General features: G+C 66.8%; 53 protein-coding genes (1 of these 53 cut by a window edge). 31 read left to right on the top strand and 22 right to left on the bottom strand.

What is annotated here, in order from left to right:
• Positions 1-156 precede the first annotated feature (156 nt).
• Positions 157-798 carry an HAD family hydrolase gene (locus VK92_RS09875; RefSeq protein WP_197094484.1) on the bottom strand — a complete coding sequence of 214 codons (642 nt, stop codon included), beginning with the start codon at positions 796-798 and terminating at the stop codon, positions 157-159.
• Positions 799-1,008: 210 nt separating this feature from the next.
• Between VK92_RS09875 and VK92_RS09880 the strand changes: the two genes are divergently transcribed.
• From VK92_RS09880 to VK92_RS39750, 4 genes are all read left to right on the top strand, one after another.
• Positions 1,009-1,722, top strand: coding sequence for a DUF4396 domain-containing protein (locus tag VK92_RS09880; protein ID WP_048028707.1), 714 nt, complete (start codon positions 1,009-1,011; stop codon positions 1,720-1,722).
• 789 nt (positions 1,723-2,511) lie between these two features.
• Positions 2,512-4,146: a hypothetical protein gene (locus VK92_RS09885; protein ID WP_131723323.1), complete on the top strand. Its 1,635-nt coding sequence runs from the start codon at positions 2,512-2,514 to the stop codon at positions 4,144-4,146.
• A gap of 4 nt (positions 4,147-4,150) precedes the next feature.
• Positions 4,151-5,296 (top strand): hypothetical protein, encoded by a 1,146-nt coding sequence (locus VK92_RS09890; RefSeq protein ID WP_048028703.1) that lies wholly within the window; start codon positions 4,151-4,153, stop codon positions 5,294-5,296.
• A 478-nt stretch (positions 5,297-5,774) separates the two neighbouring features.
• On the top strand, positions 5,775-6,128 hold the full coding sequence (locus VK92_RS39750) for a colicin immunity protein (RefSeq protein WP_081082713.1): 354 nt from the start codon (positions 5,775-5,777) through the stop codon (positions 6,126-6,128).
• 237 nt (positions 6,129-6,365) lie between these two features.
• Here the strand turns inward: VK92_RS39750 and VK92_RS09895 are convergent, their stop codons facing one another.
• Together VK92_RS09895 and VK92_RS09900 are read right to left on the bottom strand one after the other, a co-directional pair.
• Positions 6,366-6,875, bottom strand: a complete 510-nt coding sequence (locus VK92_RS09895) for a hypothetical protein (RefSeq protein ID WP_048028702.1) — start codon at positions 6,873-6,875, stop codon at positions 6,366-6,368.
• Between the two features lie 434 nt (positions 6,876-7,309).
• Complete coding sequence (locus VK92_RS09900) at positions 7,310-8,254, bottom strand: LysR family transcriptional regulator (RefSeq protein WP_048028723.1); 945 nt, start codon at positions 8,252-8,254, stop codon at positions 7,310-7,312.
• A gap of 139 nt (positions 8,255-8,393) precedes the next feature.
• On the opposite strand from VK92_RS09900, the gene VK92_RS09905 reads away from it, so the two are divergent.
• Together VK92_RS09905 and VK92_RS09910 are read left to right on the top strand one after the other, a co-directional pair.
• Complete coding sequence (locus VK92_RS09905; protein ID WP_048028700.1) at positions 8,394-9,158, top strand: SDR family oxidoreductase; 765 nt, start codon at positions 8,394-8,396, stop codon at positions 9,156-9,158.
• A 74-nt stretch (positions 9,159-9,232) separates the two neighbouring features.
• A complete protein-coding gene (locus VK92_RS09910; protein ID WP_048028698.1) occupies positions 9,233-10,024 on the top strand; it encodes an SDR family NAD(P)-dependent oxidoreductase in 792 nt (263 codons plus the stop codon).
• Positions 10,025-10,185: 161 nt separating this feature from the next.
• Here the strand turns inward: VK92_RS09910 and VK92_RS09915 are convergent, their stop codons facing one another.
• A complete protein-coding gene (locus VK92_RS09915) occupies positions 10,186-11,082 on the bottom strand; it encodes a helix-turn-helix transcriptional regulator (RefSeq protein ID WP_048028696.1) in 897 nt (298 codons plus the stop codon).
• A gap of 73 nt (positions 11,083-11,155) precedes the next feature.
• Here VK92_RS09915 and VK92_RS09920 point away from each other — a divergent pair, with 73 nt between their 5' ends.
• Together VK92_RS09920 and VK92_RS09925 are read left to right on the top strand one after the other, a co-directional pair.
• Complete coding sequence (locus VK92_RS09920; protein ID WP_048028694.1) at positions 11,156-11,653, top strand: hypothetical protein; 498 nt, start codon at positions 11,156-11,158, stop codon at positions 11,651-11,653.
• A 115-nt stretch (positions 11,654-11,768) separates the two neighbouring features.
• Positions 11,769-12,065, top strand: a complete 297-nt coding sequence (locus VK92_RS09925) for a hypothetical protein (protein ID WP_048028693.1) — start codon at positions 11,769-11,771, stop codon at positions 12,063-12,065.
• A 346-nt stretch (positions 12,066-12,411) separates the two neighbouring features.
• On the opposite strand, the gene VK92_RS39755 is transcribed toward VK92_RS09925, so the two are convergent.
• The 3 genes from VK92_RS39755 to VK92_RS09935 form a co-directional block, all read right to left on the bottom strand.
• Positions 12,412-12,744 carry a putative quinol monooxygenase gene (locus tag VK92_RS39755; RefSeq protein ID WP_081076194.1) on the bottom strand — a complete coding sequence of 111 codons (333 nt, stop codon included), beginning with the start codon at positions 12,742-12,744 and terminating at the stop codon, positions 12,412-12,414.
• 364 nt (positions 12,745-13,108) lie between these two features.
• Complete coding sequence (locus tag VK92_RS09930) at positions 13,109-14,023, bottom strand: alpha/beta hydrolase family protein (protein WP_053077897.1); 915 nt, start codon at positions 14,021-14,023, stop codon at positions 13,109-13,111.
• Positions 14,024-14,168: 145 nt separating this feature from the next.
• Positions 14,169-16,418, bottom strand: coding sequence for a TonB-dependent siderophore receptor (locus tag VK92_RS09935; protein ID WP_231616433.1), 2,250 nt, complete (start codon positions 16,416-16,418; stop codon positions 14,169-14,171).
• 302 nt (positions 16,419-16,720) lie between these two features.
• On the opposite strand from VK92_RS09935, the gene VK92_RS09940 reads away from it, so the two are divergent.
• A complete protein-coding gene (locus VK92_RS09940) occupies positions 16,721-17,428 on the top strand; it encodes a FadR/GntR family transcriptional regulator (RefSeq protein WP_021164174.1) in 708 nt (235 codons plus the stop codon).
• A gap of 41 nt (positions 17,429-17,469) precedes the next feature.
• Here the strand turns inward: VK92_RS09940 and VK92_RS09945 are convergent, their stop codons facing one another.
• The 4 genes from VK92_RS09945 to VK92_RS09960 all read right to left on the bottom strand — a co-directional run bounded on the left by VK92_RS09945 (position 17,470) and on the right by VK92_RS09960 (position 21,637).
• On the bottom strand, positions 17,470-18,492 hold the full coding sequence (locus tag VK92_RS09945) for a methyltransferase (protein WP_048028691.1): 1,023 nt from the start codon (positions 18,490-18,492) through the stop codon (positions 17,470-17,472).
• A gap of 77 nt (positions 18,493-18,569) precedes the next feature.
• Positions 18,570-19,670, bottom strand: a complete 1,101-nt coding sequence (locus VK92_RS09950) for a 3-dehydroquinate synthase II family protein (protein WP_021164176.1) — start codon at positions 19,668-19,670, stop codon at positions 18,570-18,572.
• A gap of 49 nt (positions 19,671-19,719) precedes the next feature.
• On the bottom strand, positions 19,720-20,784 hold the full coding sequence (locus tag VK92_RS09955; protein ID WP_048028689.1) for a 3-dehydroquinate synthase II family protein: 1,065 nt from the start codon (positions 20,782-20,784) through the stop codon (positions 19,720-19,722).
• Between the two features lie 52 nt (positions 20,785-20,836).
• The gene (locus tag VK92_RS09960) at positions 20,837-21,637 is read right to left on the bottom strand and encodes a 2-amino-3,7-dideoxy-D-threo-hept-6-ulosonate synthase (RefSeq protein WP_021164281.1); all 801 of its coding nucleotides are present in this window, start codon (positions 21,635-21,637) and stop codon (positions 20,837-20,839) included.
• Positions 21,638-21,922: 285 nt separating this feature from the next.
• Between VK92_RS09960 and VK92_RS09965 the strand changes: the two genes are divergently transcribed.
• From VK92_RS09965 to VK92_RS10045, 17 genes are all read left to right on the top strand, one after another.
• Positions 21,923-22,969 carry an LLM class flavin-dependent oxidoreductase gene (locus tag VK92_RS09965; RefSeq protein ID WP_230942759.1) on the top strand — a complete coding sequence of 349 codons (1,047 nt, stop codon included), beginning with the start codon at positions 21,923-21,925 and terminating at the stop codon, positions 22,967-22,969.
• 40 nt (positions 22,970-23,009) lie between these two features.
• Entirely contained in the window at positions 23,010-24,236 is a 1,227-nt protein-coding gene (locus VK92_RS09970; RefSeq protein ID WP_048028686.1) for an FAD-dependent monooxygenase, read from the top strand.
• A gap of 66 nt (positions 24,237-24,302) precedes the next feature.
• The gene (locus VK92_RS09975) at positions 24,303-24,827 is read left to right on the top strand and encodes a flavin reductase family protein (protein WP_048028684.1); all 525 of its coding nucleotides are present in this window, start codon (positions 24,303-24,305) and stop codon (positions 24,825-24,827) included.
• A 200-nt stretch (positions 24,828-25,027) separates the two neighbouring features.
• Complete coding sequence (locus tag VK92_RS09980; RefSeq protein ID WP_048028682.1) at positions 25,028-25,951, top strand: LysR family transcriptional regulator; 924 nt, start codon at positions 25,028-25,030, stop codon at positions 25,949-25,951.
• 100 nt (positions 25,952-26,051) lie between these two features.
• The gene (locus VK92_RS09985) at positions 26,052-28,154 is read left to right on the top strand and encodes an FUSC family protein (RefSeq protein ID WP_053077896.1); all 2,103 of its coding nucleotides are present in this window, start codon (positions 26,052-26,054) and stop codon (positions 28,152-28,154) included.
• On the top strand, positions 28,144-28,338 hold the full coding sequence (locus VK92_RS09990) for a DUF1656 domain-containing protein (RefSeq protein ID WP_027792350.1): 195 nt from the start codon (positions 28,144-28,146) through the stop codon (positions 28,336-28,338). The genes VK92_RS09985 and VK92_RS09990 overlap by 11 nt, the downstream gene beginning before the upstream one ends.
• 24 nt (positions 28,339-28,362) lie before the next feature.
• A complete protein-coding gene (locus VK92_RS09995; RefSeq protein WP_048028680.1) occupies positions 28,363-29,277 on the top strand; it encodes a biotin/lipoyl-binding protein in 915 nt (304 codons plus the stop codon).
• 11 nt (positions 29,278-29,288) lie between these two features.
• Positions 29,289-30,764 carry an efflux transporter outer membrane subunit gene (locus tag VK92_RS10000; protein WP_053077898.1) on the top strand — a complete coding sequence of 492 codons (1,476 nt, stop codon included), beginning with the start codon at positions 29,289-29,291 and terminating at the stop codon, positions 30,762-30,764.
• A 57-nt stretch (positions 30,765-30,821) separates the two neighbouring features.
• Entirely contained in the window at positions 30,822-31,262 is a 441-nt protein-coding gene (locus VK92_RS10005; RefSeq protein WP_021162534.1) for a hypothetical protein, read from the top strand.
• 52 nt (positions 31,263-31,314) lie between these two features.
• Complete coding sequence (locus VK92_RS10010) at positions 31,315-32,064, top strand: hypothetical protein (protein ID WP_048028676.1); 750 nt, start codon at positions 31,315-31,317, stop codon at positions 32,062-32,064.
• Between the two features lie 274 nt (positions 32,065-32,338).
• Entirely contained in the window at positions 32,339-33,499 is a 1,161-nt protein-coding gene (locus VK92_RS10015; protein WP_048028674.1) for an efflux RND transporter periplasmic adaptor subunit, read from the top strand.
• Between the two features lie 20 nt (positions 33,500-33,519).
• Entirely contained in the window at positions 33,520-36,663 is a 3,144-nt protein-coding gene (locus tag VK92_RS10020) for a multidrug efflux RND transporter permease subunit (protein ID WP_048028673.1), read from the top strand.
• A gap of 4 nt (positions 36,664-36,667) precedes the next feature.
• Positions 36,668-38,110, top strand: a complete 1,443-nt coding sequence (locus VK92_RS10025; protein WP_048028671.1) for an efflux transporter outer membrane subunit — start codon at positions 36,668-36,670, stop codon at positions 38,108-38,110.
• Between the two features lie 113 nt (positions 38,111-38,223).
• Positions 38,224-38,913 carry a response regulator gene (locus VK92_RS10030; protein WP_048028670.1) on the top strand — a complete coding sequence of 230 codons (690 nt, stop codon included), beginning with the start codon at positions 38,224-38,226 and terminating at the stop codon, positions 38,911-38,913.
• Positions 38,910-39,176 (top strand): hypothetical protein, encoded by a 267-nt coding sequence (locus VK92_RS10035; RefSeq protein ID WP_048028668.1) that lies wholly within the window; start codon positions 38,910-38,912, stop codon positions 39,174-39,176. Before VK92_RS10030 ends, VK92_RS10035 begins: the two co-directional genes overlap by 4 nt.
• A 488-nt stretch (positions 39,177-39,664) precedes the next feature.
• Positions 39,665-41,527, top strand: coding sequence for an amidohydrolase (locus tag VK92_RS10040; protein ID WP_048028666.1), 1,863 nt, complete (start codon positions 39,665-39,667; stop codon positions 41,525-41,527).
• 61 nt (positions 41,528-41,588) lie between these two features.
• Positions 41,589-42,578, top strand: coding sequence for a patatin-like phospholipase family protein (locus tag VK92_RS10045; protein ID WP_048028664.1), 990 nt, complete (start codon positions 41,589-41,591; stop codon positions 42,576-42,578).
• A 184-nt stretch (positions 42,579-42,762) separates the two neighbouring features.
• On the opposite strand, the gene VK92_RS10050 is transcribed toward VK92_RS10045, so the two are convergent.
• Both VK92_RS10050 and VK92_RS10055 read right to left on the bottom strand, forming a co-directional pair.
• The gene (locus VK92_RS10050; protein WP_048028662.1) at positions 42,763-43,917 is read right to left on the bottom strand and encodes an AraC family transcriptional regulator; all 1,155 of its coding nucleotides are present in this window, start codon (positions 43,915-43,917) and stop codon (positions 42,763-42,765) included.
• Positions 43,917-45,551, bottom strand: a complete 1,635-nt coding sequence (locus tag VK92_RS10055; protein ID WP_048028660.1) for an AMP-binding protein — start codon at positions 45,549-45,551, stop codon at positions 43,917-43,919. The genes VK92_RS10050 and VK92_RS10055 overlap by 1 nt, the downstream gene beginning before the upstream one ends.
• 301 nt (positions 45,552-45,852) lie before the next feature.
• On the opposite strand from VK92_RS10055, the gene VK92_RS10060 reads away from it, so the two are divergent.
• Both VK92_RS10060 and VK92_RS10065 read left to right on the top strand, forming a co-directional pair.
• Positions 45,853-46,650: an HAD-IIB family hydrolase gene (locus VK92_RS10060; RefSeq protein WP_048028658.1), complete on the top strand. Its 798-nt coding sequence runs from the start codon at positions 45,853-45,855 to the stop codon at positions 46,648-46,650.
• A gap of 117 nt (positions 46,651-46,767) precedes the next feature.
• Positions 46,768-47,871, top strand: a complete 1,104-nt coding sequence (locus VK92_RS10065; RefSeq protein WP_048028656.1) for an AraC family transcriptional regulator — start codon at positions 46,768-46,770, stop codon at positions 47,869-47,871.
• Positions 47,872-47,890: 19 nt separating this feature from the next.
• On the opposite strand, the gene VK92_RS10070 is transcribed toward VK92_RS10065, so the two are convergent.
• The 4 genes from VK92_RS10070 to VK92_RS10085 form a co-directional block, all read right to left on the bottom strand.
• Positions 47,891-49,396, bottom strand: coding sequence for a sensor histidine kinase (locus VK92_RS10070; RefSeq protein WP_048028717.1), 1,506 nt, complete (start codon positions 49,394-49,396; stop codon positions 47,891-47,893).
• Positions 49,396-50,115, bottom strand: coding sequence for a response regulator transcription factor (locus VK92_RS10075; protein ID WP_021162521.1), 720 nt, complete (start codon positions 50,113-50,115; stop codon positions 49,396-49,398). The genes VK92_RS10070 and VK92_RS10075 overlap by 1 nt, the downstream gene beginning before the upstream one ends.
• A 569-nt stretch (positions 50,116-50,684) precedes the next feature.
• Positions 50,685-51,794, bottom strand: a complete 1,110-nt coding sequence (locus VK92_RS10080; protein WP_048028654.1) for a DNA alkylation repair protein — start codon at positions 51,792-51,794, stop codon at positions 50,685-50,687.
• Between the two features lie 181 nt (positions 51,795-51,975).
• On the bottom strand, positions 51,976-52,932 hold the full coding sequence (locus tag VK92_RS10085) for a hypothetical protein (RefSeq protein ID WP_331457807.1): 957 nt from the start codon (positions 52,930-52,932) through the stop codon (positions 51,976-51,978).
• A gap of 28 nt (positions 52,933-52,960) precedes the next feature.
• Here VK92_RS10085 and VK92_RS42415 point away from each other — a divergent pair, with 28 nt between their 5' ends.
• The gene (locus VK92_RS42415; protein ID WP_197094485.1) at positions 52,961-53,482 is read left to right on the top strand and encodes a hypothetical protein; all 522 of its coding nucleotides are present in this window, start codon (positions 52,961-52,963) and stop codon (positions 53,480-53,482) included.
• Positions 53,483-53,569: 87 nt separating this feature from the next.
• On the opposite strand, the gene VK92_RS10095 is transcribed toward VK92_RS42415, so the two are convergent.
• From VK92_RS10095 to VK92_RS10115, 5 genes are all read right to left on the bottom strand, one after another.
• Positions 53,570-54,733: a TIGR03364 family FAD-dependent oxidoreductase gene (locus VK92_RS10095; protein ID WP_048028650.1), complete on the bottom strand. Its 1,164-nt coding sequence runs from the start codon at positions 54,731-54,733 to the stop codon at positions 53,570-53,572.
• 84 nt (positions 54,734-54,817) lie between these two features.
• A complete protein-coding gene (locus tag VK92_RS43465; RefSeq protein WP_423064353.1) occupies positions 54,818-55,045 on the bottom strand; it encodes an exo-beta-N-acetylmuramidase NamZ domain-containing protein in 228 nt (75 codons plus the stop codon).
• A 22-nt stretch (positions 55,046-55,067) separates the two neighbouring features.
• A complete protein-coding gene (locus tag VK92_RS10105; RefSeq protein WP_048028646.1) occupies positions 55,068-55,307 on the bottom strand; it encodes a hypothetical protein in 240 nt (79 codons plus the stop codon).
• A 36-nt stretch (positions 55,308-55,343) separates the two neighbouring features.
• Positions 55,344-55,853, bottom strand: a complete 510-nt coding sequence (locus tag VK92_RS10110; RefSeq protein ID WP_048028644.1) for a BCAM0308 family protein — start codon at positions 55,851-55,853, stop codon at positions 55,344-55,346.
• A 38-nt stretch (positions 55,854-55,891) separates the two neighbouring features.
• Positions 55,892-56,539 (bottom strand): BON domain-containing protein, encoded by a 648-nt coding sequence (locus tag VK92_RS10115; protein WP_048028642.1) that lies wholly within the window; start codon positions 56,537-56,539, stop codon positions 55,892-55,894.
• A gap of 281 nt (positions 56,540-56,820) precedes the next feature.
• On the opposite strand from VK92_RS10115, the gene VK92_RS10120 reads away from it, so the two are divergent.
• Both VK92_RS10120 and VK92_RS10125 read left to right on the top strand, forming a co-directional pair.
• Positions 56,821-57,009, top strand: coding sequence for a DUF2964 family protein (locus VK92_RS10120; protein WP_042977964.1), 189 nt, complete (start codon positions 56,821-56,823; stop codon positions 57,007-57,009).
• 209 nt (positions 57,010-57,218) lie between these two features.
• On the top strand, positions 57,219-57,274 hold the 5' end (the start) of the coding sequence (locus VK92_RS10125; RefSeq protein ID WP_048028640.1) for an efflux transporter outer membrane subunit. Its footprint extends 1,441 nt past the window's final position; only the first 56 of its 1,497 coding nucleotides appear in the window; its start codon is at positions 57,219-57,221; the stop codon falls past the right edge of the window.

Genomic DNA, 57,274 nt, shown 5'->3' on the forward strand with positions numbered 1-57,274 from the left:
TGGCGGGCTGCGGGCTGCGGGCTGCGGGCTGCGGGAGTATCGAGGCTGAGCACGTCAGCACGCCATCCAGGGCAGAAAGATGCCGAAATACATCGAACCCACGCTGACCGGTTGCGACGCGTCGGGGTCATTCAGCCCTCGCGTCCTTGATCAAGGTTATGTCCCCAAACTTCCGGACAGTAACGCCGGAAGCGCGGAAAGGCTGTCGATCGCGTGCACGGGAGACGCGAAGCGCCCGGAACCGGACTGAATGATTGCCCATGGGCCGCGCCGCAAGAACACCGGAACCATGCCGGCCCGCCGCGCCGGTTTCACATCGTTGTCGAGCCGGTCGCCGACGTAGGCAATCCTGGACGGCTCGATTCCGTTCGTCTCGGCGACGATGCGCTCGAAAAAGCGGGCATCCGGCTTGTCGACGCCCCACGACGCCGACGACGCAACGATGTCCGCCGGCACGCCGAGCGCTCGGAGTGCACGTTCGGTCTCGACGGGTTGATTTCCCGCGATGCCGACCAGCACGCCGGTTTCGCGCAGTCGTTTCAGGCACGGCACGACGTCGGGGTAGAGATCTTTCGCGGTCACCGCATAAGTGCTTCCGGTCGCCTCGCGCTCCCGGCACGATGCGGCGAAGTCGACACCCGGCCGCACGAGATCGAACACGCGACGATGATGCTGACCACGCGCGATGACCGCGCCGAGCAACGCATGAAACACCCGTCGCGGCACCTCGAGATGGTCGGCCCACTCGTTCCAGTCTCGACTTTCATCGATCAGCGTTTCGCCGACGTCGAAGAACACGGCTTTTATCATCATCGGGTGGATCGGGTTCCGCAAAAACGGATCTTCAGGGTTTGGCGATGCAGGGATGGGTGGGCAATGACGGCGGACGGCCAGCAGGCGACACTCGGTCAACTGATTCGACCGACCGAACGACGGAAAACACCAGCCCCTCTGAACGGAACGCGCCTTGCTAGCTGCTTGGCATTTGACTTGCCAGCAGGAATATCGATGATTTTCGGGAGCTTCCCACCTTGGCTGAATACGCTATCGCTCACATGGATCATATTGGGCGCGATCTGTGCCGTTGCGATCGTCGTTGACGAAGTTCGCCACCCTCAGAAGATGTGGATTATGAACGCCGTCTGGCCCCTGACGGCGTTATTTGGGACGGTCTTATGGGTTGCCGCCTACTACGTATGGGGACGGAATGTCACTGACGCAGGACACAAGGTCGACGAGCAGCCGTTCGTCGCGATGGTGATGAAAGGCACGAGCCACTGCGGCGCGGGCTGTACGCTGGGAGACATTATTGCCGAGTGGTCGGCTTTTGCCTTCCCCGCCTTGCCAGTCTGGTTCGGGTGGCACACGGTGTTTAATGAAAAAACGTTTGCTGTCTGGATCCCCGATTTTATTGTCGCCTTTCTGTTCGGCATCATTTTTCAGTACTTCACCATCAAACCGATGCGGGGGCTCTCGGTAGGCGCAGGCGTGATTGCGGCCGTCAGAGCGGATATCGCGTCGATTACTGCTTGGCAGGTAGGCATGTACGGCCTTATGGCCATCATCCAGTTCCTATGGTTCAAGCCGGCTTACGGAAGTATCGCGAAAGTTGCGAGCCCCGAATTCTGGTTCGCCATGCAGCTAGCAATGCTGGCAGGATTCGCCACCAGCTATCCAGTTAACTGGTGGCTGATCAATTCGGGCATGAAGGAAAAAATGTAAATTCCCCCTTCTACGCTGCGTTCGGAATTTCGGGTGCGCTTCCGAGGGCGACAAGCAAAGTAACAGCCGGCCGTTGACTTTCTGAAAGCGGCCCCCGAGGCGAACCGGGTGAGTGGCTGAAACGGGTGGTGGATTCAACCGGTCGTGCGTCACAGGGCGGCGGTCGGCCGCGTTCGGCCACGAAGGGTTATTCGTCCGCCCGCGTCTTTCGGACATTCAGACGTCGGATCTACTCAGCCAACAGCCATTCAATTGACGAGAATGAATGTTTGCGTCATCGAGCTTTACAGCCACTTGTGCCACCGGATCCACTTCGTACTGCGCGTGCCATCGAGTTCGTGCAGTGAATTTGAGAGACGCTCGACAAATTTCCTTGCCGCGCCTTGCTCACCGCACAATTGCCTTGGCGTCACGGCGTAATTACGCCACGCAAACGTTTCAACGTTGCCAATTTACGCCATCAAAGGTCTGTTTGAGAACCTGCTGGTGTTGGCCGCCGCGCGCTCGTACGCGACGGCGCACCCGCATATCGTGATCGATTCACATTCTTCTCAAGAAAATCCACCTGCGTGCCGATATTGCGAAGGTACTCTGTCCAACTGGGGCGTCACGTATCCCCGGCGTCGAATTGGTCAAGACAAAGCAAATCGAGCGCGCATTCTGGAATGGAAACCCGGCGTGGAGGAACAGCGGACAAGACGCCGCGATTGAGCCCGAGATCGTCGACGAAATCCACTGCGCCGCGCGCGCCCAAACGTTCTCTTATTCAACCCGAATCGCGCTCCGAACATGACCACGTTAGAACCCGTCGCGGCCGTATCGAGCCGCACCATGCTCTCCACCGAGACATCCGCGCCGCGTCCGCGCGAATTGCGCGAGCGGCGCCTCGAAGAATTGCTTGAGAGCTGCATGCAGCAGACGCTGCAACAGATCATCGGTCCGTTCGGCCTCACACCGGCCATGTTCGACGACAAGATCGGCGGCAACGTCACGACCTTGCGCAACTTTGAAAAAGGCGTCACGGCAACGCACGACGACGCCACTGCCTACTCGGAATGGCAGGACAAACAGTCGAACCCGATCGACCGCACGGCCTATGACAAGGCCCTTCCCGCCAAACGCAAGGCGATGTTCCAGCAGGACGAACTCATCATTAGCGCGTACACGGGGAACGAACTGCCGCGCGACGGGCGCATGCATCTCGATCACGTAAATTCGGTAAAAAGCATCGAAATCGACAGCAGCGCCAATCTCTTCATGACCGAAGCGCAGCGCGTGGAGATGGCGAACGCGCCCGAGAACCTCGTGCCCGCCGAGCAGGCGATCAACCAGTCCATGCAGGACAAGGACAAGCACGTGTGGGCCACGGCCGAGCGCAAGAAGACGCCGGGCCAGACCAACGCCGAATCATTCGGCGTTGACATGGAACTGCTCGACAAGACGCAACATGCAGCGGACCGCCATCGCAAGATCGAAACGCTCAAGGCCCAGGCAAAGAAGCAGGGCGCCGAACTCACCTCGACCTGCGCCACGGAAGCTGGCAAGAACGCCCTGCGTCAGGCGATGGGCGTGCTGCTGCACGAGTTCGTCAACAGTAGCTACGTGGAAGTCGCGGCCATCGTGCGGTCGCCGGCGACCACGGAGAATCTCGTCGACCGTGTGACTGATGCGCTCAAGCGTACGCTTGAGCGCGTCACCGCGAAACTCGGACATGCCTTCGACGCACTCATCGAGGGTGGCGTGCAAGGTGCGGTGAGTAATCTGCTCACCTTCATCATCAACAATGTCGTCACGACTTCCGCCAAGATCGTCACGGTCATCCGAGAAGGCATCAAGGGGCTCTGGCAGGCCATCAAGATAATCTGCTTCCCGCCGAAAGGACTCTCCTCGATGGAGGCCGCGCGCCAGGCCACGAAGATCATCGTAGGCGTGATCACGACCAGCATCGGGCTCATGTTCGAGCAGTCGGTCAAGGGCTTTTTGTTGACCATTCCATTTCTCGCGCCGTTGGCCACATACGTGGCGCCGGTCATCACCGGCATCCTGACCGGCCTGATGACCGCGTTGACCGTCTACGCAATCGACCGGCTGTTCGACTGGCTCTCGCTAACCGGCACCGAACACCTGGCAGCGCAGATCGACGCCCTCGAAGCCGACGCTGTGCTGGTCGAACGACTCGCCACCTTTATCGAGCAGCAGTATCAGCACTCGCAGCGTTACCAGGAAATGCTCGCCTGTTACAACGCCATGGCAGAAGACCTGGTGAAGGCGGAGCACCGCTTGCAGACCGCAGTGGAAACCGCGGCCGCGACCGTCGAGATCCGCACGAGCACACACGCGACGCTCAGCGGCGGTCTCGCACAAATGAAACAGATGGATGACGAACTCGAGCGCCTGCTCGCAGACTATTGCACCAAACCTTGAAACCATGAACGACCTCATCCAGGATATTGCCCAGATAGAAGTGCCCCACGATCTGCTCGACCAGATCGACATGAACGATGTGCTCTCGAAGTTCCGCAATAACTTCAAGCGGCTCGATGACTTTAAGCGCGCGCGCAACGAGCACGAGAAACGCAACGCGCTCATGCGTTTGTGGCACAGTGACAAGCTCAAGGATGCACAACTCGACGCCCAGGAGCTACAGGCCGAGTTCTCGAAGAGCCTCGCGCAGTTGATGGTCATCAGCATGATGCAGTCGAAGCGGCTCGCGCACCAACAGAATCAGATCGGCTCGCAGCAGCGCGAGCTCAAGCGTCAGACCGAGCGTCTCGAATCACATACGGTGCAGCTCGACCAGCAGCAGCAAAAGCTGCATCAGCAGGCCGTCGAACTGAAAAATCTGATCAACGACTACTTCGAGCTGCGTGGCCTGACCCAGGAAGGCGCGAAAAAGCTCATCGCCATCGCTGCCGAGGTGAAGGGAACGCGCGACGAGCTGATTGGTTCGGTGCAGGCGACTGTCGGCAGACTGCGAGAGGAGCATGGCGCGCTCGAGCAATTCGTGAAGGGTGCCGTCGCCTCGCTCGAGGCGTCAGTCTCGGAAAAGAGCGCCCAATTGAGCCAGCACCTCGACGCGCAGTGCGCCGCGCTGACGGGCCGCCTCGAAGCTGCGAAGGCCCATGGCGCCGCGCGCCTCGATGAAATCGGCGCGACGCTCGCCGGACATATAAGCCACGCTCAGACACAAGGCACAGAGATCGTGTCGCGCCTCGAAGCGACGGACGTGCGGCACGCGCAGACGCAGCAGGCGACGCAACTCGCAATCGATGGCCTTGTCGCCCGCCAGCAGGCAATGAACGCTGGAATCGACGCGAACGAAACGCTCATTGGCGCTCACGCGGACGCGCTGGTCCGCCTCGAAGCGGAACTCGAGCGCAGCAAACGGCAGGCGCACGAGATGCAGGCGCAGCTCGAAAAGGCCGAGAACGCGGCGAATCTGAGTGCGACTCTATTCAATGACGCGAACCAGCGTGCCCAGCGTCTGGCGCGAATCAGCGTCCTGCTCTCGGGTGTCGCACTGATTGGTGTCGTCGTGAATCTCGCTGCCGCGGCGCATTGGATTCGCTTCTGAGATTGCTCCTTCGGGAGAGCACGCCAATGCCAAGCATGAAGTCGACAGGCGTGCTCCAACTTCATGCCAGTCTCCAAGGCTACCGTGCGATGAACTCGCGGCGCGGTGCCACTTTTGTGGTCAATCAGCAAAGCATATATGCGGAACTCAATCTCGATCACATGTAAACCTTTCCAATCGATTCTGGGAGGTCACTTCGGCTGACCCTGTTCGGTGGCCAAGTTTGTCAACCAGACGACTGTTGTACCTTGGAAGCTGCCGTTGGATCTGCGAGAGGCCGAATGGCTGCTCCGGGTCGAAAAGGGAAGTTCGCGTCGAGATCGGGCAGGCGGCTAACGGGCACCGGCCGAACTTCCGGGTTCGGCCAGGAGCGGACTAGTCGACAACCGTTACACAAAGCGGCCATTGGCGTCGTCCGCAATCGCGAAGGACGATCTAAAATGAACTTCTGGCGGTCGGATTGTATTGAAACCACCCAATGAACATCGATCGTTCTCGCGTCTACGATTCGTCGGATGACTTTTTTTCCCTCGATGGAAGCATTGTGATGAAGCTTTCTACCGCCGCGGCAATTGCCGTTTGTGAGCGGGCGGCCCAACACGGCTTGGTTGTCGCTCGAATCGAAGGCGGCATATGGCATTTCCCTGGATTCGAAGCGAGGGTCGATTGCATTTGGGATGGCGCTGATCCTCCTATTGATCTGGAGGCTGCGGAACGCAATAACCAAAGGGCAGCCGAGTTCATTAGATCGGAGAGCCCTCCGCACGATGTTTTCTTGATGACGGCCCCGCCGATGACAGGCTGGAAATCCAGACGGCCACGGGGCTTTTGACGCCCCAAGATGCATCTCGACCACCCGGATTTACACCCAGGTCACGGCCCCGCTCATTTCACGGTAAACGTCCGCTTTGCCAAGACGTCAAGGTCCGCAACGGGTCGATTTCGAGCAACCGCGCTAGGCCAAGTGCACGCAATCCCGGAAGGCAGCAGCCAACCAGGAACGGACGGTCAATGTCGTGGCTTGATTCGTTGACACCTTCACGGCCAAGTTGACTGGATGCGCCGTCAGCTACCTTTTCTTCAATAGGGCCGCGTAGTAGTCGGCGATATTGTCCTCCGTCCCCTTGGTGATCCGATTGAACACCCGCCCCCATGGCCAGAAGCTGGAACCGGTGGTAGTTCGCAAACCCGGGAATCGACTTTCGCCGAGGGTGACCATACCCCATTCGCCACCATGATTGCGGCGATACACCTCTCCGACGTAACTTCCATAGGCTTTCGCAAATGACATGACTTGCTCGTCCGTTGGTTTGGGACTAGTGCTGACGTAGGATGAACTCATTTGCGCCAAGACCTTTTCGACACTTGCAATACTCGCGTCCGACCAGTCGAGTTTTATTCCAAACTGTTTCGCGGAGAAGTCAACGGCGTCTAGCGAGTAGGCTTCCGCGATTTTCTGGATTTTTGCATCAGGAGAAAAGGTCTGGCCGGACGGGGTTTCTGCCAACGCAACTCCACCGCGAACGCAAGCCATCAGGGCGATCAGCGCGAACAGGAAGCGCTTTACGATTGTTTTCAATGGATTCCCACTCCAAGATAACTCTGACTCGCTCCAGTGAGTGAGAGTGTTGAATGATCGCCTCGACCGATCTCATACGCCGGAGCAGCCTATAAGCAATGTGAACGGCAGCTTTCGGCAAATCTGAAGGTCCCCTTCGGGTCGGCATCAACCCGTCCAACCCCACCCCGATGCCATTCGACCGGGGCCGGCCAGCCGCAGACATCGGCTGGCTGCATCGCCTGGACATTCGAATGTCCAGGCGCGAAGAGACAGCTTCCGCGCGAATTCCGTATCCTCGAGCGATGGCACTTCCAGATAGTCGCCGGCAGTAGTCAAAGGCTGCCCGGGGCCGCCGTCCGAATGTCTGTACGCCAAGGTGCAGAACAATCGCGCACGCCCTGAACCCGAACGTCCGAACATGGCTGGCGCATGTACTGGATGCGGCTGCGCCTTCAATCCGTCGCCGGCGGGGCACCTGCCCAATTTCCGTCATTCCGGTCCCAGGGAGGCACGCCGCTGAACGCGTCGACCAGGAAATCGATCATGACGCGCACTCTGGCGCTCAGGTGCCGACGGCTCGGATACAGCGCGAGAATGTCGATATCCGGCAAGCGGTACCGGGGCAACACATGCACGAGCCGGCCCTCGCCGAGATCCTTGCCGATCAGGAAAGTGGGCTGCTGGATCACGCCGTGTCCGGCAAGGGCCGCTGCACGCGCCGTATCGCCGTTGTTGGTATGCATGTGACAGTCGACCTTCACCGAGTGAAGCTTGCCGCGCTCGTCGATCAGTTGCCACTCGTCGCCGGTGGACGCATACGTGTAGCCGATACAGCGGTGCCCGCCCAGCTCCGCCGGGGCTGCCGGAACGCCGAAGCGAGCCAGATAGGCCGGCGATGCGCACAGAATGTTTTGCGACGTCGCCAGCTTGCGGGCCGCATGACTGGTCGAACCGGCGCGTGAGATGCGAATGGCGAGATCGTAGCCTTCATCCACGATATCGACGACGCGGTCAATCAGTCCGACGTCGAGTTCGACTCCCGGGTATTTCCGCATGAACTCGGGCCACAACGGTGCCAGATACAAAATACCGAAGCTCACGGGGGCATTGATACGCAGCCGCCCGCGCGGCTCGACCGACGCCGACGAGACCAGCCCCTCCGTCTCGGCGACATCGTCGAGGATCGACTTGCAACGGGCGTAAAGCGTCTCGCCGCCCTCGGTAAGAGAAAGCGTACGCGACGAGCGATTCAGCAAGCGCGTACCCAGATGCGCCTCCAGTTCATTCACATAGCGTGTGACATTGGCGGGCGACGTGCCGAGCGCATCCGCGGCGCGCGCGAAGCCCCCACGGCTCACCACCGTCACGAAAACCTCGAAGGCGCGCAGACGATCCATCATTACCTCGGTTCATTCACAAAAGCTGAATGATAGAAGCACATTTTGGTCCTTTCTACAATCAAAACTGAGGCCTATATTGCTTTCAACGCGCCAATGCATGGGGCACTGGCCGACGAAGTGCATCAGGAGATTGAACATGCAACGCTTGAAAGGAAAAGTCGCCATCGTCACGGGCGCCAGCGCAGGGATTGGGCGTGCGACGGCAAAGCTGTTCGCGAAGGAAGGCGCCAAGGTGGTCATCGCGGCCCGGCGGGCGGCGGAACTCGAAACACTCGCCGCGGAGATCGTCAGCGAAGGCGGCGAAGCCGCATACCTGGCGGGTGACGTGCAATCGGAAGACTTTTCGAAGGCGCTGGTCGCGCTCGCGGTGAGCCGGTTCGGCCGCCTGGACATTGCCTACAACAATGCCGGTACGCTCGGCGAGATGGGGCCGAGCACCGGTATTTCCGAAGCAGGCTGGAATGCCGCGCTGTCGACCAATCTGACGAGCGCCTTCCTTGGCGCGAAACACCAGATTCCGGAAATGGTGAAGCAAGGCGGTGGGTCGATCATCTTCACGTCGACGTTCGTCGGTTACTCGTTCGCGTTTCCCGGCACTGCGGCCTATGCGGCGAGCAAGGCGGGCCTGATCGGCTTGACGCAGGCACTTGCCGCCGAGTACGGCGCGCAAGGCGTGCGCGTGAACGCGGTGTTGCCGGGCGCTGTCGACACGGACATGTATCGCGGCATGAACGACACCCACGAATCGCAGGCGTTCGTCACGGGCCTGCATGCGCTCAAGCGCGTTGCAAAGCCGGAAGAGCTTGCCCGGTCGGTGCTGTATCTCGCTTCCGACGATTCGTCATTCGTGACCGGTACGGCATCACTGGTTGACGGTGGCGCGTCCATTACCCGGACCTGATCCCTCTTTGTCGGCATCCGCTTCTACCTGCCGATGCCGCCAGTTCCACCTCACTCATGCAAAGGAAATGAATCATGGATCTGAATCTGCAAGGCAAACTCGCATTGGTCAGCGGCAGCACCGCCGGCATTGGCTTCGCTATCGCCAGGACGTTGGCGCAGGAAGGCGCGCGCGTGATCGTGAATGGCCGCTCCCAGTCATCAGTGGATGACGTGGTCGCGCAACTGAAAGCCGAGACGGGCAGCGACGTAACGGGTTTTGCGGGCGATCTCGCCACCGCCGCGGCGGCCGATGAACTGGCAACCCGTTATCCGGACGTGGAAATCCTGGTCAACAACCTGGGTATCTTCGAGCCCAAGCCGTTCGAGGAGATCCTCGACGCCGACTGGTCGCGTTTCTTCGACGTCAATGTGTTGAGCGGTGTACGCCTCGCTCGCCTGTTTCTGCCCGCGATGAAGCGTGCAGACTGGGGGCGCATCATTTTCATTTCGAGCGAAAGCGGCGTGCAGATTCCCGCCGAAATGATCCACTACGGGATGACGAAAGCCGCGCAGATTGCCGTGTCGCGCGGGCTCGCCGAAGCCGTTGCCGGCACCGGAATTACAGTCAATAGCGTGCTGCCGGGGCCGACGAAATCGCGTGGCGTGGGCGAGTTCGTGGAGACGCTTGCAAGCGCCGAGGGCAAATCGTTTGAAGCGTTCGAACAGGAGTTCTTCGAGAAAGTCCGCCCCACATCGCTCATCAAGCGATTTGGTTCGCCGCAGGAGGTTGCGTCGCTCGTGGCCTATATCGCCAGTCCGCTTTCGGCGGCCACGACGGGAGCCGCGTTGCGAGCCGACGGGGGCGTTATAAAAAGTGCCTTTTGAAACCCCGGTCGACATTGGGCCGGGCTTTCGACAGTTGCCTCGCTCAATGTCCCGATGCGGTTGGCTGAAACGCTCCGTCTGTGGCGTCCGCGACGATCAGGCACGGGGCGGCTGTTTTGCATTCTCGCGGCGGTATCGTTCATGCGTCGCGGGCAGCGCCGTCATTCAGCGGGCGTGATGGATGGCTTCGCTTCTCGAGGGGCATGGCCGAAGTAGGCCTTGTAGGCACGACTGAAAGCGGCTTCCGACTCGTAACCCACCGACCGTCCAACCTCGCCCACGCGCGCGTCACCTTTCGCCAGCATGTCGCGGGCGACGCTCAAGCGCCACTCATTGCGGTAACGCAACGGCGACTTGCCAACGAGCGCATTGAAACGTTCACAAAAGTTGGAGCGGGACATGCCCGCGACGGCAGCGAGACCATCGATCGTCAAACCACGTGGTGACTGCTCATGGATTGCCTTCAAAGCGCGGGCAATACGCTTGTCCGCCAATCCGCCCAACCAGTTCGATGCATGACCATGATGAACCCAGGCACGCAACGCACGCACCACCACGAGATCAATCATGCGGGAGACCATCAAGGCGGACCCCGCCTCGTCATTGTCCGCCTCATGCAGAAGAAACTGCATGATGTTCGGCAGCCAGTCGCATGTCTCCGCCTGCCGAAGGTGGATCATGGCGGGTAACGTCAGAAGCAGATCCGGCTGGCTCGCCGGATCAAACCAGAAGTGGCAGACGACGACGTTCGCCGGTTGGTCCAGGGCGGAAATGCGCAGGCTGCCAGGCCCGCGCGGCAACAAGAGCAGTTCGCCGGACCGAATCTCGGAAGCGCCTGCCTCATCGCCGGAAATTTGCACCACGCCTTCCATGACTGCGTACGCGTGCGCCGCCCGCGCAGACATGTCCAACTGCGCGAATGGCTGCAGCATCGACGAAAAGATGCGGTCGCCCGTCATGCGCATACGCGCAAGAACCTGGGACAGGAGATCACCGTTAGCCAGACCAGCAAGCGCCCGATCCGGAAAAATGGTCAAGTTTTTCCCAGGTTCAGTCATGTCAATTCGGGTTTCGTGAGCCTAAAGTAAGCGTCGATCACCAACGAAATCACGCGAGGCAAGGATTGAAACCATGTTTGGAATTTCGCCGCTCGGCTGGATACACACTCTCGGCAGTCTACCCGCGATCCCCATGGCCGTGTACATGTTCGCGCGTTACGGCAGGATCGTTCCGCGCTCGGTTGCCGGGAGGGTGTACTTCGTTACCATGTTGATTGGTTCCCTGACCGTGTTCGCCATAGCGCATCAAGGTATCAGCTACGGCATCGGAATCGGAGCCGTCGTGCTGTTACTGGCTGGATATGGCGTTGCGTATCTGCCCCTGCCCGGTCGAGCCGGTATCTACCTGGAAACCTTCTGTCTGACGTTGACCGCATTCGTGCTGATGGTTCCCACGGTGACCGAAACGCTGAAGCGTGTGCCCGACGGACATCCGCTGGTCAGCGATCCGAGGTCGCCACTGCTTCTCGGTGCCCAAGCCGCGCTCCTCGTCGCGCTCGTTCTGGGGTTGATCGCTCAAACGCTTTATCTTCGCAGGAAACCGCAGGGTACCCGTTCGATGGAAATCTAGAGAACGGGCAAGAGGCGACGCTTCCGTTGCCGTGTGAATACGACAATAGATATGTAATCCGAATGATATCGGCTTGATATTGATCCGACATCGGTGGAGTGATCGAAGCCGGCTCATGGTATCGAAAGAAGATCGCGCCACCCATTCGGATTCCGTGCGTTTTGTGGCAAGCCGCACGCTCGCGAAGGCAGTCGGGGCCAAGACAAGTCACCTCGTGCTCATTTCGCATCCGGTAGAGGCCGCGAACGTGACCCTCGATGCGACCGCCGGCCAGCGCAACGCGGGCGCCGGCAACAAGCTTGCGACGGTCCAGCCCGGTGTTCGGTCCAGTCAACCGCTCGGTGCCAACGGAGTTGGGATCGGCGTACTTCGCCACATCGACAATGGTATTTGTCAGGCGAGCGCGCGCTAAACGACCGCTTGGGAAATCTAAGCGTGGCCGCTTCGGGTCGATCTGCGCCGGTCATGTGTCACAGAGCGGCAGCCGGCCGCGTTCAGCCATAATGCGCCATACACCTGCACGCTTCCACCGACAGTCGAATGTCGATGCCGCGCGCGACAGCGGACTTTCGCGACCGAGAGATATCGAATGAGTCACAAGCCGATTCGGATGTTCGTCACCAAAGATGGCCACTTCGCGTGCGAGCGGCCTGTCTCGCTCTGACGGCGGACGTTCAGCAGAAGTCCACCTGACGACGGGCGGTCCATCATTGCGCTATCTGGGCCGGCCCCGATCGAGGGCTGCGTTGGCAGATCGACTACGCGAGGCTATCGGGAGCAAGTTGTAAAACCCGTGCCGGTGCCGCCCTGAAGGTCGGGCTGTGTGCATCGGCCGCAATCATGTGAGGCGTTACGTCGTGTGCCGCCAATGCTTCAGTTGACGCCCAGCGTTCGATCAAGACAAATCTATTTTCGTCGCCTACGACGGAGTGGAGATCGTACTGGAGACAGCCTTGCTCCGCACGCACAAGCGGCGCTAATTTTTCATATGCCGCGATTTGCTCGTGGCCTTTGCCTGGAAGGGTTTGAATCGAGATAACAAGCATCACCTCCCGTTCGCAATTTCGGCTGTGTTGATCTACTTTGCTCATGACGACTCCGTGCTGGTGTGATACCGACGAAAGACGATCAGCCGTAAACGCGAAAGGCCCCGTCTTTTGCCGGCGGGGCCCTTGAAAATATGCAACGACGAAGATTACCGCGTGCGCATCAAGGACGACCCACCGTTGCCGATGGTCGTCGTTGTAATGACAGTCACGAAAGGAATCAGATTGCGTTGCATATTGCTACGCTAACTCACTCGCCGTAGGCAGGTCAACTCCACTGAGACCTGCACACACTTCTGCGTTCCTCGAACGGCAGTTGCACATTTGAAAGCCGCCGTCGAATCCGAGCGGATTCGAGAGGCAGACGTGGGTCGCCAACGGCCATCCCCCCGCCCCAAACCAATCCCCCCTACTTCATCGCGACAAGCGGCTCGACAAACGCCTCAAAATGCGGCAACCAGATCGGGATCGCGTCCTTGACCGCGAACATCCCGTGCCCGTTCTTGCCGAACGGCGGCTCGACGATCATCTGCCCGTGCCCGCCGGCCGCCTGAAACGCGGCAAACCACGTCGCCACGACTTCCGGTGCGAAATACTTGTCGTTCTGCACGTAATGCCAGAGCACCGGCACGCGCGTCGTGCTCGCGAAATGCCCGATCGTGTCGGCCATCTGCCGCGGATCGCACGGCATGCCCGGATGCGTCGTCGGATTGCCCCCACGCCCGCCCGAGAAGTTCACCACCGCGACCACGCCCTGCGGCGCGTAGCTTGCCGCCGCCAGCGACGCGAAGCCGCCCGCCGATTGCCCGACCAGCACGACGCGGCTTCGATCCACCTGCGGCAAGGTCTGCGCATAGCGCACGGCCGCGAGCACATCGCGCGCGGCCTGCTGGCCGGCAGCGAGGTAATCGGGATGCCGGCACGACCCTGCATCCTCTTCGTCGACACCGCCCGTCGCACCGTACCCGCGGCGGATCGGCACGATCACCGCGAAACCGTGCTGCACGAACGTCCGGATCTGCGGCAACGCGCGGTAGCGTCCCACCTTCGGCCGGTCGCGCGGCTCGGGCGGGCTGCCGTGGCTCAGCACGATCAGCGGAAAGGGCCCGGGGCCGTCCGGCATGTAGGTCGTGGCGACGATGTCGCGTGTGTGCCCGCCTTCGTCGACCGGCACCTTGACGACGGTTTCATGCAGATCGGGGGCAATGGCGGTGTCTTCGACCGCCGTCGCCGCGCAGCCGGCGACGGAAGCGATCAACACGCCCGGGATCAGCACCCGGCACAGGGGGATGGCGATCCGGTTTCGACGAACGACGATGCTCATGGGCAATCTCTCCACGAATCCAGGGATGACGGGCGAGGCTGTGGCGATGCGTACCGCGAAGGCGACAGTGTATCCGTGCGGCGCCGCAACCGGGCCGGCCGCATGCGTACAGCCCGCACCGGCATCCTGATCGTCACCCGCCCCGTCACCACCGGTAACTGACATCCCCCGTCACCGTCAGCCGCGTGCCGTAGAAGCACCCTCCCGCCGAAAAACACGACGACACATAAGTGCGGTCGAACAGGTTGTTCACGTGCGCCGCGACGCGCCACCCCTTCCACGCCGGCCGCTCGACACCCAGGTCGTACGACAGCCCGAGATCGAAGAGCACGACGGCCGGCACGTCGAACGTATTGACGTTGTCGCCCGCGCTGCGCCCGACATAGCGCATGCCGCCGCCCACCCTCAGCCCGCGCAGGCCCGGCCGGTCGACCGCATAGTCGAGCCACAGCGACGCCAGATGGCGCGGCACCGCCGCCACGCGCTTGCCGACGACGGCCGCGTCCGTATCGGCCTGCACCGTCGTGTCGAGATACGTGTACGCGGCGATCACGTCCAGTTGCTTCCAGATGCGCGAACGCCCTTCCAGCTCGATCCCGCGCGAGCGCACCTCGCCCGTCTGCACGTTGAAGAACGGATGCTCGGGATCGGCGGTCAGCACATTGCGCTGGCGAATGTCGAACGCGGCGATCGACGCGTTCTGCAACCGGTCGGGCGACTGGTAGCGCAGCCCGACCTCGAACTGCTTCGCCTTCGTCGGCGAGAACGGCTGGCCGTCGAAGCGCGTGCCGAGCGCCGGCTCGAACGACGTCGAATAGCTCAGGTACGGCGCGAAGCCGCTGTCGAACAGATAAACAGCCCCCGCGCGCCCGGTGAACGCACGCGTGCTCTGCCGCACGCTCGCGGAGCGCAGCAGGTCGTCGGTCGTCGTGCGCGACCATTCCTCGCGCCCGCCGAGCGTGAAGACCCAGCGATCCCAGCGCACCTGGTCCTGCAGGTAGACGCCGATCCGGTCGGGTGTCTGGCGCGTCTGCTGCCCGATCGGCGGCGCCGCGAACGGCTGCCCGTAGTCGGGCGCACGCGTATCGAGCGGCGGCGCCGCGCCGAACCCCGACCCGACGAGGTTCGCCACCGCATGCTCGTACGACAGCCCGGCCAGCACCGTATGCTCGACCGGCCCCGTCATCACGCGCATCTCCGCCTGGTTGTCGAGCGCGAGATGGTTCACATGCTCGCGCGACCACGACAGCGAACGGTTCAGCACGCCCGGCGCCAGGTAGGGCGCGACGAAATTGACGGCCGCGCCCGCAAAGTCGACGTCGAGATGCGTATAGCGCACGTTCTGCCGGACTTTCCACGTCGAGTCGAAACGATGCTCGAACGTGTAGCCGATCATCGCCTGCGTGCGGTCGTACGTGTCGAAGCCGGGCAGCCCCGGATAGAAGCGCGTCGGTATCCGCCGGCCCGCGTCGGGCCACAGCGTGCCGAGGGCCGGCAGCCAGCCCGCGAAGTTGTTGTGCGGATCGCGCTGGAACGAACCCAGCAGCGTGAAACTCGTATTGGCGTTCGGCTGCCACGTCAGCGACGGCGCGACGACGATCCGCTGCTGCCGCGAATAATCGATCTGCTCGTCCGCGCGGCGCGCGAGGCCGTCGATCCGGTAGCGCCACGTGCCGTCCTGCGTCGCGGGCCCGCTGAAATCGAACGCAAGCTGCCCGCGATCGCGGTTACCGGTCTGCACGGCGAGCAGGTGCTGCGCGTCGCGCGTCGGCCGCTTGCTGACCATGTCGACGATGCCGCCGGGGCTCGCCTGCCCGTACAGCACCGACGCCGGGCCGCGCAAGACGTCGATGCGTTCGAGCGTCCACGGATCGACGACACTCGCGGCCCAGTTCACGCCTTTCGGCAGCGGCAGGCCGTCGAGCATCTGCGGATTGATCGCCGCCGCCGCGAACCCGCCGAAGCCGCGCAGGAACACGCTCTCGAGCACGCCGCCGGGGCGCGAGTCCGCGTACGTGCCCGGCGTGTAGCGCAGGCTGTCGCCGACGCTGTGCACGTCCTGCCGGTCCATCTGCTCGCGCGTGACGACCGACAGGCCCTGCGGCACCTCGACGATCGCCGTGTCGGTCTTGGTGCCCGCGCGCGACACGTCGGCCGCGATGCCGTTCACGGGGCCGACGCCCGTCTCGCGCCGCCCGTCGACGACGATCGGCGCGAGCAGCGGCGCATCCGCGGGCTCGCCCGCGTCCGGCGCATCTTGCGCGGCAGCCGAAGCGGCGATCGGCATCGTTGCCGCGCAGGCCAGTACTGCCGCCCAGCCCGGCACGCGCCGCAACGCCGCGCACGGCAACGGAAATCCAGGCCGCGCATCGCGGCCGATGTGTGATCGATTCATGTCGGGTTATCCGGAAAGCGGAGACGGGCGTCGGCGGATACGTCGCGCCCTTGGGTACGGAGACGGGCCGCTCTTGCAACGGCGACCTTGACTGAACAGCGAATGCGAATCATTTACGCCGGCGCGACGCGGGTAAATGCCGGTGGACGCAATCGACGAATGTGCGGCATGCATCGATCGGCCGCAGGTTTATTCGTCTGACGTTAACAAAATGTCACGTTTGAATATCGTTATCCTGAACGACCAAATGAATGATCGGATGATAGGATAGCGACACCCTCAAGTTTCAAGCGACACACTTAATGTCAAGCCTGCCCCCGGCCACCCGACACTCGCTCGTCGATTCTGCGATCGAGATCCTCAAATCCAACATCACTTCCGGCATCTGGCGCGTCGGCCAGCGCATTCCGACCGAGCTCGATCTCGCGAAGCAGCTCGAAGTCGGGCGCAACACGGTGCGCGAGGCAGTTCGCACGCTCGCGTATTCCGGCGTGCTCGAAGTGCGCCAGGGCGACGGCACCTATGTGCGCCGCAACGTCGATCCGGCCGAAACGATGCGCAACGTCGATCGTGCCGCGCGCAGCGACCATCTCGAACTGCAATGCATGCTCGAAACGGAATGCGCGCGCTACGCGGCGCGCCGGCGCACCGACGAGGATCTCGTGACGTTGCGCAAGCTGCTGAAGGCGCGCGGCGAGCGCGAAGCGTCGCGCGACGTGAAGAAGTTCGTCGAGCGCGACCGCGCGTTTCACATCGCCGTGGCCGCCGCCTCGCACAATCACGCGCTCGAAGCGCTGTATCGCTACTTCTCGGGCTCGATCCTCGCGAACGTGGAAGACATCCTCGTCGAACTCGACGAGGCCGAGATCCCCGAGCCGGACATGCGGGCGCACCAGGCGGTGCTCGACGCGATCGAACAGCGCGACGAGAACAAGGCGGTGCGCGCGACGCTCGCGATCCTCAAGCCGCAGATGACCTGGCTCGAGACGCGCGAGGCGCCCGCCGCCTGACGGGCACGCACGTCCGGTGCGCCCGGTTTGCCCCGTACGCGCTACGCGGCGACGGCCTCGATCACGTCGATCTGCCCGTCCGGCGCGGAGCGGAGCCCCACGGGCCGCCAGCCGGCGGCGGCGAGCAGCGCGTCGTATTCGTCCCGCGTGCGCTCGCGGCCGCTGCCCCAGCACATCATGTGGATGTCGTAAAGCTTCGAGAAATGCGCGACGCCCGGCGCCGGCACGACCCGCTCGATCACGAACACGCGCGCGCCGTCACGGGCGCTTTCGCGTGCCCGCCTGAGGATTGCCACGCATTCGTCGTCGTTCCAGTCGTGCAGGATCAGCTTCAGCAGGTAGACGTCGGCGGCCGGCACCGCGTCGAACATGTTGCCGCCCGCCTTGTTGCAGCGCGCGCTGACGCCCATCCGCTGCGCCCAGTCGTCCGCGTCGCCGTCGATCACCTCCGGCAGGTCGAACACGACACCGGTCAGCGCGCCGAACCGCCGCAGCAGGCTGCACAGCATGTGCCCCTGGCCGCCGCCGATGTCGCACGCATGCGTGCCCGGCGCGAACGTGACGTCGCGCAGCGCATCGACGACCTGCTCCGACTGCACGGTCGAGAAGCTCGACATCGCGCGCTTGAAATCGCTTCGATAACGTTCGTTATCCTTTGCATAGTCGAACGCCATCGCGCCGAACTCGCGGACGAAGCCGTTCTGCTGCCCCTCGCGCACCATGTCGGGCAGATGCGCCCAGATCGCGTAGTGCTCGGGGCCCTCCTGCAGCAGCACGAAATCGCGCAACGTACTCGCGGCGTCCGCGTGCAGCAGCGCCCCCGACGCGGTGGCCCGGAAGCCGCGCCGCGGGTCTTCGTCGAGCAGCCCGAGCGCGGCGAGCGCACGCAGCAGCCGGTACAGCAGCGGTTCGTCGACGTCGAGCGTCGCCGCGAGCGCGGCCGACGAAACCGGGGCATCCGTGGTGACCGCATCGAACACGCCGAGCCGCGTGCCCGCATACAGGATCCGGCTGCGCCACCGCCCGAACAGCGTATCCAGCACCTGTTTTGCCGCATTTTCCATAAAGCACTCCTGAGCAGGGTTCGACCGCGCCGGCACGTGATGCACCGGGCGATCGCATCGTCAACGAAGCAGGCGGATCACTGCTCGTGCAGGAATTCCCGAATCGGGTAGCCGACATGGCGCTGCGCATCGAGCGTATAGCCGAGGATGCGGTCGCCGCGCTTGAGCTCCGTGATGTTGTGCACGCTGCCTTTCGGCCCGAGCACGCGCACGTGCCAGTCGTCCTGCGCAATGATGTTGATCGCGCGATTCGCGGCATTCTTCGCCTCGATCAGCAGCAGCGGCCGCGTCTCGACCTTCGCGCGCCCGACCACGACGCGGCGTGCCTTGCCCTGCACGTTGACGGCCAGGATCTCCGCGCCCGATTCGAGCTCGGCGAGGTAGCGGGTGCGGTTGTCCGGCGCGACGACATACGAATGGAGCGCGGCCGCGTTCACGCGGAACGGGCGCGTCGGCATGTACGGCAGCGGGTGCGTCTCGCTGCTGATCAGGATCATGCCGGTCGAATACGAACCCACGAGGATGCCCTCGTCCTGCTCGAAGCGCGAGCAGGTGTCGACGCAGACGCGCTCGCCCGGCCCCAGGTGCGTGAGCCCGACGATCTCGATTTCCTCGAGCTGCAGATCCTCGACCGTGTCGCTGCAGATCGACACGAGCTGCGTGGCCTGCCCGACCTGCGTCGGCGTGAGCAACACGCCTTCGGGGCCGCGCTGCAGCACGTTCAGCGTCACTTCGGCATCCTCCAGGTCGGCGACGACGGTGATCAGCTCGCCCGCCGCGCGATCGGCGGCCGCCAGCAGGATCTCGAGCGGGATCTTGCTCGGGTCCTGCAGGAATTCGACGAGCAGCCACGGCGTGGACACCGACAGCTCGCACGCGCGCGTGAGCGTCGCCTCGCCCGTCACTTCGATGAACACGCCGAGCTCGACGCCGTCCGGCACCGCGAAATCGACCGGCAGTCCGTCCTTCACGAGGACGATCTGCACCTGCTCGAGCAGCGCGGCATCGGCCGGCTGCCGATCGACGACCGCGACCTTGCACGCGCTCGGCGGCAGCCGCCCGGCCTGCTCCGCATCCTTCACGACGAATGCGGACACGCCGACATGCAGCGCTTCCTCGGTGATCTCGTCCGCGAGCTCGCCGATGTTGCGCAGGTCAATCCAGGAAAGCTTCTTCAAGGCCAATCTCCTTCGAAGGGGATAAAGCAGGTTGAATGACAGGGTGAAACTAGCGGCTGACTGATACGGCCGAACGCGACGCGGCGGCCCGCATCCGGCAATCCACCCAGCCGGCGCCCGGCTCGTAGCCGGCCAGCCGGACGCCGGGCGCGACATCGGCGAGCCCGACGGCCGTGCCGCCGTCGGTCCGGAACCGCACCGCGCGGTCGCCGCGCAGCACGACACGCGTGCTCGCGCCGGATGCGCTGCGCGTGTGCAACGCGACGAGCGGCGCGGATTCGATCCGCACGCGGCCGACCACGATCGCGCGCGTGTCGCCCGCCGCGCCGACCGTCAGGATCCGCTCGCCCGAACGCAGCAGCGAAAGCTGGCGCGCGCGGTCGCCGCCGCAGAACACGAACGATTCGGCCGAGCCGGCGTCGATGCCGAACATGAGCGGCCGGCCGGGCGGGTGCGCGGCGCCGGCCGCGACGACGAGCAGCATGCTGGTCGCGCTCGCGCCGGCCAGCACGCATTCTTCGCCGTCGAGCTGCGAACAGCCGTCGATCACCGCATGCAGCCCGACGCCGAGCGGCTCGACGCGCTGCACCTCGAATGTCTTCAGCTTCAGCGGCTCGCGCGAGCGCAGTTCGCCGCACGCGGCCAGCACGCCGCGCAACGCGGCCGCATCGCGCGGTGCGAACGCGATGTCGACCGGCGACTGCGCATGCTTGCGCGCGAGATAGGCCGCGCCGTGCGGATCGGCGAGCGACACGACGATGCGGCACGCGGTGTCGCGGACACCCTCGAGCAGGCGCTCGAGCGGCATCGTGGTCGCGAGCGCGTAGTCGAGCAGGACGAGCGCGTGCCGCGCGATCGCGGCGCGCGCGGCATCGAAATCGGCCGCGCCGTCGATCCTCACGCGAACGCCCGCGAGCGGCGCATGCGCATCGTCGACCAGCGTCGCGACGCCCGCCGTCGAAACGGTCAATAGCGCCGCCGCGCCGGCCGCGCACGGTTCGCGACCGGCCTCGGCCACCACGACGCGGCGCGCGCCGGCCCTCGCCGCGTCGGCCGCGACGGCGCCTGCCTGCGCGCCGAGCGCGCGCAGGTCGATCCACGGATAGCGATGCATGGAAACCCTCGATGGTCGAAAAAGACCGGGTACGACGGCCCGGCGCAGCGAATCAGGCGGCCAGGTGCGCGGCGCGCCGCTCGACGCCGTGCACCGCGTCCGACAGGCGGCGGATCAGCGGGGCGGCCTTCGGCGCGGCGAACACGTTGCGGCCGGCCGCGATGCCGAGCGCGCCCGCGTTCATCACCCGCGACGTGAACGCGACGAACTCGTCTTCGGGCAGCTTCGCGCCGCCCGCGACCAGCACCGGCAGCGACGAACCGGCGATGATGTCGGCCATGCTCGCGGCGTCGCCGCTGTACGGCAGCTTGACGATGTCGGCGCCGAGATCCGCCGCGACGTTCGCCGCATGCGCGATCAGTTCGGCCTGCGGACGATCGCCGAGGCCGGGGCCGCGCGGATAGATCATCGCGAGCAGCGGCAGCGACCAGCGTGCGCATTCGGTCGCGATGCGGCTCAGGTCGAGCAGCTGCTGGGATTCCGTTTTAGAGCCGAGATTCACGTGCACGCTGACCGCGTCCGCGCCGCTCGCCAGCGCGTCTTCGACGCTCGCGAACAGCGTCTTCGCGTTCGCGTCCTCCGCGTAGCGCGTGCAACCGTTCAGGTGCACGACGAGCGCGAGATCGCTCAGCACGTCGGGCGCCAGGAAGCGCGCGCGGCCCCGATGCACGACGATCGCGTCGCCGCCGTGCGCGGCGATGTCGCCAACCAGTTGCCGCAACTGCTGCGGATGGGCGATCGGCCCGTCCGCGAGCGAATGATCGAGCGGCACCATCAGACACTTGCCCGACGCGGCACGCACCACCCGCCGCATCCTGAGCGCCTTGCCAGAAACCGATAGAAGAGCGTTCATCCGTGATTCCTCGCCAGAAATGGAAAGGCCGGCCCGTTCGACTTCAGCCTGCCCCCGGGGTGCCCGTTTGCGGGCGGAACTGGAGCGACAACCGAGCAACGCTTGCAGCAAATCTTGCGACGTGTAAGACTTGCATAGACCCAATCATCCTATGATTGGATCATCCTTGCAAGTGCCTTGCGAGCGATCCTGTTTCCCGACCGGGGGACGCCTTCGTCGCGGCATCGCTTCCCCTTTGCAGACAACGGCAGCACATCAACCTGTGAGGTGTCTATGAAGTTCGGCGTGTCCTTCCTGCCCGATACCGGCCCGGCCGACCGCCCGGCGGCCGACTATTACGCCCAGGCGTTGAAGCTCAGCGCGCTGTCCGAGCGGCTCGGCTACACGTACGTGAAGATGACCGAGCACTACCTGAAGCCGTACGGCGGCTACAGCCCGTCGCCGCTGATGTTCCTCGCGGCCGTGGCCGCGCAGACGAAGTCGATCCGCCTGATGACGGGCGGCATCCAGGCGTCGTTCCATCATCCGATCCAGCTCGCGGCCGAAGCCGCGCAGCTCGACGCGATCTCGAACGGGCGGCTCGAGCTGGGCTTCGCGCGCGCCTTCCTGCCGTACGAATTCGACGCATTCGGCATCGATCTCGATTCGAGCAAGACGCGCTTCCAGCAGACGATCGACGCGACGGTGCGGCTCCTCGCCGAGGAATCGGCCAGCGAGGACACCCCGTTCTTCCGCTACCGCGACGCGCAATCGCTGCCGCGCCCGACGCAGCAGCCGCGCCCGCCGGTGTGGGTCGCGGCGCTGCTCACGCCGTCCAGCTTCGAGTGGATCGGCGAACGCGGCTTCAACCTGCTGATGGCCGCGCCGCCGCGCAAGGCCGCGCTCGCGAAGACGCAGGAGATGGTGGCGCTCTATCGCGACACGTTCGAGCGCCATCACGGCCACACCGGCCGCAAGCCGCAGGTCGCGATCAGCATCCCGCTGATGATCGGCACGTCGGACGCGCATGCGCTGGCACTCGCGGAGCCGCGCCTGCGCCATCACTGGCGCAATTTCGCGGAAGCGGCGAAGTCGTGGGAGCAGGTGCAGTCGCCGGCCTACCAGGGCTACAACGAAGCGATGAAGAACAAGATGGGCGGCATGGACACGGCCGACCTCGACGCAACCGCCGTGCTCGGCACGCCCGACACCGTGCGCCAGCGCATTCGCGCGCTCGAGGCCGACCTCGGCCTCGACGCGATCCTGTGGCACATCGACTACGGCGCGCAGCCGTACGAACTGATGAGCAACAACCTGGAGGTGTTCGCCCGCGACGTGCTGCCGGGACTATGACGCCATGCCGATTCCTTCCGGATCCACCACGGGCTCGCCCATGACACCGTCCCTGTCACTCGACACGATCGTCGTCGGCGCCGGCATCGGCGGCCTCGCCGCCGCGCTCGCGCTGCGGCGCGCCGGCCATCGGGTCACCGTCCTCGAACAGAGCCGGGCGTTTCGGGAAGTCGGCGCCGGGCTGCAGGTCGTGCCGAACGCGACGCGCGCGCTGCGTGCGCTCGGCGTGCTCGACCGGCAGCGGCTGGCCGCCGTCGCCCCGATCGCGACGATCCGCCGCCGCTGGCAGGACGGCAGCCTGCTCGGCACCTTCCCGCTCGGCGACGCGGTCGAAGCCGAGTTCAACGCGCCGTACTGGAACGCGCATCGCGCCGACCTGCATGCCGCGCTGCTCGACGCCGTGCGCGACCCGTACACGGCCGGCCCGCCGGTCGCCGTCCTCGGCGGCATCGCGGTGCGCGGCCTCGACGCATACGGGCCGGGCGGCGCGACGCTCGTCGATGCGGCGGGCACGCGCTGGCGCGCGGATCTCGTCGTCGCGGCCGACGGCATTCATTCGACGCTGCGCCACGCGCTGCTCGGCGACGACGCGCCGCACTACAGCGGCGACGACGCGTATCGCGCGCTGATCGACGCCGATGCGATCGACCCGCGCTCGCCCGTGTTCGAGATCGTCAAGGAGCCGCAGGTGACGATCTGGCTCGGGCCCGGCCGGCACGCGATCCATTACTGGGTGCGCGACCGCCGGCTGCTGAACCTCGTCGTGATCGTGCCGGGCGACGGCAGCACGCGCGAATCGTGGAGCAGCAAGGGCGACCGCGCGACGCTCGAGGCCGAGCTCGCCGGCTGGGATCCGCGCCTCGTCGGGCTGATCCGCTGCGCGTCGGACCTGAGCCGCTGGTCGCTGCACGACCGCCAGCCGCTCACGCGCTGGGTGTGGGACAGCGTGTGCCTGCTCGGCGACGCGTGCCACCCGATGCTGCCGTACCAGTCGCAAGGCGCCGCGCAGGCGCTCGAGGACGCGGTCGTGCTCGGCCGGTGCGTGACCGGGCTCGCGTCGAAGGACGCGCTCGGCGCCGCGCTGGTCGAATACCAGCGCCTGCGGATCGACCGCAGCGCACGGATCCAGCTTGCATCGGCCGGCAACGGCGGCGTATTCCACCTGCCCGACGGCCCCGAGCAGCAGGCGCGCGACGCCGAGCTCAAGTCGCGCCGCGCCGACTTCAAGTCCTACCACTGGACCTGGGCCGACGCGTACCAGCTTTGACGCCCGCCCCGGTGCCGCGCGGCGCGACCCGCGCGGTACCGGGGCTCCTCGCGACAGGACCGCATCATGACGAACACCGTGGACATTGCGCAGCAACTGAAACAGGCGATGCGCGGCGTGGCCGCCACCGTCACGATCGTGACGACCGGCGGCGACGGCGCCGCCGCCGCACCGTGCGCGCTGACCGCCAGCTCGTTCACGTCGGTCGCGCTCGATCCGCCGACCGTGCTGGTGTGCATCAACCGGCGCGCGAGCATTCACGCGTCGATCACCGGCCGCCGGCGCTTCTGCGTGAACGCGCTGCGAAGCTGCCACGTGCCGCTCGCGCTCGCGTGCAGCACGACGGGCTCCGATACGCGTTTCGCGCACGACGCATGGCGCACCGACGCGGCGACGGGCCTGCCCTACCTCGAGAACGCGCAGACGTCGTTCTTCTGCGACACGCTCGAACAGGTCGAGGTCGGCTCGCATTCGATTCTGGTCGGACGGGTCACGCGCGTCGCGATGTCCGCCGACGTGAACCCGCTGATGTACGTGAACGGCGCGTTCGCCGCCGTCCGCTCGCTGCCGTCCGATGCCGGCGGCGGATGACAGCCGCACGTTCCGTTGTTTCGAGCATTCGTTCGCGGGGTTCGCACCAGGCCCGTTCGCTCGAGAAAACACGCGCCCCCCACCGATGCGTGCGTCACGCGTGATGCCGCACGCAATCGTTGCGTGCGCTGCAGTCACGCTGCGCGCGCACATCACGCACTACCATTGCGCCGCATGCACGCGATGAAACGGAGAAGCCGATGGCACCCGACCTGAACCTGCTGATTTCGCTCGATGCGCTGCTCGAAGAGGGCAGCGTCGTCGGCGCCGCACGCCGCATGAACCTCAGCCCGCCCGCGATGAGCCGCACGCTCGCACGCATCCGCGAAACGGTCGGCGACCCGATCTTCGTGCAGGCCGGCCGCAAGATGGTGCCGACGCCGCGTGCGCTCGAACTGCGCGGCGTCGTCCGCGAAACCGTGGAGCGCGCATCGCAGTTGCTCGCGCCGTCCGCGGAAATCGATCTCGGCACGCTCGACAAGCAGTTCAACGTGCGTGCGAACGACGTCTTCGTCGGCCTGCACAGCAGCCGGCTGCTCGAGGAGATGGCGCGCGGGATGCCGCGCGCGATGCTGCGCTTCATGCCCGAGGAAGACGACATCGACGACGACGCATTGCGCAGCGGCCGCATCGACCTCTTCATCAGCGCGTCGCGCCGCCTGGGGCCGGAGATTCGCGTGCAGCCGCTGTTCACGACGACCTTCGTCGGCCTCGCGCGCCACGACCACCCGATCTTCGACGACGACATCACGCCCGAACGCTTCGCGCGCTGGCCGCATATCGGCGTGTCGCGGCGCGGCAAGTCGGCGGGGCCGATCGACGACGCGCTCGCCGCGCGCGGGCTCGCGCGCCACGTGGTGCTCGTCGTGCCGACGCCGTATGCGGCGATCTTCGCGCTGCAGGCGTCGGACCTGATCCTGCCGCTGCCCGAGCATCTCGCGCGCGGCGCGGTGCGGGCCGGGCTCGGCGTGCGCACGTTCGAACTGCCGGTGCCGCTCGAAACCGTGCTGATCACGCAGGCGTGGCATCCGCGCTTCCAGAGCGACCCCGCGCACCAGTGGTTGCGGCGTGTCGTGCGCGGGCTGTGCACCGGCCAGCCGGCGCTGCGTGCGGCGCATGCATGACGGATGCGTCGCACGCACTCGTCGAGTGCAAAGACGTCACTGTTCGGCATGCATGGCGCGACCGTAGACTGGCTTCGTCCTTTCTCATGGAGCGAGTGCAGTGCATGAAGCAGCAGATCAGACGCGCGCCGTCGCGGCGCCGCCCCGCCGCCTGACTCGCGCGGCCGCGGCGCTGATCGCGCGCATCGACATCTTCACGCCGCGCGGCGCGTATGTCGCACGCTCGGTCATCGCCGCCGCGCTCGCGCTCGGCGTCGCGTACCTGCTCGAACTGGAAACCCCGTATTCGGCCGCGTCGACGGTGCTGCTCGTGATCAATCCCGTCCAGGGCGCGGTGATCGGCAAGGGCGTGTGGCGCGTGGTCGGCACGATCGCGGGGATGGTCGTCGCGTTCGTGCTGATGGGCTGCTTCGCGCAGCAACCGCTGCTGTTCATCCTCGGCTTCGCGTTCTGGCTCGGCGTCTGCGTCGCGGGCATGACGCTGCTGCGGCACTTCCGCGCGTCGGGCACCGTCGTGGCCGGCTACACGATCGGCCTCGCGACCTACGGCGCGATGCAGCATCCCGAGCTGACCTTCGAACATGTGATCGGGCGCGGCTCGACGGTCGCGATCGGCGTGCTGTGCCTGAGCCTCGTGTCGATGCTGCTCGGCACGCGCGACGTGCACGCGAAGCTCGACGCGCTGGTGACGCGCATCACCGCCGACGTCGCGCGGGTCATCGCCGCGCAGCGCAACGGCCTCGCGGCGGCACCGGCCGACGACAAGCGGCACGCGCTGTTCGCCGGCATCTACGGCATCGACGATCTGCTCGCGCTCGGCAAGGCCGAATCGGAGGATCTCGCACAACGCGCGGCCGCCGTGCGGCACGGGATGGCATCGCTGTTCGGCGCACTCGCGGGCGGCATGCCGCCGCTGCCGGCCGACAGCCCCGGCGCGCGGGCGGTCGCATCGCTGCAGCCGCGTCTCGCGGCCGCGTGGCAGGCCGCCGCCGACGCATTGGGCGACGGCCCCGGCGGCGCGACGCACGCACGTGCGCTGCTCGGCGATGCGCGCGAACGCCTGCGCGACGCGCTCGACGGCATCGCGCTCGGCGATCCGCGCGACGAGGCGGCGTTGCTGATCGCCGGCGAGCGGCTGATCGAGCAGATCGACGACTACCGCGCGGCGCTCGACGGGCTCGTCGAACTGCAGCGCCCGCGCCCGGGCTACCGGCCCGCGCGGGTGCGCTTTCACCGCGACACCGGCGCGGCCCTGCGCAACGGCGTGCGCGCCGCGTGCGCGATCGTGATCTCGGGCGCATTCTGGCTCGCGACCGGCTGGAACCAGGGCGACATGATGCTGCTCGTCGTCGCGCCGTACTGCGCGCTGCTCGCGACCGCCGGCAACCCGGCCGCCGGCGCGCAGGCGTTCATCAAGGGCACGGTGCTCGCCGTGCCGGCCGCGTTCGTGTGCGCGTTCGGCATCCTGCCGCGCATCGAAGGCTTTCCGCTGCTCGTCGTCGCGCTCGGGCTGTTCTGGATGCCCGGCATCTACGCGACGAGCGTGCCGAAGACCGCGCTCGCGGGGCTCGCCTATCTCGTCGCGTTCAACACGCTGACCGGCGCGACCAATCCGTTCCGCCCCGACGTCGCGCTGTTCCTGAACCAGTCGGTCGCGTGGGTGCTCGCCACGTTCCTCACGCTGCTCACGTTCCGGTTGATCCTGCCGGGCAACCTGGCCACCGACGCCACGCGGCTGCGCCGCACGATCCGCGACGACACGCTCGCGCTCGTGGCCGGCCGGCGCGTCACGGCGGCGGGCTGGCAGCAGCGTCAGCAGCACCGCATCGCGCAGCTCGGCGCGCTGCTCGCCGGCCAGCCGGCCGCGATGACGCAGGCGAGCATCGAGGCGCTCGCGGCGCTGCACGTCGGCAAGGAGCTGCTGCGGATCCGCCGCGGCGCCGCGCGCGACGGCCTGCCCGACCCCGCGCGGCGATGCGTGCGGGCGGGGCTCGCGGGCCTCGCGCGGCACGCGGCCGCCCCGCCGCGCGCGGCCCGGCATGCACGGCGCGCCGCGCACGCGCTGGCCGGTCTCGCCGCCGCGCAGCCGGGCAACACCGAACTGAAGTGGCTGATGGCCGCGTTCGCCGACGTCCACGTGCTGCTGCACACGTACGCCGCCTATTTCACCGCCGTTCCGGAGCGCGCCCGCGATGCTCAGTGAATTCCCGCTGGCCGGTATCTACCTGCCGCCCTTTTTCGTCTATGCGTGCGCGACCGTGCCGCTCTACCTGGCCGTGCGCGCGCTGCTCGCGCGGCTCGGCGTGCTGCGCCGCGTGTGGCATCCGGCGCTGTTCGAGTTCGCGATTTCGCTCGTGCTGGTCGCCACGCTGATCCTCTATTTCTAGCCTCCTGTCGGAACGTATCGCGTCATGTCGCTCAAACCCCTCACCCGCTCCCTGCTGACGCTCGCCACCGTGGCCGTGGCGATCGTGCTGGTCGCCGCCCTCTGGCACGCATACGTCCTCGCGCCGTGGACGCGCGATGCGCGTGTCAGCGCGCACGTCGTGCGGATCGCGCCCGAAGTGTCGGGCACCGTCGTCGAAGTCGCGGTGGTCGACAACCAGCGCGTCGCGAAAGGCGACGTGCTGTACCGGATCGATCCGCAGCGCTTCGCGCTGGCGGTGGAACAGGCCGAGGCGCAGGTCGCCGCGACCGCCGAGTCGATGCGCCAGAAGCGCGACGAAGCGCAGCGGCGCACCGGCCTCGACGATCTCGTGCCGCGGGAGGACATCCAGCGCTCGAGCCGCGCGGTGGCGATCGCGCAGGCCGAGTACCGCAAGGCGCTGGCCGCGCTCGATGTCGCGAAGCTCGACCTCGAACGCACGACGCTGCGCTCGCCGGTCGACGGTTACGTGACGCAGCTGCGCCTGCGTCACGGCGACTACGCGGTCGAAGGCAAGCCCGGCATCTCGGTACTCGACGCGCACAGCTTCTGGATCACCGGCTATTTCGAGGAGACCAAGCTGCGCCGCGTCGCGACGGGCGCACCCGCGACGATCCGGCTGATGGGCTTCGATCCGCTGCTGAGCGGGCACGTGACGAGCATCGGCCGCGGCATCGCCGACGAAAACGGCACGCTCGACGAACTCGGCCTGCCGGCCGTCAACCCGACCTTCAGCTGGGTGCGGCTCGCGCAGCGCATTCCGGTGCGCATCGAGATCGACCGGGTGCCGGCCGGCGTGCTGCTGGCAGCCGGCATGACGTGCAGCGTCGAAGTCGGCGAACGCGGGCGCGAGCGCACGCCGCGCGGCCGGCTCGCGTCGTGGCTGCACGCGTGGATGTGACGGAGGCGACGATGCGATGCCCGTTCCCTCCGGTGCGCGCGACGTGCCGCGTACGCACCTTCGTCGCGGCCTGCGCGTGCGCGCTCGCCGCATGCACGACGGTCGGCCCCGATTACGTGGCGCCGCAGCCCGCGCATCCGCCCGGCTGGATCGCGCCGCGCGACACGGTGACGGCCGACCCCGCGCAGTTGCAGGACTGGTGGCGCGCGTTCGGCGATGCGCAGCTCGATGCGCTGGTCGAGCAGGCGATCGCGCACAACCAGGATCTCGCGATCGCGCGCCAGCGCTTGCTGCAGGCGCGCGCCGAACGCGACCAGATCGCGAGCCGCCTCGGCCCGACCGTCACCGCGGGCGGGAACGCCGATGCGCTGCGCTCGTCGCGGGCGCTCGAATGGCCGCCCGGGATCGGCCAGTCGCGCACCTACCGGCTCGGCTTCGATGCGTCGTGGGAACTCGACCTGTTCGGCGGCACGCGGCGCGCGGTCGAATCCGCCGATGCGCAGATCGACGCGCTCGACGACGATCGCCACGCGATCCTCGTGAGCCTGCTGGCCGAGCTTGCATCCGATTACGCGGAACTGCGCGCGACCCAGGAACGGCTGCGGATCGCAACGGACAACGTCGCGAGCCTCGACGCCACGCGGCAGCTGACCGAGCGCTCGAACCGGCGCGGCCTCGGCACGTCGTTCGCGGTCGCGCAGGCGCGTGCCGAACTGCAGCTCGCGCAGGCGGCGGTGCCGCCGCTGCAGCAGGACGTCGCGAGGCTCGCCCACGCGATCGGCGTGCTCGTCGGCGGTTTTCCGGAAACGCTGCGCGACACGCTGAGCGCACCCGGCGCGACCCTGCCGGTCGCGCCCGCGCTGCCCGTCACGCTGCCGTCGGACGTGATCCGCGAGCGCCCCGACATTCGCGCCGCCGAACGGCGGCTCGCGGCCGCGACCGCGCAGATCGGCGTCGCGCGCGCCGAGCAGTTTCCGCATTTCGCGATTCCGCTGAGCCTCGGCACGACGGCGAGCCTCGTGCAGGACCTGTTCTCGGGCGCGAGCGTCGCATGGTCGGTCGCGCTCGACGGCACGCAGACGCTGTACGACGGCGGCCGCGCGAAAGCCGGCGTCGACGCCGCGCGCGCGGCCGCCGAGGCCGCCCGGCTCGCATACGAGCAGCGCATCCGCCGCGCGTTTCGCGATGTCGAGGACTCGCTGGCGGCGATCGGCGCCGCGCGCGACCAGCAAGCCATGCTCGCCGCGGCGGTCGACAGCAGCCAGGACGCGCAGTCGCGCGCGACGCGGCTGTATCGCAACGGCCTCGGCGAATACCTGTCGGTGCTCACAGCACAACGCGCGACGTATCGCGCCCGCGATGCGCTCGCACTCAGCCGGCTCGCCCAGGTGCAGGGCGCGATCGCGCTCTACAAGTCGCTCGGCGTCGGCTGGCGCGATGCGCCGCCGGTCGCGCAGGCCGGCGCGGCGCAAGCGAGCACACATTGAATGCCCACGCACGGCCACCCGACGCTTCGGCGTCGCTCATCCAACGGAGAACCCTCGATGTCCGCTCTCAATCCGAATGATTTCGCGCTGCACGACATCCATCTCTTTCCGGTCTGCGTGTTTCGCCCCGAACACGCGACACCGGGTTACGCGCCGCGCTGGGAAGGCGAGATCGACACGCTGATGCGCCACGGCGAGCCGTTCGTGATCGTCTACGTCGAACTCGATACCGACGAAAGCCACGACGACCGCAAGCATCGCGCGGTCTGGCTCAAGCAGAACAAGGTCGAGCTGGGCGCCGTCTGCAAGGCGCTCGTCAGCGTCGAACCCGATCCCGACCGGCGCGCGGAAGTGGCCGCGCAGGGCGAGGTCGCCGTCAAGGCATTCGGGATTCCTCATCACGCGGTGGCGTCGTTCGGGCAGGCCGTCTCGCTCGCCGCCCGGCTCACGCGGCAGCATCCGGGCAACGACGCGCTGCAAACCGGACAACAGGCATGACGGGGCCGGCACGCCGCGCCACGTCGCATCCGCCACCGACACGGGGGCCCGCATGCGCTATCCCGCCCTGACGATCACCGGCTCGCACACGCTGGCGTCATGTCCGTCGCGGCTCCCCGATCCGGGCGAGATCCTGTTGTGGCGACTGCGCGGCGAATGGCAGCTCGTCACCAGCGAGCAAGGCCATCTCTGCCTGTCGAAGACGGAACTGCGGCGTGCCAGGATGCATCCGAACCGCGCGCACGGCCGCCGCTTCGCGATCGGCCGGTCGGCGCTGCGCGCGATCCTGGGGACGCTGGCCGGCCGCGCCGCCGACGAACTCACGCTGATCGAGCGCGAGGCCGACCATATCGCGATCGCGGGCTGCGACTCGCTGGACGGGCTCGACATCGTGGTCGGCCACGCCGGTATCTGGATCGTGATCGCGATCGCCCGTGGCCCGATCGGGCTGGGCATGGCGCAAGCCGGCACGCACGCCGGTCCGGCATCGCGCGACCAGCTTCGGCTGGACAGCCTCTCGAACGCATGCGGAAGCGGACACGGCGCGACGCTCGCGTCGCTGGCGCCGTTTGCGGGGCCGTTCCGCGAGGTCGATACGCCGCATGCGGGCCGCTGGCGCCTGCTCGACATCCCGCTCCCCGGCCTGGCCTGCGCGGCAACCGTTGCCGCGCGCCAGATGGACAAAATCCACGCGGTGGGCTGGCGCGGCGAACGCAAGGACTGGCTGGCCGACCGCGATCGCCACCTGCGGGCGGCGGCGGCGAGCGGCGCGTCGGCCTGCGTCGCGGTCGAGACTGGATAAACCGGCGCAGCAATCCTCGCGGCGCATGCTTGCGCGCCGGCCGCCGTCGGCATTGATGATGGGATGCCGTTCATGGGAACGCGCGAAGGTTCCCGGTTATGGGAGCACGCGCTCCGGATGTAAAGCGCCGGCACTTCCGCCGCACCGCCGTTCCGCGATTCTTTCGCCTCCTCCATCAAACCTCCATCTTTCCGCACAAAAAACTCCATCGGGCATACGCACACTGCGAACCGAAAATGCGGGCCATCGGGTGCCTGCGTCCCATGGAGTCCACATGAAGAATCAGAAACGAGCCTGCTACGGCGCCGTGTGCGCGCTGGTGGCAGCGATGCTGGCGGGCTGCGGGCCCTCCGAACAGCAGGCCGCCGCGCCGGCCATCCCGGTTGCGGCGATGACGCTCGCGGCCGCGCCCCTCGACGTGAGCGAAGACCTGCCGGGCCGCGTCGCAGCCGTGCGGATCGCCGAAATCCGGCCGCAGGTCAGCGGCATCGTCCAGCGACGGCTGTTCGAACAGGGCACCGAGGTCCGCGCAGGCCAGCCGCTGTTCCAGATCAATCCGGCGCCGTTCAAGGCCGACATGGATACAGCAGCGGCGGCGCTGCAACGCGCGGAAGCCGCGCTTGCACGAGCCAGGGTGCAGACCACCCGTCTCAAGCCGCTGGTCGAAGCCGACGCGATCAGCCGGCAGGTCTACGACGACTCGGTGTCGCAACGCGACCAGGCCGCCGCCGACGTCGCACAGGCCCGCGCGACGCTCGCGCGCCGCCAGCTCGATCTGAAATTCGCGACCGTCGAGGCACCGATCACGGGCCGCATCGACCAGGCCCTCGTGACCGAGGGTGCGCTCGTCGCGAGCAGCGACAGCCAGCCGATGGCACGCATCCAGCAGATCGACCAGGTCTATGTGGACGTCCGCCAGCCGGCCGCGTCGCTCGAATCGCTGCGCGGCGCGCTCGCGGCGCAGACGCAAGCGTCGAACAGCAACAGCCTGCCAATCGATGTGCTGCGCGAAGACGACACGCGCTACGACGTGCGCGGCCGCATGCTGTTCTCGGGCGTCAACGTCGATCCGGGCACCGGCGACGTGCTGCTGCGCGTGCTGGTCGACAACCCGAAGCGCGAGCTGCTGCCGGGCATGTACGTCCGTGCCCGTGTTCCGCGCGCGCACTATGCCAACGCGGTGATGGTGCCGCAACAAGCGGTCGTCCGCGCCGGCGGCAAGCCGCAGGTATGGGTGCTCGACGCGAAGGGCACCGCACATCTGAAGGCCGTCGAAGTCGGCGAGCTGACGAACCGCAGCTACCGCATCAAGTCGGGCCTGCAGGCCGGCCAGAAGGTCGTCGTCGAAGGGATGGAACGCCTGGTCGACGGCGCGCCGGCCGCCGCGACTGACTGGAAGTCGCCTGACGCGGCGACCACCGCGTCCGCGCACTGAGCCACGAGGAGCCTCCAGTCATGGCTGAATTCTTTATCCGCCGCCCGGTGTTTGCGTGGGTGATCGCGCTCTTCATCATCCTCGCGGGGCTGATCGCGATCCCGCAACTGCCGGTCGCGCGCTATCCGTCGGTCGCACCGCCGTCCGTCACGATCACCGCGAACTACCCGGGCGCCACGCCGCAGACGATGAACGACGGCGTGCTGAGCCTCATCGAGCGCGAGCTGTCCGGCGTCAAGAACCTGCTGTACTTCGAATCGTCCGCCGATACGTCCGGCCAGGCGGAGATCACCGTGACGTTCAAGCCCGGCACCGATCCGGCGCTGGCGCAGGTCGACGTACAGAACAAGATCAAATCGGTCGAGCCGCGTCTGCCCGCGGCCGTGCGCCAGAACGGGCTGATTGTCCAATCGGCGTCGACCGGCTTCCTGATGATCGTCAGCCTGCGCTCCGACAACGGCCGCTTCGACGAAGGCGCGCTCGCCGACTACATGGCGCGCAGCGTGTCCGAGGAGCTGCGGCGTATCGACGGCGTCGGGCGTGTACTGCAGTTCGGCTCCGAACGCGCGATGCGCATCTGGGTCGACCCGCAGAAGCTGATCAATTTCGGGCTGTCGATGAGCGACCTGACGACCGCGATCGGCCAGCAGAACGTGCAGATCGCACCGGGCAGCCTCGGTGCGCTGCCCGCATTGAAGGGCCAGCGCGTGACCGTGCCGCTCACCGCGCAGGGCCAGCTCACGACGCCGGAAGAGTTCGCGAAGGTCGTGCTGCGCGCGAACGTGGACGGCTCGAAGGTCGTGCTCGGCGACGTCGCACGCGTCGAACTCGGTTCGCAAAACTACACGTTCGTGAGCCGCGAGAACAACAAGCCCGCCACCCTCGCCGGCGTGCAGCTCGCACCGGGCGCCAACGCGGTGAAGACCGCGGAAGCGATCCGTGCACGCATGGCCGAACTGAGCAAGTCGATGCCGTCGGGCATGACCTACTCGATCCCGCTCGACACGTCGCCGTTCGTGAAGATCTCGATCGAGAAGGTGCTGCATACGCTGCTCGAAGCGATGGTGCTCGTGTTCCTCGTGATGTACCTGTTCCTGCAGAACGTGCGCTACACGCTGATCCCGGCCATCGTCGCGCCGGTCGCGATGCTCGGCACGTTCGCGGTGATGCTGCTGACCGGCTTCTCGATCAACGTGCTGACCATGTTCGGCATGGTGCTCGCGATCGGCATCATCGTCGACGATGCGATCGTCGTCGTCGAGAACGTCGAACGCCTGATGGCGGAGGAAGGCCTGTCGCCGAAGGACGCGACGTCGAAGGCGATGAAGGAGATCACCGGCGCGATCATCGGCGTCACGCTGGTGCTGACCGCGGTGTTCCTGCCGATGGCGATGGCGAGCGGCTCGGTCGGCGTGATCTACAAGCAGTTCACGATGTCGATGGCCGTATCGATCCTGTTCTCGGCGCTGCTCGCGCTCACGCTCACGCCGGCCCTGTGCGCAACGATGCTCAAGCCGGTCGAGCCGGGCCACCACGAGAAACGCGGCTTCTTCGGCTGGTTCAACCGCCGCTTCGATCGCCTGACGAAATGGTACGAGACGCGCGTCGGCCGCCTGGTCGGCCGCACGGGTCGCGTGATGCTGGTGTTCGTCGCGATCTCGGGCGCGCTGGTGTTCGGCTTCCGCGGCCTGCCGTCGTCGTTCCTGCCGGACGAGGACCAGGGCTACTTCATCACCAGCTTTCTGATGCCGGCGGACTCCACTGCCGAGCGTACGCATGACGTCGTCAAAACGCTGGAGAAGCATCTTGCCTCGCGTCCGGCAATCCGGTCGAGCATTTCCGTGATCGGCTATGGCTTCTCGGGCCAGGGCCCGAACGCTGCGATCAACTGGTCCGTCATGAAAGACTGGAAGGACCGCGGTGACGCATCGACGCTCGAAGAAGGCATGCGGGCCCAGCAGGCGATGGCCGGGGTCACCGAAGGCGCGGTGATGAGCCTGCTGCCGCCGGCGATCGATGAACTCGGCAACAGCTCGGGCTTCGCGATGCGCCTGGAAGACCGCGCCAACCAGGGCACGGCGGCGCTCAAGGCGGCTGAAGCGAAGCTGCTCGAACTCGCCGCGCAAAGCAAGGTCGTGACCGGTGTGTATCCGGACAGCCTGCCGGCCGGCACGAGCATCCGGCTCGAGATCGACCGCGCGAAGGCGCAGGCGCTCGGCGTCTCGTTCACGACGATCAGCGACACGTTGTCGACCGCGATGGGTTCGACCTACGTGAACGACTTTCCGAACGCGGGCCGCATGCAGCAGGTGATCATCCAGGCCGACGCGCCGGCGCGCATGCAGATCGACAAGGTGATGAAGCTGTACATGCGCAACGCGGCCGGCGGCATGGTGCCGCTGTCCGAAGTGGTTCGCCCGGTATGGACCGAGACCCCACTGCAGATGGTGCGCTTCAAGGGTTATCCGTCCGCGCGTATCTCGGGTACGGCCGCCCCCGGCCAGTCGAGCGGTGCCGCGATGGCCGAGATGGAGCGTCTGGCCGCGCAACTGCCCCCGGGCTTCGCGGTCGAGTGGACCGGCCAGTCGCTGCAGGAACGCCAGTCGGCGTCGGAAGCGCCGATGCTGATGGTGCTGTCGATGATCGTCGTGTTCCTGGTGCTCGCCGCGCTGTACGAAAGCTGGTCGATCCCGCTGTCGGTGATGCTGGTGGTGCCGCTCGGCCTGATCGGCGCGATCGGCGCGGTCCTGCTGCGCGGCTTGCCGAACGACGTGTTCTTCAAGGTCGGGATGATCACCGTGATCGGCCTGTCTGCCAAGAACGCGATCCTGATCGTCGAGTTCGCGAAGCAGTTGCGCGAGGAAGGCAAGGGGCTCGTCGAAGCGGCCGTGCAGGCATCGAAGCTGCGCCTGCGCCCGATCCTGATGACCTCGCTCGCGTTCGGCCTCGGCGTGGTGCCGCTGATGATCGCGACCGGCGCCAGCGCCGAGACGCAGCACGCGATCGGCACCGGCGTGTTCGGCGGCATGGTGACCGCCACCGTCCTGGCCATTTTCTTCGTTCCGGTTTTCTACGTGTTCGTGATGAGCATCCAGGAACGCATCTCGGCATGGCGCGCATCCGGCAAGAAGCCCGCCACCGTGACCCACGAACAAGAAGGTTGATGCCATGCGATTGCTCATTCTTACCGCGGCCGTTTCCGCCGCCCTCGCGCTGTCGGCATGCTCGATGGCCCCGAAGCTGGTCAAGCCCGCGATGCCGGTGCCGACCGCCTACACGACCGCTGCCGCGGCCGACCAGCACGCGAACGCGGCCGATCTCGGCTGGCGCACGATGTTCGGCGACCGCCGCCTGCAGCGCCTGATCGAGCTCGCGCTCGACAACAACCGCGACCTGCGCCTGGCCGCGCTGAACGTGCAGGCCGCCGAAGCGCAGTACGGCATCCAGCGTTCCGCGCGCCTGCCGTCGATCGGCGCCGGTGCGAGCTTCACGCGCCAGCGCACGGCGGCCGACTCGCAATCGAATCCGCCGCTGCTCGAGAACACGCAGAACCAGTACGGCGTGAACGTCGGCGTCAGCGCGTTCGAGATCGACCTGTTCGGCCGCGTGAAGTCGCTGTCCGATGCGGCGTTCGCGCGCTACCTCGCGACCGATCACGGCCGCCGCGCGGTACAGATCGCGCTCGTCGGCTCCGTGGCCAACGCGTATTTCGCGGAGCGTCTCGCGCAGGAACAGCGCGCGTTGTCCGAACGCACGCTGAACGACTGGCGCCAGTCGCTCGACCTCGCACGCCGGCTCAAGCTCGCGGATCAGGCGAGCGGTGTCGACATCGCGCAGGCCGAAGGCCAGGTCGCGAGCGCCGGCGCCGATCTCGAAGCGCGCTCGCGCGCCGTCGAGCAGTCAGGCAACGCGCTGCGGCTGCTGGTCGGCACCGACCTGCCGAAAGACCTGCCTGAGCCGCTGTCGCTGGAACGCCAGCCGGTGATGACGCAACTGCCGGCCGGCCTGCCGTCGGAATTGCTGTACCGCAGGCCGGACATCCAGCAGGCCGAGCAGAACCTCGTCGCCGCCAACGCCGACATCGGCGCGGCGCGCGCGGCATTCTTCCCGCGCCTGTCGTTGACGTCGTCGATCGGTTTCCTGAGCCCGGGGCTGGGCAGCCTGTTCGCCGGCGGCCAGAACGTGTGGAGCTTCGCGCCGCAGGTCACGTTGCCGATCTTCCAGGGCGGCCGGCTGCGTTCCGAACTGAATCTCGCGGAAGTGCGCAAGTCCGGTGCGGTCGTCGAATACGAACGCGCGATCCAGACCGCGTTCCGCGAAGTGGCCGACGGCCTCGCCGGGCGCGAGACGTTCACCCGCCAGATCGATGCGCAAAACCGCGTCGTCAAGAGCGCCGAGCGCCGTACCGATCTCGTGAACCTGCGCTATCGCGCCGGCATCGAGGATCGGCTGGAACTGCTCGACTCGCAGCGCCAGCTGTATGCCGCGCGTCAGGCGCTGCTGGATCTGCGCAACGCCGAACTGGGCAACGCGGTCGCGCTCTACAAGGCGCTCGGTGGCGGCCTGGTCGACACCGATGTGCCCCCCGCCAACAACGTGGCGAACAACTGAGCAACGCGTCGTCGCCGATCCGTTCGCGACGACCGCACGCACGATGAAGTCCGGCGGCGCACGTGCCGCGCCGCCGGCCCGCCTGCAGGTCACGTTCACTTTCAGTGATACCGATGAACCCTCTGATACTCATTGCCGAAGACGATCCGGAGATCGCCGACATACTCGACGCCTACCTGGCTCACGACGGCTTTCGCACCTATCGCGTCGGTCACGGCCAGGCCGTGCTCGACGTGCAGCGCGTGCTGAAACCCGACCTGATCCTGCTCGACGTCAGGATGCCGAACAAGGACGGCTGGGAAGTCCTCGTCGAACTGCGTCGCCGCGGCAACACGCCGATCGTCATCATCACGGCGCTCGACCGCGAAATCGATCGCTTGCAGGGGCTGCGCTTCGGCGCGGACGACTACATCACGAAGCCGTTCAATCCGGCCGAGGTGGTCGCGCGCATCCGGGCGATCCTGCGCCGTCTGGAAACCGCCGCCGCGGGACGCTTCATCAAGGTCGGCAACCTCGAAATCGATACGCAAAGCTATCTGACCACGGTCCGCACGGACAGCGGGGAAACCAGCATCGCGCTGACGCTGACCGAATTCCGGCTGCTCGCCCACCTCGCCGGCTCGCCGAACCGCGTGTTCACGCGCAGCGAACTGATCGACGCGTGCCTCGCCGACGTCGATGCGCTGGAACGCACCGTCGACAGCCATATCAGCCGGTTGCGCAAGAAGCTCGAAGGCGCGGGCGCGTCCGGGATGCCGGAAGTGATGCGCGGCGTCGGCTACCGGCTGCGCAGCAGCCAGTGAGCACGCGTCACGGATCGCGGCTGCGTGCTGCGCGGATCGTCGGGCTCCTGACGGCCACGGTCGTACTGACGATCTCAACCGGGTGGTTCGTCGTCTACGGGCTGATCGTGGCCGTTTCGGCCACCGCGGCCGACCACCCGATCGCCGTCGTGATCCGCGAGACGCCGGACTATCTGGTGCTCGCGGCGCTGCTGCTCGCGGGACTGGTTCGGGCGCTCGTCGATCTCGCCGGACTGGTGCGAGGCACCCGGACCCCGCGGTAACGGTTCTCGACCGGTCTGGTCGGGCCATCGATCGCTTGCCGGATGCGTTCACGCATCCGTCATGAATCGCCTTTCGCGACGGATTGACTCACGTCACTTTCCTCCGGATTCCGGGCTTGCACCGGCTCCATGCAGCGCATATACATTGGATTGAGGTCGGACGCTTCATCCGATTCGCACCGTCGCATCGATTCGGCATCCGTATCATTCCGCCTCATCGTTTCATGAAGCGAGCCTCACGATTCCCGTATCACGTTGTTCGACGCATTATCCCGCGCGGCGCTTTGATTTCCGAAACGATCCACGGCGGATATTGACGGCGACGCCATACCGCGATCCCCGCGAAACCGATGCGCACGCAAGCATCTGTTTCGCAACTGCCTGTGCATCACGATTCACGGATTCCGTGTACGACCTCGCCGGTCGACCTGATGTTCCTTTTTAAAACAATCGCGATCAATGCAATAAAAACTGAAAAGGATCGGACCATGTTCCATCGAAACCAGCTCGGATGTGCATGCTGCAGCCCGCATTTGCTCGCAGGCGCTCTTGGCCAGAGCGAGAGCGAATGGCAGGACCTGCTCAAGGAATTGAGCCAGCTCGAAGCACCCGGCGCGCCCGAGGCCGTCATCTTTCACGGCGGGCTGATCTACCCGGACCCGGAGGATTGCAACACGCGTGTCGAAGCGCTCGGTATCGCCGAACACAAGGTCATCGCCACGGGTACGCTCGATGAGGTTCGCCGGCGCATGCGCGACAGCTATCCCCGGGCGCGCGAGCAGACGCTCGAACCGGGCCATGCGTTGCTGCCCGGCTTGATCGAACCACACGCGCATCTGCTGCCCAGCGCCGTGTTCCTCACTCAGCCGTGGCACGACCTGTCCCCGTTCGTCGAACAGAAACTGAATCCGGCCTACAGTGCCAAGACCATCGCGGACAAGCTCAAGGCATTGGTCGACGATGCGCAGCCCAATGGAAAAAATGGCGAAAAGTGGGTGTGCGGCAGCGGCGTCGACCCGTCGCTGATGCTCGAATGGGTGGATATCGACCGCGAATGGCTGGACAAGATCAGCACGGACACATGCCTGTTCCTGATCAATGCCTCCGGGCATCTCGGCTATGCGAACGGCGCCGCGTTGAAGGCCGCCGGCCTCGAGGCCAGTTTCCCCATGGGCGTGCTGACCGAATCGCAGGTCACGCTGATGACGAACACCGTCCCGCGCCCGACGCCGATCGCGTTGCTGTCCGCCTTGCGGAAGGTGATGTCGAATGCGAACGAGCGCGGCATCACCACCCTGTTCGACGCCGGCGTGGGGATGGGGCTGGGGTTCTATGAAGTGGTCCTGTTGCAGGCGCTGGCGAGCACGCCGTGGATGACGGTGCGCATGGGTGGCGCCCTGTTCGGCAACAACGACCTCTGGCCGCTGTGGCTCAACCAGTTCAAGCCGCAACTGGACAGCGCGCCCGAATCGCTGTTCACCATCCGCGCGATGAAGCTGATCGCCGATGGTTCCAACCAGGGCCTGACCGGCCTGCAAAGCGCGCCGTACAAGTGCTGCGCCCAGCACAGTGTGCCCGGCGTCGGGCCGAACGGCCTGTTCAATTTCACGCCGATCGATTCGCTCGCGCAGATCATGCAGCAGGTCGATGCGGCGGGCTGGCCGATCCTGGTCCATGCGAACGGCGACGAGGGGATCGCCAACGTGCTGGCCGCCTACCAGTTGGTGCTGAGCAAGGTTCCCGAGCCCGCTTCGCCCGCTCCCGCGCCGGTCGCGCAAGCGGAACCGTTGCGCCACCGGCTCGAACATGCGTCGCTGCTCGACGACGACGATCTGCGCACCATGAAGCGGCTGGACATCTCGCCCAGTTTCCTGATCGGCCACGTGGGCTACTGGGGGCGCGCGTTCCGGAACACCATTCTCGGCGAAGACCGCGCGCAGAAGCTCGATCGATGCAAGTCGGCACTGCGCGAGGGCCTGCGCGTCAGCCTGCACAGCGATCACTTCGTCTCGCCGCTGGGGCCGTTGCGCTATATGGACCAGGCAATGTGGCGGGCGATGGAGGCCGACCCGGAGCTCGCGGTACTCAACGCGGCCGAATGCCTGAGCGCGCCCGAGGCGCTGCGCGCGGTGACCATCGACGCGGCGTGGCAATGCCATCTCGACGATCAGGTCGGTTCGCTGAAGGAGGGAAAACAGGCCGACCTCGTGATTCTGCAGCGCGATCCGCTGCAGGTCCAATCCGGCACCCCCTATCAACTGCGCGAGATCGTCGTGCAGGAGACATGGGTCAGCGGGCGCAAGGTTCACGACGCCACCCGGCGCGCGGAACGCCAGCAGGCGGTCACGTGATGTGCGCGGCCCGATGCGAAGCGGCACGAGCATCACTCTCACCCGAACCAGGAGAAACACGATGACCTTCAGGATTCTCAGTTGCGACGGCGGCGGCATTCGCGGGTTGATCACCGCACTGCTCATCCAGGACCTCGACAAGCGAAGCGGGATCATCGCGAAAGCGGACGGCTTCGCCGGCACGTCCACGGGCGGCCTGATCGCCCTGGGGCTCGCGCGTGGCGCGCCCATTGCGGAGATCGTCGACATCTACCGCACGCAGGGCGCGGCGATCTTCAAGAAAAACGGCGCGTGGCTGGAACAGCAGCAAGCGCTCGAGCAGGGCACCGTGCAGGCCGGGCCGGGCCTGCGCGCGTGCGAGTATGTCAACACCGGGGTTCAGCAGATCGCGAACAAGTTGCTCGGTACTGCCAGGCTGACCGACGTGTCCCGCTTCGTCGCGATCAACTCGGCGCGCTTGTGGGAGCCGTCCACGAAAAGCTGGACGCCCTGTACGTTCTCCAACGGCGCCAGGAACCCGTACCGGGACATCCGCCTGTCCGATGCCGCGCTTGCGACGTCGGCCGCGCCGGCCTATTTCCCGCCGTACGAAATCGCCGGCCTCGGCTACTTCGCCGACGGCGGCGTGTTCGCGAACAACCCGTCGGTGGCCGCCATTGCCGAAGCGCTGGGCAACGGGCTCGTGGGCAGCCTGAACGACGTGCGCCTGCTGTCGCTCGGCACCGGAACGAGCCCGCAGGGCATTCCGCCCGATGCGGTCGGCAATCCGTTGAACTGGGGCGTTTCGACGTGGCTGTGGCCGTTCGCGAGCGGGAACGTTCCGGCCGCGGCGTTGCTCGGGTTGACGATGGACACCACGGCGGCGATCGCCGCGATCCAGGTCGAGCAGATACTGGGCAGTGGCTATCAGCGCGGCAATTTCCTGCTCGGACAACCGATCGGCCTGGACGAGTGGAAGAAAGTGCCGGAGATGGAGCAGGAAACCCGCGCGTACATGAATTCCGCCGCGTGGCAGCGCGTGTGCGAATGGGTGGAGACCCACTGGCGCTGATCGCGCGTCGATTACCGGCCGTCGCTTGCGACCGGCGACGGCCGGCATCGCTGCTGCCCGGGCGGCCCGACGCGTGCATGACCGCATCCCGCGGCGGCGTCAGCCGCGTGCGGCCGGACCCGGCGACCGCGGGCGCGTGCACCGGGAGCCCGTCATGCGCAACCGGCCGCGCTGAAACCACACGCTACGCGCGCCGCCGGTAAGTGCCCGGCGTGCTCCCCGTCCAGTGCCGGAACGCGCGATGGAACGCGCTCGGATCGTCGAAGCCGATGTCGGCGCCGATCGCCGCGATCGTGTCGGGCGTGTCGGTCAGCCGCTGGATCGCGATGTCGCGCCGCAGTTCGTCCTTGAGCACCTGGAACGTCGTCCCTTCGGCGGCCAGGTGGCGGCTCAACGTGCGCACCGAGCAATGCAGGTGCTCGGCCGCCTGGTCGATCGCCGGCAGGTCGGGCAACGCGGCCGACAGGTACTGCCGCACGCGATGGCACACGAGCTGTTCGCTGAACGATTCGAAGATCCAGTCGCCGGGCGCGCGCGCGAGGAACTTGCGCAGGTTGCGCTTGCTCTGCCGGATTGGCGCATCGAGGTAGTCCGCGCTGAAGCGCATCAGCGTGCGCTCGCAGTCGAACTGCACGGAGCCGGTAAAGAAATACAGGTGGTCGACCGCATGGCGCGGCCGCGGGCACGCGAACTCGATCTGCAGCAGCGGGATCTTCTGCCCGATCAGCCAGGAGCACACGCCGTGCACGAGCTTGAGCATCAGTTCCTGGCCGAGCGCGCCGATCGGGCCGATCGCGTCGTTCGGGCGCAGCAGCACCTGCGCGACGAGGCCGTCGCGCTTCGATTCGACGAAGAAATCGTCGAGCAGGATATGGAAGAATTGCCCGAAACGATGCTGCGCCGTTTCGAGGTTGCGCGCGTCGAGCAGGCTCAGGCACAGGTATTTCAGCGTGCCGCCGCGCAGCGGGCGCGAGAAGATGCCGGGCATCTCGTCGTCGAGGTCGATCGCGAGCGTGCGGTACAGCGTCGAGAACTGCTCCTCCGTCACGCGCGCATGCGGTTCGCCGAGCAGCTCGATCGGGATGCCGGCCCCGCGCAGGTAGCGCTCGACCACGTCGCGCTGCACGCCCGCGCTCGCGAGGAAGCCGTTGACGAGCGAGATCGGCACCGTCGCGCTCGGCGAAGGCAGCGCCCGCCCGGGCCCGGGCTGGGCGGAAAGTGCATCTGAACCGGTCATCGCGTCCCCGTCGGTCGAACCGCTCGCATTGTACTTGAGCGGCCCACGTGGGGCCTTCCGGGCCCGGGGCGCGCCGGGCCTTGCGCGGCGCGCCGACGCCATCAGTCGGTGCGGCTGAGTTCCCGACGCAGGATCTTGCCGACGGTCGACTTCGGCAGGCGGTCGACGAAGCGGATCAGCTTCGGCACCTTGTAGGCCGCGAGGCTCGCGCGGCAATGCGCGACGAGTTGTTCCTCCGAGACGTACGCATCCTGCGCCAGCACGACGAACAGCTTGACGGCCTCGCCCGTGCGCGCGTCCGGCACGCCGATGCACGCGCATTCGGCAACGCCCGGCATGGCGGTCGCGACGGCTTCCACCTCGTTCGGGTACACGTTGAAGCCCGACACGATGATCATGTCCTTCTTGCGGTCGACGATCCGCAGGAAACCGGCTTCATCGAACACGCCAACGTCACCCGTGCGGAAATAGCCGTCGGCCGTGAACGCGGCCGCGTTTGCGTCCGGTTTCTGCCAGTAGCCGCTCATCACCTGCGGCCCCTTCACGCAGATTTCGCCGGCTTCGCCGATCGCGACTTCGCGATCCTGGTCGTCGAGCAGCTTCACGTCGGTCGACGGCAGCGGCAGGCCCGTGGTGCCCGTGAAGGTATCGATCGACTGCGGGTTGAACGACACGACCGGCGACGTTTCCGACAGCCCGTAACCCTCGCGGATGAAGTTGCCCGTCACCGCCTTCCAGCGCGACGAGATCACGTCGATCACGGCCGCGCCGCCGCCGGCCGACAGCTTCAACCGCGACCAGTCGACTTCCGTCAGGCGCGGATGGCCGGCGAGCCCCGCATACAGCGTGTTCACGCCGACGAATACCGTCGGCCGCGCGGCCTTCAGCACGTCGATGAAGCCGTCCATGTCGCGCGGGTTCGCGACCAGCCAGTTCTGCGCGCCGATCGCGAAGTAGGACAGGAAGTTCACCGTCAACGCGAAGATGTGATACATCGGGATCGCCGTGACGACGACCTCCTCGCCCGGCTCGCGCGCGGCCGGCACGATCGCGCCGAACTGCGCGATGTTCGCGACGAGGTTGCGGTGCGACAGCGCGGCCCCCTTCGACAGGCCGGTCGTGCCGCCCGTGTACTGCAGCAGCAGCAGGTCCGCGCCGCCGAGCGGCACCGGCTCGAACGCGAGCGATTCGCCGGCGGCGATGGCGTCGGCGAGCGGGATCGAACCGGGCGGCAGCGCGTCGCATGCCCCGGCCGGCGCATCGACGACGCCGAGATCGCCGCGCCCGACGCTCAGCACGGTACGCACGCGCGTGCCGCCGACCACTTCGGCGAACGTGCCCATCGACCCGCCGCACACCAGGGCGACTTCGACGCCTGCGTCGTTGAGCTGATGCTCGAGCTCGCGCGCCGTGTAGAGCGGGTTCACGTTGACCTGGATCGCGCCGATCTTCGCGACCGCGACGAACGCGACCGGAAACGCGAGCACGTTGGGCAGCATCACGGCCACGCGATCGCCCTTGCGCACGCCCACGACCTGCTGCAGATAAGCGGCCAGCGCCGTCGACAGGCGGTCGACGTCGGCATAGCTGAGCGTGCGGCCGTACGAATGGAACGCCGGACGATCGGCGAAACGGTGCATCGCGTCGTCCAGCAGCGCGCTTACGGAAGGATGGCGATCGGGATCGATCTCGGCGGGGATCGAGCCATACGACCCGGTCCAGTGTCTGTTCGTCATGTCTCACTCCACGGGGGACGGCGCGCCGGCCGCGCGCCGTTCGCGCGACGGCCTGCACGCCAGAAGCGCGGGCCGTCGCCTGACCGGCGACTATCGCCCGCGCGGCGCGCTTTGAAAATGATCCGGGCGGCCGAAAAGATGATCGAAACGGACACGCGGGCGGGCGCGCTTGTCCAGACAACTTCGCCGGCCGGCGCGGGAAACCGCTTATTCCCCGGCACGAATTGCAAAGCAGCAAGCGGCATGGCACGGCCGGGCGCCCTTCTTCATAATCGACGCCCGTCATTCCGCTGTCGAAACCATGCAGCCGCTTTCCCTGGCCCCCGCCGACACCTTCTCGTCCGTCCGCTTCCTGCTGACCGACATGGACGAGACCCTGACCCATCACGGCCGCCTGTCCGCCCGCACCTACACGGCGCTCGAACGCCTGCAGGCGGGCGGCATCCGCGTGATCCCGGTGACGGCCGCGCCGGCGGGCTGGTGCGACCAGATGGCGCGCATGTGGCCGGTCGACGGCGTGATCGCGGAGAACGGCGGCCTTTTCATCCGGCGCGGCCCGGACGGGCACGGCGTCGAACGCCGTTACTGGCATGCGGACGATGCGCTCGCCGGCGCGCGCGACGCACTCCGGCGCATCGCGCGGCAGGTCGAGGCGGCCGTCCCCGCCGCCCGCCACGCCGACGACCAGGATTTCAGGCTGACGTCGCTCGCGTACGCCCGCACCGGCGGCGACCAGGACGACCGGGTTCGCGACGCGCTGGTCGAGGCCGGCGCGGACGCGACCATCAACAACCTGTGGATCATCGGCTGGGTCGGCGGGTACGACAAGCTGTCGATGTCGCTGCGCGTGCTGTCGGACACGTTCGGCGTCGATGCGGGCGCCGGCGCGGCGCGCGATTGCGTCGCCTATTCCGGCGATTCCACCAACGATGCGCCGATGTTCGGCTACTTCACGCACACGGCCGGCATGAGCACCGTGGTCGACTATCTGCGGCAGTTGCCCGCGTTGCCGCGCTGGATCACGCAGGGCCCCGGCGGCAGCGGGTTCGTGGAGTTCGCCGACGCGATCCTGCGCACGCGTGCGGACGAGCGGGGCTGAGCGCGCTCGCGCATCGACTGTCGCGTGATCGTCAGGGTGAACCCTGTGGCGCATGGGACCGATCCCGAGCAGAATTGCGTGCCGTAAACGATATCGATTCGGACGCAGGATGTTCCCATGCCGCGCAGTGTGCCCTTGAACCCGACGACCGCCCGCGCCGCCCGCCTGCCGGACCTCGAGCCGGCCCACACGTTGCGCCAGCAGCGCTTCACGCCGGCCAAGCTGGCCGTGCTGCTCGACGTGGCCGCGCAAGCCGGCATCGACCCGGCCGCGGTGCTCGACGGTACCGGCCTCACGCCGGCCGCCGTCGCGGACCCGTTCACGCTCACGTCGCCGCTGCAGTTCCTCACGGCCGCGCGCAATGCCATCGGCCGCTATGACGGCACCGATCTCGGCGTGCGCGTCGGCCACCGGCTGCACGTGACGAGCTACGGGATGTACGGCTACGCGATGCTGTGCTCGGAATCGCTCGCGCACGCGTTCGAATCGGCCGTCAAATATCACCGGCTCGCGAACGGCATGCTCGCGATCCGCTGGGTCGAACAGGGCGATACCGCGTCGTGGCTGTTTCCCGACCGGCACGAAGTCGCGCTGCCCGATCTCGACGAGCCGCTGTACCGTTTCCTGATCGACATGCAGTTCGCGCTGCACGTGACGATCATCAAGGACGTGATGGGTGCGTGGTGCGTGCCCGCGCGCGCGCAGTTCGCGCAGCGGCAGCCGGCGCACGCGGCACTGCTGGGCGATGCGCTCGAATGCCCGATCGCGTTCGACCAGCCGCATCACGTGCTCAGCTACCCGGCCGCGTGGCTCGCGCGCGCGCCGCAGCTCGCGAATCCGATTACCGCCGCGCAGGTGTCGTCGCACTGCGCGAGCCTGCTCGACGAATTGCGCAGCCAGGCCGGCGTCACGCGGCGCGTGTACCAGGAACTCACCCGCACGCCGGGACAATTCCCCGATATCGACGCGATCGCGGCGATCCTGTGCATCACGTCGCGCACGCTGCGCCGCAAGCTCGAAGCCGAAGGCACCTCGTACAGCGAACTGCTGGCGAGCGTGCGCAAGGCGCTCGCGATCGACTATCTCGGCACGACCACGCTCAGCACCGAGGACATCGCATCGACGCTCGGCTTCAGCGATGCGGTGGGTTTCCGCCACGCGTTCAAACGCTGGACCGGCATGACGCCGAGCGACGTGCGGCGCAACAAGCGCGGCGGCTGAGCGCGAGCAGTAACCGCGCTCAGCGCCCGTCGCCGGTCGCGGGCGCGGCCACCGCCAGCGCGAACTCGAACACCGCCCCCCGCCCGGGCCGGTCGACCAGCCGGATACTGCTGCCGTTGAGCGCCAGCATCCGGTGCACGATCAGCAGCCCGAGCCCGCCGCTCGTCACCGCGCCGCCGCTCATCGGCCGCTGCGGCCGCTGGAACAACCCTTCGCGCCGCGCCGCCGGAATCCCTTCCCCGGTATCGGCCACGGTCACGAGCACGCGGTCGCCGCGCGGCTCCAGCGCGACCTCGACCTCGCCGTGCGCAGGCGTATGCCGCAGCGCGTTGTCGAGCAGGTTGGTCAGCACGCGCTCGATCATCCCGAGATCGGCCGACACGACCGGTACCCGCGCCGGAATCCGCGCATGCAGCGCGACGCCGCGCGCCTGCGCGGTCAGCTCGAACTTCTGGAACACGTCCTGCACGAGATCGACGAGCGAGAACGGCTCGCGCTCGGCCTGCACGCCACCCGATTCGAGGCGTGCGAGCTCGAACAGCGCCTGCGCGAGCCGCCCGACCTTCGCGCTCTGCGCGAGTGCGATCGACAGGTAGCGACGCCGTTCGGTGTCGGCGAGCGTGTCGGCCTTCAGCGACAGTGTCTCCAGGTAGCCGTGCAGCGACGTGAGCGGCGTGCGCAGGTCGTGCGAGATGTTCGTGATCAGCTCGCGCCGCTGCTGGTCCTGGTGCGTCAGCGCGCGCCACTGGTCGCCGATCCGGTCGGCCATCTGCGCGAACGCGGATTCGAGCACGACGATGTCGTCGCCGCGCCGGCCCGGCCGCGAGCGCGGCACCGGCGGCTGCGTGTCGGGCGTGCCGTTCGCGTCGAAGCGGCGCATCGCGTCCGTCAGCCGGCGCAGCGGGCGCGTGATGAAGCTGAACGCGGTAAGGCCCGCGAGCAGGCCGAGCAGCGCGACGAGCGCCATCGACCACAGCGTCGTGCGCAGCACGTTGCCGGCGTCCACGCGCGCGGCCAGCCGGTCGTGCGCCTCGCCGAGCAGCACCACGTAGATGTAGCCCGACGGCGGCTGCCCCGCGCGCTGCAGCGGCGCGGCGCTGAAGACCTTGCGTGCGTCGGGGCTGCGCGGGTCGTCGCCGAGGATCGGCAGCGGCTCGCCCGCGATGAAGCGCTGCACGGGGGCGAGATCGACGCGGTCGCGCTTCACGTGGCCGGGCGGCGCATCGTCGCCCTTGATGCGCCCCGCGTTGTCGAGCAGATAGACCTCGACGCTCGGGTTCACGCCCATCAGCTGGCCGAACAGCGTGCGCACGGCGTCCGGGCGCAGCCCGTTCGCGTCCATCAGCGGCGCGCTGTGGGTCACGCTGTCGACGATATTGGCGGCGAGGTCACGCGACAGCCCCTGCACGACTTCCTGTTCGCGCATGTCGTTCGCGCGGATCTGCAGCCACGCCGATGCGCCCGAGCACGCGAGCAGCAGCACCGAGAACACGAGCGACAGCCGCTGGGTGAGGGTGAGCTTCATCATCCGTCCCGCTGGCCCGGCGCGGCGAGCTTGTAGCCGCGGCCCCACACGGTGAGGATCCGCACGGGCTCCGCCGGATCGGCCTCGATCTTCGCGCGCAGCCGGTTGATGTGGGTGTTGACCGTGTGTTCGTAGCCTTCGTGCTGGTAACCCCACACGGCGTTGAGCAGGTCCATCCGCGAGAACACCTTGCCCGGGTGCCGCGCGAAGAAATACAGCAGGTCGAATTCGCGCGGCGTGAGGTCGATACGCGCGCCGTCGACGCTCGCTTCGCGCGCGATCGGGTCGATCGCCAGCCCCGCGACGTCGAGCGTACCCGCATCGATCCGCGAATCGCGCGCGAGCGCATCGACGCGGCGCAGCAGCGCCTTCACACGCGCGACGAGTTCGAGCACCGAGAACGGCTTGGCCAGATAGTCGTCGGCGCCGAGCTCGAGGCCGAGGATCCGGTGCACCTCGCTCGAGCGCGCGCTCGTGATGATGATCGGCGTGTAGCGCGTCATCGCCCGCGCGCGCCGGCAGATCTCAAGGCCGTCGACGCCCGGCAGCATCAGGTCGAGGATCAGCGCATCCCAGCCGCCCTGCTCGAGCAGGCGCAGCCCTTCGGCGCCGTCCGCGCTGTGCACGACCTCGTAGCGCTCGTCGCGCAGGTGCAGGCTGAGCACGTCGGCGATGTCGGCGTCGTCTTCGACGATCAGGATGCGTTTCGGTTGGTCCATGGCGGCGGATGGCGGCACGTCGGTGCCGAGGTCGGGTATCGGTTCGGGCCGGCCCCGGGCCCGGGCCGGCTGGCCGGGTTCCCCGGGGAGCGAATCGCGGCAATGCGCCGCGCTGCCGCCATTGTGCAAAATTTTGCGGGAGGGAGGGATCACATTTCGTTTATCTTTGCATCGTGCCCGCCCCGTGAGCCAATGCCGGCATGGCTCTCCAATCCGGCCCCATGAAACGGAACCTGCACCGTTCCGTCCGGACGCAAACTGGACACTCGGGCGCGGCTCTGTCGAGCGATAGCGGCGCGCTCCGGATTGCCGATCCGATTCCGCGCTGGGTGCTGTGTGAGTGGCGCCTCCGACACTCAGTGCCGCCGACCGGCGCGCGGCGCACGGAACGCGCGGCGGGGAGCCGACAGCAAATGCCTAACCCTGACGACTACGTGTTTGACGCGTACTCCCGGTTGCGACCGCTGACTCGTTCAGCAACACCTTCGCCGCCTCCCACGCCCGTGCGGCGGGCAGGGCCGGCAAGCGCGAAACGTCGGCCGCCCCATCTCCCGCCCGCCAACCGCCACTCACACGGCGAGCTCGAAAAACGATCGCGCAACGACCTGACCGTTGACGATCAGCTCCACCTCATGCCGGCCCGCATAGTGCCGGCGCGTCGTGAAATCGCGCATCGGACGACTATGCTGCAGCGTGACGCGCTGCCCGGGTTCGAGCGTCAGCCCCTTCAGCTTGAACACCTTCGGCGACGCGTCGCCATTCTGCTTCACATACGCGATACGGTAATCGACGACGAGCCGCTGCGCGGTCTCGGCCGTCGATTGCAGCTCGCACGCGAGCGTAATCGACTCGCCGAGCACCACCTGCGCGGGCGTCACGCCGAACGGGCCGATTTCCAGACGCGGCGCGCTGTCGGCACCCAGGATCGCGAGCGCTCGTGCATTGCCCTGCTTCACGAGCGTGCGGAGCGCATGACGGACGATCCATCGCGTATGCGGATGGTCGGCGCCCCATCGTTCGGCCCGATCGAGCACCCACGCCGGATGCGTCTTCGCCACGTCGTTCAGGTGATTCGCGACCGAGCGGCGCACATAGGCGCTCGGGTCCGAGCGAAGGTTGTCGAGAATCCGCGCGGCCAGCGACGGGTCGGCCTCGATGTCCCGGAGCCGGAACGACCAGGGCAGACGCGGGCGGCTTCCCTCGCTCGCCAGCCGGCGCACGGCATCGTCCGTATCGTGCGACCAGGCTTCCATCGTTGCGAGCGCACGCGCCAGGTCGATGCGCAGGAATTCGCGCACCGCGAATTCCGACGTGCCGAACGGCGTGAAGTATTTCAGCGCGTCCATCGAACGGTCGAACGCGTGACGACCGTACTGCCCGACGTAATCGGGCGCGATGAGCGATACGAAACCCCGGCCCAGTCGCGGCGCCGCCTCCTGCAACAACGCCAGCACGGCATCGTACCCGCCCGGCAGCGGCCGTGCGCCCGTGTCGATCGCAAGACTGGCGCGCCTGACGCGCTCCATCAACGTCAGGCCGTCGAGGCCTTCGAGCGCCGTCGCCAGAAATGCCGGCCGGTCGAAGGCAGGCTCGATCGAATGCAGCGCGTCGGACAGCGCATGGAATTGCCGCTTCCCCAGCGACTCCTTCAACGGGACGGGAACTTGAGTGGTTGTCATGACGTGGAGATTCGACGCGCGTCGCGGATCATCGGGTGCGAAAACGCACAGTATCGCCGAAGCCCCTGCCAGATTCTGTCAGCAGACTTTACCTGTCCGGCTTGCGCCGCTGCGCGTGCAGCCGGCATGCGCGGATCGCGAATCGCGAGCGGGTGCGCGGTATTCATTCATGCGTCGGTTCTCACCGCGGCTCGGCGGATGAATCGGGGAAATCGTCGCCGGAGAGTCGGTTTCGCAACTGACCGCCAACGAAGGCGATCGCAATCAGCGACAGATAACCGGCGACGAGGAGATGCCGCCAGCTGTCGAGCGCGGCGCGATGCGCGACCAGCGCCGCATCGGGCGCCGGGACGGCAAGACTTTCCGGCACGATCGCGCGCGTCATCTGCACGAAGCCCGCCGCCGACAGCACGGGCAGCAGGACGAGCAAGGCCAGCAGCACGAACCTGGCGCGACGAAAAAACGCACGCCGCCGCAGATGAAACCACAACCCGAGACTGCCGTGCACCCACCCCGGTGCAAGCAGCGCGATCTGCAGCCCCTGCGTGCCGCTCGTGAGAAGCGACACGATGACCCGTTCGTAGTTGGGTTCGAAGCCGTAGAACGAGGTCGCTACGCGGGTCCCGACAACGTGGCGGATCAACAGCATGGGCAGGCTGAGTCCCGCCCAGAGACGCAGCCATTCGGCGGGCGGCAGCGACCAGTGCCGGCGGCCGTAAATGGTGCGAATCGCCAGCGCGAAATGCAGGCCGGCCGCGCCGTACAGCACGATCGTTCCGGGCAGGCTTTGCCAGAGCCCGATCGCCAGGTGCAGCCCGCGCTCGGCGATATCGATGGACCAGATGCCGAGCGCGTGATTGACCATGTGAATCGAAATATAAAGCCACAGCAGGATGCCGGACCCGAGCTGCAGCCTCCGCGCGGTCTTGCGCATCAGGTCATGCGCCGACACCGGTCGACCGTCGTCGGGGTCATGCGTGTGCGGTGCGCGACGCAAGGCACGATTGCTCTTTGGCGGGCGCATGCCGCCCTCCCGCAACCACGACGACCGCTGCACCCCGCCCACGTTCGAGGTGCCCTCGCGATCGCGCTGCGCCCGGCCCGGTGTGTCGCGGGCCTGCTTCTCCCTGTCGTGCATTGGCGCCTCCTCTCGATGCCTCCAGTGCGTGATCGACATACCGGGAAACCAGCCCGTTTATTCCCGCAATGAACGACATGCAGCGGAAATGCGTCGCGCGGCTTCGGGAATAGGTACCGTGCTGGCCGGGTATACGGTGTGTGAGCGCACGACGGAACAACGACAGCTGCACGTCGGCACCCGCCACCCCAGAGAGAGAAACGAGCCGGGTCAAGGAGACCATCATGTCCAACGTTCTGTCCCACTGGATTCTGATCTCATCTATCTGCAGACGGTCAGCGGTGTCGATTTCTCCGCGACCGAAGAGAAACTGAGCCAGCACGTCGCGGACGCGAAACGCCACGCCGAACAGGCACGCGAGCGCGCCGCCGATCACCTCGCGAAAGCACGCGCGTCACATGCCGCCGGCGCGGCCGGCACGGCTTCGCTGCCGGCGTCGGATACGGCCTCGCCCGCCACGGACGAAGCCACGGCGTGTGCGCAGTGTCACAAGCCGATGGCCGCCGACGACCTGTTCTGCGGCGAATGCGGCGCACGCCGTCACGCGTGACGGCTGCATGATCGCGCCGGCGCCTGCTGTCGATCGGCAGGCGCCGGCCGGTTCAACCGCGCGAGCCTCCCCGGCTCGTCGATGCCGTCACCACGCGGCAAACACGTCCTGCGCGATCCCGAAGCCCGTGCTCATCCCGGCGCCGCTCGTCACGACCACGACACGCGTGCCGTCGTCCGGCGCTTCGATCACGCAATCGGCATCGGACGCCGACGGATAGCTGCCGGTCCAGCGCTCGACCACATCGAGTTCCGTCACATCGAGCGTCTCGTGCAGCAGGCGCAGGATCTGCGCATCGATCTCCTGCGTTGCGAACGGCAGCGGTGCGGCGCCGTATTCATGCGAATCGCCCACCACGAGACTGCCGTCGGCGCTCTGCACCACGATCAGGTGGATGCCGTACCCGACGCACACGGGCTCCTCCGCGTTCAGGCGCGCACGCAACGCGCCGGCGGCGGGCAGCGCCGCGAAACCCGCGTAACGCAGCAGGCTCAGGTCGCTCATCACCGCGGCGCGCAGCGCCAGCGGGCGGCGCGGCCGCACGCGCAGCATCTGCAACTGGCACAGGCGGACCTCGTGCCGCGCGAACCAGTCGCCGTACAGGTGACGGCTGTCCGCGTTGCCGCAGACGATCACGCGCTCCGCATGCAGCACGCCGCGCGACGTGCGTACCGTCGGCGTGCGCACCTCGTGCACCATCTCGCCGTAGCGGAACCGCACGCCGAAGCGCTCGGCCAGCCATGACGCCAGCAACCCGATCGCGGTACGCGGCTCGATGCGCAGTTCATGCGGGCTGTGCAGGACGCCTTGCGCGCCGTCCAGCCGCAGTTCCGGCGCCACGGCCGCCGCTTCGCCGGGCGTCATGACCCGGCAGCCGTCGGCCATCCCGGTCTGCATGAACGCATCGATCAGGTGCATCGCCTCGGGGCGACGCGCAATCAGGTGCAGGCCCTGGTGAAGCACGTCGATGCCGGCTTGCGGCGCCACGTCCGCCCAGACCTCGCGGCTCGCCCGCGCACGCCGCCAGCTGTGCCCGGCGTGCTGCCCGGTCACCGTGACGAAACCGAAATTGCGGATCGACGCGCCCACGCATGCGGCGTCGCGTTCGACCACGCAGACGCGCAGCCCCTCGAGCGCCGCCGTATAGGCATGGGCGAGGCCGACGATGCCCGCGCCGACGACGATCACGTCGTAAGCATCCGCCGCTGCGATGGCGTTCACGATGGGAAGCTCCTTCTGTCGAGATGTCATGCACCGCCCGTTCGGAGCGTGCGTGTCGGTTGCCGTGCGCCGCGTCCCTCGGGTCGATCCCCGGGACTGGTGCGCGATTTCGCACTATCGCGACGCGAGATGACATCCGCGTGAAAAGCCACAAAACGGCATGTTTTGGCAAATTTTGCCATTGCACGACGCCGTGGAGAATCGCATCGATCCGTTGGTGCGCGGCATTGCGGTGTCGTCGAAACGCATCGCACGCGCGTAGTTCGCCATCGGCACCACGGTGACCGCCGCGCCGATATGCAGGCACGCATTGAAAAGCCGCGCGAGCTCGCCGAGCGTCATGCCGGGCTGCAGCGGCAACGGGTTATAGCCGGTGAATGTCGCCGGCCAGCACGAGATCGCGCGGCACGGGTCGCAAGGCCTCGATGCGGGCCGCGCAGTCGCGCCACTCGGCGGCCGTGACCGACGGCCCCGGCATCGGGAAACGGTATTCACGCCCCGTCTCGGTCTCGGTCTCGGTCACGCACACGTTCTCGCGCGTCTCGCCGGCAATCCGCAGGCGGACAGACGGCACGTGTTCGGCTTCGAGCCGCAGCGTCAGCACGTCGCACGTCGGCCCGCTCGCCGGACACCCCTCCGTTCATGCGTCGTTGCGCGTCCATTGCGCACGCAGGATGTCCTCGCCATCGCGATAGTTGAGCGCGAGATCGCCGTGATGCGCATGCAGCAACGCTTCCGCCAGCCGTCGCACCATGTGCACGCCCGTCGTGCGGACGACGAGCGTATCGGCGGATTTCTCGATTTCCATGATGCGTTCGAGCGCATGCTCGCTCGTCTCCAGAATGGCCTGGCGCTCGAGCAGGTCGAGAATCGTCGCCCGGTGCGCGCACAGGTACGCGCCGTGCAGCACCAGTTCGCCCGCCGGCAGGTTTTCCCGCATGCGCTTGCAGGCCGGGCATTCGAGCTGGCGCCGGTCGAGCGGCGTCGCGTACCACGTCCAGCGACCCGCGTCGCAGACGGCGCCGCAGCCTTCGCAGATCCTGTCGCCCTTCGGCCGCTTCGGATCGCGGTAACTGTCCTTCGTATGCGGCTGCATGCGCCTGTCGTGGCGCAGAGGGTGTCGGCCGGGGCCGGAATTCGAACGGTTCATGACTGCTTCTCCTCGCTGTAGACAGCACTGGCGAACCGTCAGCCGACGGTGAGCCGGTCGACGACCTCCCTGACGCCTCTCACCGATCCGGCCGCACCGCACGCGGCGCGCCTTTCGGCGAGCGACGCGACCTTGCCCGTCAACGTGACGATGCCGTCGGCCGCGTCGATCGCAATTCCCGCGGATTCGCGCCGCGCGCGACGCGCAAGCGCTTCGGCGATCCGCGTGCCGACGTCCGGCACCGTGTGGTCCGTGCGCACGCGGATCCGGTTCGCGACGCCGACGACGCCGATCATCCGGCTGACCATCTTTTCCGCCGCCCGGCTCTGGTATGCATGATCGACTTCACCGTCGAGCGTCACGCAACCGTGATCGACCTCGACGCGAATCTTGTGATCGCGCAGCGCCTCCTGCCAGCCGAGCGCGAACGTGATCGCGATCGCCAGTTCCTGGTCCGCGCACGCGTTCTCCGGCGGCGCGACGTTCAGTTCGAGCACGAGCGCGCGCGCATCCTCGACATGCAGCGCCGTTTTCTGCGCCTCGAGTTTCTGGGCCCAGCTGTCGACCGTGCCGCGCAACGTCACGATCCGGTCGTGTACGTCGACGTCGATCCGTCGCGCATCGACCGCCGGATTCCAGAACAGCGCCTGCTCGACATCCTGCTTGAGTGCCGCATCGGACTTCATTGCCGTCTCCTGTCGGGCCGTGCCGGTCGCGACATTCGCGATCGGCGATGGGGCCGCACCGGATTCAGCATCGCGCAAGGCGGCGCCGGCGGTTTGACGAGGATCAATCAACGCCGTGCTTGCGGCAGCCGCCGTCGCACCCACTCGATCCCGATTTTTCCGTTGACGCAGATCAACTGCGCGACCGGGCGCGCCGCGATCATGACCCCGGCGGCGCCGCGACATTCGTGGCGGCCCGCACGCTTCGCATCGTTGCGACCGCCGTTCCCCGGGAGACCGTCATGAACCGCAGGCAATACCGCATCTCGCTGGCGACGCTCAGCGTATTCATCGCGCTCGCATCGCTGGGCGGCATCATTCACGGCATGCTGTTCGACGAGCGGGTGTTCAGATACTCGATCGTCACGCTGATCCTGAGCATCCTCTCGTTCGCCGTCCTGCTGAACCTCGCCCCCGGCGACCGGCCGTGACGCGCGCGACCGCGTCGGGCCCGGCGCAACCCGCCGGCCCGGGGCCATGTTCCGGCGCGCCTGTCAACCGAAGCACCGCTCGAAACGCATTCCCGCGGAAGTGATGCAGATCAAGGGTAGGAGCGTCAATCGTCGGATATAAGTGAACCCGAAGCGGCGACGCCACGAGGCGGCGCCACCCCGCGTTTCCGTATTCGCCGAGGCTTTCCATGCGCGCCACCGCGCTTCCCGTCGTGTTCCGCACTGCAGCTTCCCGGTACGGGCG

The organism is Burkholderia sp. LK4 (genome assembly GCF_001043615.1).
In the GTDB taxonomy this organism is placed as follows: Bacteria; Pseudomonadota; Gammaproteobacteria; order Burkholderiales; family Burkholderiaceae; genus Burkholderia; species Burkholderia cepacia.

What these genes read in the sequence shown, in the direction of transcription:
- VK92_RS10110 (WP_048028644.1), bottom strand. Translation starts at nt 55,853, where the DNA reads ATGAACCGTTCGAATTCCGGCCCCGGCCGACACCCTCTGCGCCACGAC.
- VK92_RS09945 (WP_048028691.1), bottom strand. Translation starts at nt 18,492, where the DNA reads ATGGAAAATGCGGCAAAACAGGTGCTGGATACGCTGTTCGGGCGGTGG.
- VK92_RS09900 (WP_048028723.1), bottom strand. Translation starts at nt 8,254, where the DNA reads ATGGATCGTCTGCGCGCCTTCGAGGTTTTCGTGACGGTGGTGAGCCGT.
- VK92_RS09960 (WP_021164281.1), bottom strand. Translation starts at nt 21,637, where the DNA reads ATGAACGCTCTTCTATCGGTTTCTGGCAAGGCGCTCAGGATGCGGCGG.
- VK92_RS10040 (WP_048028666.1), top strand. Translation starts at nt 39,665, where the DNA reads ATGTTCCATCGAAACCAGCTCGGATGTGCATGCTGCAGCCCGCATTTG.
- VK92_RS10010 (WP_048028676.1), top strand. Translation starts at nt 31,315, where the DNA reads ATGCGCTATCCCGCCCTGACGATCACCGGCTCGCACACGCTGGCGTCA.
- VK92_RS39755 (WP_081076194.1), bottom strand. Translation starts at nt 12,744, where the DNA reads ATGAGCAAAGTAGATCAACACAGCCGAAATTGCGAACGGGAGGTGATG.
- VK92_RS10120 (WP_042977964.1), top strand. Translation starts at nt 56,821, where the DNA reads ATGAACCGCAGGCAATACCGCATCTCGCTGGCGACGCTCAGCGTATTC.
- VK92_RS09970 (WP_048028686.1), top strand. Translation starts at nt 23,010, where the DNA reads ATGACACCGTCCCTGTCACTCGACACGATCGTCGTCGGCGCCGGCATC.
- VK92_RS10005 (WP_021162534.1), top strand. Translation starts at nt 30,822, where the DNA reads ATGTCCGCTCTCAATCCGAATGATTTCGCGCTGCACGACATCCATCTC.
- VK92_RS10085 (WP_331457807.1), bottom strand. Translation starts at nt 52,932, where the DNA reads ATGCACGACAGGGAGAAGCAGGCCCGCGACACACCGGGCCGGGCGCAG.
- VK92_RS10065 (WP_048028656.1), top strand. Translation starts at nt 46,768, where the DNA reads ATGCCGCGCAGTGTGCCCTTGAACCCGACGACCGCCCGCGCCGCCCGC.
- VK92_RS10050 (WP_048028662.1), bottom strand. Translation starts at nt 43,917, where the DNA reads ATGGCGTCGGCGCGCCGCGCAAGGCCCGGCGCGCCCCGGGCCCGGAAG.
- VK92_RS09940 (WP_021164174.1), top strand. Translation starts at nt 16,721, where the DNA reads ATGTCAAGCCTGCCCCCGGCCACCCGACACTCGCTCGTCGATTCTGCG.
- VK92_RS10055 (WP_048028660.1), bottom strand. Translation starts at nt 45,551, where the DNA reads ATGACGAACAGACACTGGACCGGGTCGTATGGCTCGATCCCCGCCGAG.
- VK92_RS09930 (WP_053077897.1), bottom strand. Translation starts at nt 14,023, where the DNA reads ATGAGCATCGTCGTTCGTCGAAACCGGATCGCCATCCCCCTGTGCCGG.
- VK92_RS09995 (WP_048028680.1), top strand. Translation starts at nt 28,363, where the DNA reads ATGTCGCTCAAACCCCTCACCCGCTCCCTGCTGACGCTCGCCACCGTG.
- VK92_RS10115 (WP_048028642.1), bottom strand. Translation starts at nt 56,539, where the DNA reads ATGAAGTCCGATGCGGCACTCAAGCAGGATGTCGAGCAGGCGCTGTTC.
- VK92_RS10030 (WP_048028670.1), top strand. Translation starts at nt 38,224, where the DNA reads ATGAACCCTCTGATACTCATTGCCGAAGACGATCCGGAGATCGCCGAC.
- VK92_RS09885 (WP_131723323.1), top strand. Translation starts at nt 2,512, where the DNA reads ATGACCACGTTAGAACCCGTCGCGGCCGTATCGAGCCGCACCATGCTC.
- VK92_RS09880 (WP_048028707.1), top strand. Translation starts at nt 1,009, where the DNA reads ATGATTTTCGGGAGCTTCCCACCTTGGCTGAATACGCTATCGCTCACA.
- VK92_RS09910 (WP_048028698.1), top strand. Translation starts at nt 9,233, where the DNA reads ATGGATCTGAATCTGCAAGGCAAACTCGCATTGGTCAGCGGCAGCACC.
- VK92_RS09975 (WP_048028684.1), top strand. Translation starts at nt 24,303, where the DNA reads ATGACGAACACCGTGGACATTGCGCAGCAACTGAAACAGGCGATGCGC.
- VK92_RS10070 (WP_048028717.1), bottom strand. Translation starts at nt 49,396, where the DNA reads ATGAAGCTCACCCTCACCCAGCGGCTGTCGCTCGTGTTCTCGGTGCTG.
- VK92_RS09935 (WP_231616433.1), bottom strand. Translation starts at nt 16,418, where the DNA reads ATGAATCGATCACACATCGGCCGCGATGCGCGGCCTGGATTTCCGTTG.
- VK92_RS09920 (WP_048028694.1), top strand. Translation starts at nt 11,156, where the DNA reads ATGTTTGGAATTTCGCCGCTCGGCTGGATACACACTCTCGGCAGTCTA.
- VK92_RS10080 (WP_048028654.1), bottom strand. Translation starts at nt 51,794, where the DNA reads ATGACAACCACTCAAGTTCCCGTCCCGTTGAAGGAGTCGCTGGGGAAG.
- VK92_RS09980 (WP_048028682.1), top strand. Translation starts at nt 25,028, where the DNA reads ATGGCACCCGACCTGAACCTGCTGATTTCGCTCGATGCGCTGCTCGAA.
- VK92_RS09990 (WP_027792350.1), top strand. Translation starts at nt 28,144, where the DNA reads ATGCTCAGTGAATTCCCGCTGGCCGGTATCTACCTGCCGCCCTTTTTC.
- VK92_RS39750 (WP_081082713.1), top strand. Translation starts at nt 5,775, where the DNA reads ATGAACATCGATCGTTCTCGCGTCTACGATTCGTCGGATGACTTTTTT.
- VK92_RS43465 (WP_423064353.1), bottom strand. Translation starts at nt 55,045, where the DNA reads ATGACGCTCGGCGAGCTCGCGCGGCTTTTCAATGCGTGCCTGCATATC.
- VK92_RS10060 (WP_048028658.1), top strand. Translation starts at nt 45,853, where the DNA reads ATGCAGCCGCTTTCCCTGGCCCCCGCCGACACCTTCTCGTCCGTCCGC.
- VK92_RS10000 (WP_053077898.1), top strand. Translation starts at nt 29,289, where the DNA reads ATGCGATGCCCGTTCCCTCCGGTGCGCGCGACGTGCCGCGTACGCACC.
- VK92_RS10025 (WP_048028671.1), top strand. Translation starts at nt 36,668, where the DNA reads ATGCGATTGCTCATTCTTACCGCGGCCGTTTCCGCCGCCCTCGCGCTG.
- VK92_RS09955 (WP_048028689.1), bottom strand. Translation starts at nt 20,784, where the DNA reads ATGCATCGCTATCCGTGGATCGACCTGCGCGCGCTCGGCGCGCAGGCA.
- VK92_RS09915 (WP_048028696.1), bottom strand. Translation starts at nt 11,082, where the DNA reads ATGACTGAACCTGGGAAAAACTTGACCATTTTTCCGGATCGGGCGCTT.
- VK92_RS09925 (WP_048028693.1), top strand. Translation starts at nt 11,769, where the DNA reads ATGGTATCGAAAGAAGATCGCGCCACCCATTCGGATTCCGTGCGTTTT.
- VK92_RS10045 (WP_048028664.1), top strand. Translation starts at nt 41,589, where the DNA reads ATGACCTTCAGGATTCTCAGTTGCGACGGCGGCGGCATTCGCGGGTTG.
- VK92_RS10095 (WP_048028650.1), bottom strand. Translation starts at nt 54,733, where the DNA reads ATGACATCTCGACAGAAGGAGCTTCCCATCGTGAACGCCATCGCAGCG.
- VK92_RS09890 (WP_048028703.1), top strand. Translation starts at nt 4,151, where the DNA reads ATGAACGACCTCATCCAGGATATTGCCCAGATAGAAGTGCCCCACGAT.
- VK92_RS10020 (WP_048028673.1), top strand. Translation starts at nt 33,520, where the DNA reads ATGGCTGAATTCTTTATCCGCCGCCCGGTGTTTGCGTGGGTGATCGCG.
- VK92_RS09905 (WP_048028700.1), top strand. Translation starts at nt 8,394, where the DNA reads ATGCAACGCTTGAAAGGAAAAGTCGCCATCGTCACGGGCGCCAGCGCA.
- VK92_RS10015 (WP_048028674.1), top strand. Translation starts at nt 32,339, where the DNA reads ATGAAGAATCAGAAACGAGCCTGCTACGGCGCCGTGTGCGCGCTGGTG.
- VK92_RS10075 (WP_021162521.1), bottom strand. Translation starts at nt 50,115, where the DNA reads ATGGACCAACCGAAACGCATCCTGATCGTCGAAGACGACGCCGACATC.